Annotated in this window: 54 protein-coding genes and 1 riboswitch (2 of these 55 cut by a window edge); of the genes, 39 read left to right on the plus strand and 15 right to left on the minus strand. The window is 61.9% G+C overall.

The annotated features are described in order from the left end of the window. On the minus strand, nt 1–776 hold the 5' end (the start) of the coding sequence (uvrB, locus tag PW789_RS17400) for an excinuclease ABC subunit UvrB (RefSeq protein WP_299378989.1). 1213 nt of this gene lie to the left of the window's left edge; only the first 776 of its 1989 coding nucleotides appear in the window; it begins with the start codon at nt 774–776; its stop codon lies beyond the left edge, outside the window. 39 nt (nt 777–815) lie between these two features. On the opposite strand from uvrB, the gene PW789_RS17405 reads away from it, so the two are divergent. Beyond that, nucleotides 816–1406 carry a histidine phosphatase family protein gene (locus tag PW789_RS17405; RefSeq protein ID WP_299378992.1) on the plus strand — a complete coding sequence of 197 codons (591 nt, stop codon included), beginning with the start codon at nt 816–818 and terminating at the stop codon, nt 1404–1406. Here the strand turns inward: PW789_RS17405 and PW789_RS17410 are convergent. Both PW789_RS17410 and PW789_RS17415 read right to left on the minus strand, forming a co-directional pair. Next, nucleotides 1372–2673 carry a voltage-gated chloride channel family protein gene (locus PW789_RS17410; RefSeq protein WP_299378994.1) on the minus strand — a complete coding sequence of 434 codons (1302 nt, stop codon included), beginning with the start codon at nt 2671–2673 and terminating at the stop codon, nt 1372–1374. The genes PW789_RS17405 and PW789_RS17410 overlap by 35 nt on opposite strands. 12 nt (nt 2674–2685) lie before the next feature. Beyond that, nucleotides 2686–2752, minus strand: a riboswitch (Fluoride riboswitch). A 32-nt stretch (nt 2753–2784) separates the two neighbouring features. Then, complete coding sequence (locus tag PW789_RS17415; protein ID WP_299378996.1) at nt 2785–4008, minus strand: FAD-dependent oxidoreductase; 1224 nt, start codon at nt 4006–4008, stop codon at nt 2785–2787. A gap of 100 nt (nt 4009–4108) precedes the next feature. Between PW789_RS17415 and PW789_RS17420 the strand changes: the two genes are divergently transcribed. Both PW789_RS17420 and PW789_RS17425 read left to right on the plus strand, forming a co-directional pair. Then, the gene (locus PW789_RS17420) at nt 4109–5755 is read left to right on the plus strand and encodes a M20/M25/M40 family metallo-hydrolase (protein ID WP_299378999.1); all 1647 of its coding nucleotides are present in this window, start codon (nt 4109–4111) and stop codon (nt 5753–5755) included. 143 nt (nt 5756–5898) lie between these two features. Further along, nucleotides 5899–6594 (plus strand): HAD family hydrolase, encoded by a 696-nt coding sequence (locus PW789_RS17425; RefSeq protein ID WP_299379001.1) that lies wholly within the window; start codon nt 5899–5901, stop codon nt 6592–6594. Between the two features lie 253 nt (nt 6595–6847). On the opposite strand, the gene PW789_RS17430 is transcribed toward PW789_RS17425, so the two are convergent. Both PW789_RS17430 and PW789_RS17435 read right to left on the minus strand, forming a co-directional pair. Further along, nucleotides 6848–7699, minus strand: a complete 852-nt coding sequence (locus tag PW789_RS17430; RefSeq protein WP_299379003.1) for a DUF4097 family beta strand repeat-containing protein — start codon at nt 7697–7699, stop codon at nt 6848–6850. A 218-nt stretch (nt 7700–7917) separates the two neighbouring features. After that, nucleotides 7918–8937 (minus strand): metallophosphoesterase, encoded by a 1020-nt coding sequence (locus PW789_RS17435; RefSeq protein ID WP_299379006.1) that lies wholly within the window; start codon nt 8935–8937, stop codon nt 7918–7920. Between the two features lie 231 nt (nt 8938–9168). Here PW789_RS17435 and PW789_RS17440 point away from each other — a divergent pair, with 231 nt between their 5' ends. Further along, a complete protein-coding gene (locus tag PW789_RS17440) occupies nt 9169–10410 on the plus strand; it encodes a CotH kinase family protein (protein ID WP_299379008.1) in 1242 nt (413 codons plus the stop codon). A 106-nt stretch (nt 10411–10516) separates the two neighbouring features. Here the strand turns inward: PW789_RS17440 and PW789_RS17445 are convergent, their stop codons facing one another. Together PW789_RS17445 and lexA are read right to left on the minus strand one after the other, a co-directional pair. Further along, a complete protein-coding gene (locus tag PW789_RS17445) occupies nt 10517–11725 on the minus strand; it encodes an efflux RND transporter periplasmic adaptor subunit (protein WP_299379011.1) in 1209 nt (402 codons plus the stop codon). A 202-nt stretch (nt 11726–11927) separates the two neighbouring features. Continuing rightward, nucleotides 11928–12533 (minus strand): transcriptional repressor LexA, encoded by a 606-nt coding sequence (gene lexA, locus PW789_RS17450; protein ID WP_299379013.1) that lies wholly within the window; start codon nt 12531–12533, stop codon nt 11928–11930. Nucleotides 12534–12796: 263 nt separating this feature from the next. Between lexA and PW789_RS17455 the strand changes: the two genes are divergently transcribed. The 26 genes from PW789_RS17455 to PW789_RS17580 all read left to right on the plus strand — a co-directional run bounded on the left by PW789_RS17455 (nt 12797) and on the right by PW789_RS17580 (nt 35049). Further along, entirely contained in the window at nt 12797–13543 is a 747-nt protein-coding gene (locus PW789_RS17455; protein ID WP_299379015.1) for a response regulator transcription factor, read from the plus strand. Beyond that, nucleotides 13536–13802, plus strand: a complete 267-nt coding sequence (locus PW789_RS17460) for a hypothetical protein (RefSeq protein WP_299379017.1) — start codon at nt 13536–13538, stop codon at nt 13800–13802. Before PW789_RS17455 ends, PW789_RS17460 begins: the two co-directional genes overlap by 8 nt. Nucleotides 13803–13852: 50 nt before the next feature. Beyond that, nucleotides 13853–15085, plus strand: a complete 1233-nt coding sequence (locus PW789_RS17465; RefSeq protein WP_299379019.1) for a sigma-54 dependent transcriptional regulator — start codon at nt 13853–13855, stop codon at nt 15083–15085. Nucleotides 15086–15241: 156 nt separating this feature from the next. Further along, nucleotides 15242–15625, plus strand: a complete 384-nt coding sequence (flgB, locus tag PW789_RS17470) for a flagellar basal body rod protein FlgB (RefSeq protein ID WP_299379020.1) — start codon at nt 15242–15244, stop codon at nt 15623–15625. 2 nt (nt 15626–15627) lie between these two features. Next, entirely contained in the window at nt 15628–16119 is a 492-nt protein-coding gene (gene flgC / locus PW789_RS17475) for a flagellar basal body rod protein FlgC (protein ID WP_299379022.1), read from the plus strand. A 22-nt stretch (nt 16120–16141) separates the two neighbouring features. Next, nucleotides 16142–16471 carry a flagellar hook-basal body complex protein FliE gene (gene fliE / locus PW789_RS17480; protein ID WP_299379024.1) on the plus strand — a complete coding sequence of 110 codons (330 nt, stop codon included), beginning with the start codon at nt 16142–16144 and terminating at the stop codon, nt 16469–16471. Between the two features lie 52 nt (nt 16472–16523). Next, entirely contained in the window at nt 16524–18305 is a 1782-nt protein-coding gene (fliF, locus tag PW789_RS17485) for a flagellar basal-body MS-ring/collar protein FliF (RefSeq protein WP_299379026.1), read from the plus strand. Between the two features lie 2 nt (nt 18306–18307). After that, nucleotides 18308–19396 (plus strand): flagellar motor switch protein FliG, encoded by a 1089-nt coding sequence (fliG, locus tag PW789_RS17490; protein ID WP_299379028.1) that lies wholly within the window; start codon nt 18308–18310, stop codon nt 19394–19396. Beyond that, nucleotides 19380–20060, plus strand: a complete 681-nt coding sequence (locus PW789_RS17495) for a FliH/SctL family protein (protein ID WP_299379030.1) — start codon at nt 19380–19382, stop codon at nt 20058–20060. The genes fliG and PW789_RS17495 overlap by 17 nt, the downstream gene beginning before the upstream one ends. Then, complete coding sequence (locus tag PW789_RS17500; RefSeq protein ID WP_299379032.1) at nt 20057–21364, plus strand: FliI/YscN family ATPase; 1308 nt, start codon at nt 20057–20059, stop codon at nt 21362–21364. Before PW789_RS17495 ends, PW789_RS17500 begins: the two co-directional genes overlap by 4 nt. A 3-nt stretch (nt 21365–21367) precedes the next feature. After that, entirely contained in the window at nt 21368–21838 is a 471-nt protein-coding gene (locus PW789_RS17505; RefSeq protein ID WP_299379034.1) for a hypothetical protein, read from the plus strand. 76 nt (nt 21839–21914) lie between these two features. Next, entirely contained in the window at nt 21915–23333 is a 1419-nt protein-coding gene (locus PW789_RS17510) for a hypothetical protein (RefSeq protein WP_299379036.1), read from the plus strand. Nucleotides 23334–23553: 220 nt separating this feature from the next. Continuing rightward, nucleotides 23554–23919: a flagellar hook capping FlgD N-terminal domain-containing protein gene (locus PW789_RS17515; RefSeq protein ID WP_299379039.1), complete on the plus strand. Its 366-nt coding sequence runs from the start codon at nt 23554–23556 to the stop codon at nt 23917–23919. Between the two features lie 68 nt (nt 23920–23987). Beyond that, nucleotides 23988–25220 (plus strand): flagellar hook protein FlgE, encoded by a 1233-nt coding sequence (locus PW789_RS17520; RefSeq protein ID WP_299379041.1) that lies wholly within the window; start codon nt 23988–23990, stop codon nt 25218–25220. Nucleotides 25221–25363: 143 nt separating this feature from the next. Beyond that, nucleotides 25364–25894 (plus strand): flagellar basal body-associated protein FliL, encoded by a 531-nt coding sequence (fliL, locus tag PW789_RS17525; protein ID WP_299379044.1) that lies wholly within the window; start codon nt 25364–25366, stop codon nt 25892–25894. Between the two features lie 25 nt (nt 25895–25919). Continuing rightward, entirely contained in the window at nt 25920–26261 is a 342-nt protein-coding gene (locus tag PW789_RS17530) for a FliM/FliN family flagellar motor switch protein (protein WP_299379046.1), read from the plus strand. A 36-nt stretch (nt 26262–26297) separates the two neighbouring features. After that, nucleotides 26298–26561, plus strand: coding sequence for a flagellar biosynthetic protein FliO (locus PW789_RS17535; RefSeq protein WP_299379048.1), 264 nt, complete (start codon nt 26298–26300; stop codon nt 26559–26561). Then, a complete protein-coding gene (fliP, locus tag PW789_RS17540) occupies nt 26552–27442 on the plus strand; it encodes a flagellar type III secretion system pore protein FliP (protein WP_299379050.1) in 891 nt (296 codons plus the stop codon). Before PW789_RS17535 ends, fliP begins: the two co-directional genes overlap by 10 nt. Before the next feature lie 17 nt (nt 27443–27459). Next, nucleotides 27460–27732: a flagellar biosynthetic protein FliQ gene (locus PW789_RS17545; protein ID WP_299379051.1), complete on the plus strand. Its 273-nt coding sequence runs from the start codon at nt 27460–27462 to the stop codon at nt 27730–27732. A gap of 2 nt (nt 27733–27734) precedes the next feature. After that, complete coding sequence (locus PW789_RS17550) at nt 27735–28517, plus strand: flagellar biosynthetic protein FliR (protein WP_299379052.1); 783 nt, start codon at nt 27735–27737, stop codon at nt 28515–28517. After that, a complete protein-coding gene (locus PW789_RS17555) occupies nt 28514–29656 on the plus strand; it encodes an EscU/YscU/HrcU family type III secretion system export apparatus switch protein (protein ID WP_299379053.1) in 1143 nt (380 codons plus the stop codon). Before PW789_RS17550 ends, PW789_RS17555 begins: the two co-directional genes overlap by 4 nt. Further along, a complete protein-coding gene (flhA, locus tag PW789_RS17560) occupies nt 29653–31749 on the plus strand; it encodes a flagellar biosynthesis protein FlhA (RefSeq protein WP_299379054.1) in 2097 nt (698 codons plus the stop codon). The genes PW789_RS17555 and flhA overlap by 4 nt, the downstream gene beginning before the upstream one ends. A gap of 56 nt (nt 31750–31805) precedes the next feature. Then, entirely contained in the window at nt 31806–32777 is a 972-nt protein-coding gene (locus PW789_RS17565) for a FliA/WhiG family RNA polymerase sigma factor (RefSeq protein WP_299379056.1), read from the plus strand. A gap of 3 nt (nt 32778–32780) precedes the next feature. Further along, entirely contained in the window at nt 32781–33758 is a 978-nt protein-coding gene (locus PW789_RS17570; protein ID WP_299379058.1) for a flagellar motor switch protein FliM, read from the plus strand. Nucleotides 33759–33808: 50 nt separating this feature from the next. After that, the gene (fliN, locus tag PW789_RS17575; RefSeq protein WP_299379060.1) at nt 33809–34099 is read left to right on the plus strand and encodes a flagellar motor switch protein FliN; all 291 of its coding nucleotides are present in this window, start codon (nt 33809–33811) and stop codon (nt 34097–34099) included. Next, entirely contained in the window at nt 34087–35049 is a 963-nt protein-coding gene (locus tag PW789_RS17580; protein ID WP_299379062.1) for a hypothetical protein, read from the plus strand. The genes fliN and PW789_RS17580 overlap by 13 nt, the downstream gene beginning before the upstream one ends. A gap of 55 nt (nt 35050–35104) precedes the next feature. On the opposite strand, the gene PW789_RS17585 is transcribed toward PW789_RS17580, so the two are convergent. The 6 genes from PW789_RS17585 to truA all read right to left on the minus strand — a co-directional run bounded on the left by PW789_RS17585 (nt 35105) and on the right by truA (nt 40817). Beyond that, nucleotides 35105–35467, minus strand: coding sequence for a peptidoglycan-binding protein (locus PW789_RS17585; protein ID WP_299379064.1), 363 nt, complete (start codon nt 35465–35467; stop codon nt 35105–35107). A gap of 313 nt (nt 35468–35780) precedes the next feature. Further along, nucleotides 35781–36647, minus strand: a complete 867-nt coding sequence (locus PW789_RS20235) for a PDZ domain-containing protein (RefSeq protein WP_367182587.1) — start codon at nt 36645–36647, stop codon at nt 35781–35783. Next, complete coding sequence (locus PW789_RS20240; protein ID WP_367182584.1) at nt 36542–37450, minus strand: trypsin-like peptidase domain-containing protein; 909 nt, start codon at nt 37448–37450, stop codon at nt 36542–36544. Before PW789_RS20240 ends, PW789_RS20235 begins: the two co-directional genes overlap by 106 nt. 212 nt (nt 37451–37662) lie before the next feature. After that, a complete protein-coding gene (locus tag PW789_RS17595) occupies nt 37663–38589 on the minus strand; it encodes a DMT family transporter (RefSeq protein ID WP_299379066.1) in 927 nt (308 codons plus the stop codon). A gap of 101 nt (nt 38590–38690) precedes the next feature. Beyond that, nucleotides 38691–39965 carry a M20/M25/M40 family metallo-hydrolase gene (locus PW789_RS17600; protein WP_299379068.1) on the minus strand — a complete coding sequence of 425 codons (1275 nt, stop codon included), beginning with the start codon at nt 39963–39965 and terminating at the stop codon, nt 38691–38693. 54 nt (nt 39966–40019) lie between these two features. Continuing rightward, nucleotides 40020–40817, minus strand: a complete 798-nt coding sequence (truA, locus tag PW789_RS17605; RefSeq protein ID WP_299379070.1) for a tRNA pseudouridine(38-40) synthase TruA — start codon at nt 40815–40817, stop codon at nt 40020–40022. 359 nt (nt 40818–41176) lie between these two features. On the opposite strand from truA, the gene PW789_RS17610 reads away from it, so the two are divergent. The 3 genes from PW789_RS17610 to PW789_RS17620 all read left to right on the plus strand — a co-directional run bounded on the left by PW789_RS17610 (nt 41177) and on the right by PW789_RS17620 (nt 46130). Beyond that, nucleotides 41177–43291, plus strand: a complete 2115-nt coding sequence (locus PW789_RS17610; RefSeq protein ID WP_367182585.1) for a TolC family protein — start codon at nt 41177–41179, stop codon at nt 43289–43291. Nucleotides 43292–43418: 127 nt separating this feature from the next. Next, nucleotides 43419–45578, plus strand: a complete 2160-nt coding sequence (locus PW789_RS17615; protein WP_299379072.1) for a thioredoxin domain-containing protein — start codon at nt 43419–43421, stop codon at nt 45576–45578. A 6-nt stretch (nt 45579–45584) separates the two neighbouring features. Next, on the plus strand, nt 45585–46130 hold the full coding sequence (locus tag PW789_RS17620) for an AAA family ATPase (RefSeq protein ID WP_299379074.1): 546 nt from the start codon (nt 45585–45587) through the stop codon (nt 46128–46130). 21 nt (nt 46131–46151) lie between these two features. On the opposite strand, the gene PW789_RS17625 is transcribed toward PW789_RS17620, so the two are convergent. Further along, the gene (locus tag PW789_RS17625) at nt 46152–47036 is read right to left on the minus strand and encodes a mechanosensitive ion channel family protein (RefSeq protein ID WP_299379076.1); all 885 of its coding nucleotides are present in this window, start codon (nt 47034–47036) and stop codon (nt 46152–46154) included. Between the two features lie 155 nt (nt 47037–47191). Between PW789_RS17625 and PW789_RS17630 the strand changes: the two genes are divergently transcribed. The 6 genes from PW789_RS17630 to PW789_RS17655 all read left to right on the plus strand — a co-directional run bounded on the left by PW789_RS17630 (nt 47192) and on the right by PW789_RS17655 (nt 56554). Then, nucleotides 47192–47596 (plus strand): hypothetical protein, encoded by a 405-nt coding sequence (locus PW789_RS17630; protein WP_299379078.1) that lies wholly within the window; start codon nt 47192–47194, stop codon nt 47594–47596. A 237-nt stretch (nt 47597–47833) separates the two neighbouring features. Further along, nucleotides 47834–48178, plus strand: a complete 345-nt coding sequence (locus PW789_RS17635; protein ID WP_299379080.1) for a hypothetical protein — start codon at nt 47834–47836, stop codon at nt 48176–48178. Between the two features lie 325 nt (nt 48179–48503). Beyond that, complete coding sequence (locus tag PW789_RS17640) at nt 48504–50813, plus strand: sodium-translocating pyrophosphatase (RefSeq protein ID WP_299379083.1); 2310 nt, start codon at nt 48504–48506, stop codon at nt 50811–50813. Between the two features lie 141 nt (nt 50814–50954). Continuing rightward, a complete protein-coding gene (locus tag PW789_RS17645; protein WP_299379085.1) occupies nt 50955–53138 on the plus strand; it encodes a dehydrogenase E1 component subunit alpha/beta in 2184 nt (727 codons plus the stop codon). Between the two features lie 78 nt (nt 53139–53216). Further along, nucleotides 53217–55289, plus strand: a complete 2073-nt coding sequence (locus PW789_RS17650) for a DUF1800 domain-containing protein (RefSeq protein ID WP_299379088.1) — start codon at nt 53217–53219, stop codon at nt 55287–55289. An 11-nt stretch (nt 55290–55300) separates the two neighbouring features. Then, nucleotides 55301–56554 (plus strand): DUF1501 domain-containing protein, encoded by a 1254-nt coding sequence (locus tag PW789_RS17655; protein WP_299379089.1) that lies wholly within the window; start codon nt 55301–55303, stop codon nt 56552–56554. A 328-nt stretch (nt 56555–56882) separates the two neighbouring features. Here PW789_RS17655 and PW789_RS17660 read toward each other — a convergent pair whose 3' ends face one another. Beyond that, nucleotides 56883–57054, minus strand: the 3' portion of a protein-coding gene (locus PW789_RS17660; RefSeq protein ID WP_299379091.1) for a DoxX family membrane protein. It continues 227 nt past the right edge of the window; only the last 172 of its 399 coding nucleotides appear in the window; its start codon lies beyond the right edge, outside the window; its stop codon occupies nt 56883–56885.

Consider the following 57054-nt stretch of genomic DNA (forward strand, 5'->3'; position numbering starts at 1 on the left):
GAATCCATCGCGGAGGCCTTGCGCTCCGGCTGCACGACGTAGTGCGATTTCGGATAGATCGGCAGCCGCGAGTAGCGTTGCTTGACCGTGCCGAAGAGGGGATCGATCTGCGAGAGCGAGTCGATCTCGTCGCCGAAGAGCTCGATGCGGTAGGCGTTCTCGTCGTAGGTGGGATAGACCTCGATGATGTCGCCGCGCACACGGAAGGTGCCGCGGCGGAAGTCCACATCGTTGCGCTCGTAGAGGATCTCGACCAGCCGCCGCGTGATGTCCTCGCGCTTGATGCGCTGCCCCTTTTCAAGCAGCAGCAGCATGCCGTAGTAGGCCTCCGGCGATCCGAGACCATAGATGCAGGAGACCGAGGAGACGATGATGCAGTCGCGCCGTTCGAAGAGCGAGCGCGTGGCGGAGAGCCGCAGCTTGTCCAGCTCCTCGTTGATCGTCGCTTCCTTCTCGATGTAGAGGTCGCCGGACGGGATGTAGGCCTCCGGCTGGTAGTAGTCGTAGTAGGAGACGAAGTACTCGACGGCGTTGTTGGGGAAGAACTGCTTGAACTCGTGGTAAAGCTGTGCGGCGAGAGTCTTGTTGTGAGCCAGGATCAGGGCGGGTCGATTGACCTCGGAGATGATCTTGGCCATGGTGAAGGTCTTGCCGGAGCCCGTAACGCCAAGCAGCACCTGATCCTTCTCTCCGGCGTTGAGGCCGGCGACAAGTTCGCCGATTGCGCGGGGTTGGTCGCCCTGCGGCTTGTAGGGGGTTGTTAGCTGAAAATCCATCAACTCATAAGATAGTAAAAATGACATGGAGGATGCTGAATGAGTAAAGGAATTGAGCTTTGGCTGATGCGCCACGGCGAAACTGAGTGGAGTTTGAGCGGACAGCACACCAGCCGGACCGATATTCCGCTGACCGATCATGGCCGGAAACGAGCCGAAGAACTCCGGGATTACCTGAAAGGGACGAAGTTCGATGCTGTATTCACCAGCCCCATGCAGCGGGCGCGGGAGACCTGCACCATCGCCGGATTGGCCGATCAGGCTATTGTGGACAACAACCTGAAGGAGTGGGACTACGGTATCTACGAAGGGAAGACGACGCCCGAGATCCGCAAAGAGATTCCCGACTGGAGCGTCTGGAAGGATCCGATCATCGACGGCGAGACCGCGGAGCATGTCGGCGAGCGCTCTGACGCGATGATCGCGCGCGCCCTGTCATCGGCGCAGCCAGGAGGCAAGGTAGCGCTCTTTGCCCATGCGCATATTCTGCGTATCCTGACGGCGCGCTGGCTGCTGTTGCCGGCGACCGCGGGCAGCCTTTTCGCTCTTGGTACCGGCAGCGTCAGTGTTCTGGGCTGGGAGCGCGAGACCCGCGTTATTCAGAGCTGGAATCGAGGGTTCGAGGAGTAGGGTACTTGCGGGCACCCTGGTGTTGAGCGTGATAGATGCCGTGGTGCCCGCTGAACAGATAGCTGACGACGCAGGCGATGGCGGCAAACGCGCCCGCTTCGGGGCCGAAGAGTTCGAGCGCCATCAGGCCTCCGGCTATGGGCGTATTCGCTGCTCCGGAGAAGACGGCGACGAAGCCCATTGCGGCCAGCAGCGAGGTAGGCAGCGGCAGTATGGTTGAGAGCGCATTGCCAAGCGTGGCTCCGATAAAGAACAGCGGCGTGACCTCTCCGCCTTTGAATCCTGCGCCCAGCGTGAGCGAGGTAAAGGCAAACTTGGCGGCGAAGTCATACCGCGGCAGCTGCTGCGAGAAGGCGGCGACGATGGTGGGGACGCCGAGGCCGATGTACTTCGTCGTGTGAATAGCAAAGACGGCGAGCGCGACAGCGATGCCTCCAAGAAAAGGCCGCAGCGGGGGATAGCTGACGTGGCGCTTGAAGAAAGCATTGATGGCATGCGTCACGCGGGCAAAGAGCATCGCGGTCAGGCCAAAGGCGATGCCCGCGATGATGGCCAGCAGGATATTCTTCGGCGTGATGGGTGCGGTCTGTGTGACGGTGTAGATGGTGTGGTGCACGCCGAGAGCATGCGTCGTGTAATCGCCGATGAAGGCCGCGACGAAGCAGGGAAAGATCGCGTCATACCCGACGCTGCCAATCGTCAGGACCTCGAGGCCAAAGACCGCGCCTGACAACGGTGTCCCGAAGACGGAGCCGAAGCCTGCGCTGATTCCGGCCATCAGCAGGGTGCGGCGGTCGTGTTCGGGGAAACGCAGGCCGAGCTTGCGGACGATGCGTGTGACCTGGTCGGCCAGCGAAGCTCCGGTCTGGATTGCTGTGCCTTCGCGTCCGGCGGAGCCTCCAAAGAGATGTGTCGCGGCGGTGCCGATCAGGATCAGCGGCGTCATGCGTGCCGGGATGGTTCGGTTCGGGGCGTCCGATGTTGTCGGAATCTCGGTGTGGATCTCATCGAGGATGAGGTTGTTGCCGCCTTCGACCGAGCGGCCGTAGTAGAAGTACATCATCCCGATCAGAAGTCCGGCGACGGGCAGCAGGGCGATGATCCATCGATGGGCTTCGCGGGTATCTGTCGCCCAGTTCAGGCTGACGAGAAGCACTGCCGATGCGATGCCGCCGAGCACACCTGCAAGCGATGCGAGCAGAAGCCAGCGCAGCATATGGCGTGCGGTCTGAAGTTGAATCGAGAGGGCGTGAAGAATTGTGGGCATGGGCCTCCTACAGAGATCGTAGGAGTCATCAGCAGACTTGTGCTGCGGTTAGTGGCGGAACCCCATCGCCATATGGATGTGTCTCAAGGCTAACAAGCTGGGCTTACGGGGTCAAAGAGATTTTGGCCTGGTGCGGATGTGCTGTGGCTGAAGGCCCATCCCGATAAACCGCGCGGTGAGGTGCTTGAAACCGGGGATGCTGGTGAGTATGCGAAGGGTCATCGGCAGCTTCAACGGCCCGGGGTCGTGCAAGACGCGGTTGAGGATCTTGTGGGCGAAGACCTGGACGCGCTGAGTGTTGCGCACCGCCGACTCACGATAATGCTGCACCTGCTGCAGATGGTGTGGCGTCAGGGAGTTTGAGAGCAGGGCTTCTGTCAGCATGTTTGCTGTTGCCACGGCGTCCTGTAGCGCGATGTTGATGCCGATACCGCCGACCGGCGACATCGCATGGGCCGCGTCGCCGATGCAGAGCAGTCCCGGAGAAGACCATTGCGTGAGCCGATTGACCTGTACCGTGAGCAGCTTCACCTTGTCCCAGGAGTCGATCTCTCCGACGCGGTCAGAGAGGAAGGGAACGATGCGTGTGAAGTTCTGCTGAAAGGCAGGCAAGCCGTCGCGTTGAATCTGATCGAAGCCATCCTTGGCGATGAGGAAGGCGACCTGGAAGTATTCGATGCGATTGATGAGAACGATGAGCCGGCCGTAGTTCGCATAGCCGAGGCCGTTTTCGGGGTCGCTGGCGTGACGCGGGAGGCGCAGCCACAGAACGTCGATCGGTACGCCATGATCGACCAACGGAAGATGTGCCGCGCTGCGTGAGACGGCGCGGCGTCCATCGCATCCGACGGTCAAGGTTGCTGTTATTTCAATTGGCCCTTCTGCTGTGTTCGCTGTCACGCCGGTGGTGATGCCGTTGTGCTCGATAAGACCGGTCGCTTCGCACTCCATCATGAGGTGGAAGCTGGGGAAACTGGCGGCCTCCGAGGCGAGGAAGTTGAGGAAGTCCCACTGCGGCATTAGTGCAATAAACTTCGCCACCGTGGGGAGATGCGAGAGATCGGCAATCGCGACGGTCTCGCCGCCGACGACGGCAGAGGCGCGGTTGATCTCGGAATGAGGGATGGTGAGCAGTTTTTCGAGCAGGCCGAGCTCATGCATCAGCTGCAGCGTGGAGGGATGAATCGTGTCGCCGCGGAAGTCGCGGAAGAAGTCCTTGTGCTTTTCAAGGACGATGACCTCGACGCCGGATCGTGCGAGCAGGAAGCCAAGCATCATTCCGGCGGGGCCACCGCCGATGATGCAGCAGGTCGTGTTGATCTGGCGGATTGTCATAGATGGCGATGAGGGTAGCATCGCCGTTTTGCGCGGTCAAAGCTATAACTGCGTGCTAGATTCAAGCCATCCCTGAATTTCTGGCTTCGAGGTGTCGTGTATGCGTTTGCTTCGCGCGGTGTGTGTGGCTGGTGCTCTGGTGTCGAGTTGCGCGGCTTTTGCTGCGGGTGCGAGTGATGAGGAGGCGGGACAGGCGTGGTGGGCGCACATCAAGGTGCTCGCCGACGACTCCATGCGTGGGCGTCTGACGGGAAGCGAGGAGTATCTGAAGGCCGCGGCGTATGTGGTCGATCAGTTCAAGGCGGATGGTCTGCAACCTGCGGGGTTGAATGGCGGTTTCTACCAGCCGGTGAAGTTCGATGTGCAGCGCGTGCTGGCAGACAAGTCGTCGATGAGCCTGGTTGTGGATGGCAAGGAGCAGCCGCTGGTGCTTGGAACCGATGCCATTCTCAGCTCGCGCTCGGCGCAGGTGGATACGGTGGAGGCACCGCTGGTGTTTATCGGCTATGGTCTGCACCTGCCGGAGGCGAAGTACGATGACTTCGATTCGCCTGAGGCGCCGTTGGCCTCGTTGAAGGGAAAGATTGTGGTGTACATCAACGGCGGTCCTGCGGATCTGCCGGGACCGTTGAAGTCGTATGCCAGGACGGCTCCGTTTGCCAAGGCATTGCGCGATGCGGGCGCGGTGGGTTCGATTGCGATTCCGACGCCGAAGTCGATGGACTTCGGATGGCAGCGCGTGGCGAGCGGAGCATCGCAGCCGGGCATGCGGCTTGCCGTTACGCCGGATGCGGCGGAGGTTGCGGCGAAGCATCCCGCGCTGGCCGATGATCACGGCAAGATGTTCGGCGCGACGTTCAATCCTGCTGAGGCGGAGAAGCTGTTCGCCGGAACAGGGCACAGCTTCTCCGACATTCTTGCGACTGCTGACGCGCAGAAACCGCTGCCACGCTTCGCTTTGAATAAGAGCGTCAAGGCTACCGTTGTGGGCGAACACTCGACGGTGGAGTCGCCGAACATTGTGGCGAAGCTTGAGGGCTCGGATCCGAAGCTGAAGAACGAGTATGTGGTGGTGTCGGCGCATCTCGATCATCTTGGTGTCGGTGCGCCGATTCATGGGCGGACGATCTACAACGGTGTGATGGACGATGCTTCGGGCGTCGCGACGGTGCTGGAGACGGCGAAGGCTTTTAGTCAGGCGAAGACGCGGCCGAAACGCTCGGTGCTGTTTGTAATCTTTACGGCGGAAGAGAAGGGGCTGCTGGGATCGCGTTACTTTGCCGGGCATCCGACGGTGCCGGAGGGATCGATCAAGGCGGCGCTGAACCTGGATATGTTTATGCCGCTGTTTGCGCTGAAGAAGCTGCATGTTCAGGGGCTGGAGCAGTCGACGCTGCAGGTGGACGCGAAGAAGGTGGGCGAGGAGCACCACATCGTGATCGCGGGCGATCCGGAGCCGGACCGCAATTCGTTCATTCGCACGGACCAGTACAGCTTTGTGCAGGCGGGCGTTCCGGCGTTGGCGATGAAGTTTGGCTGGGAGGCCGGTTCGCCGGAGTATAAGGCTTGGCGTGCGTGGCTGGCGGAGCGGTATCACTCGACGGCGGACAACCTGGATCAGCCGGTGGATCTGGTGGCGGCGGCGCAGTTCAACAGCTTTTACTACGATCTGGCGCGGACGGTGGCGGACGATCCGGCGACGCAGCATTATCTGGATTCGAGCTTCTTCAAGCGGTTCGAGAAATAGGCGAAGCTCTTTGCCAGCGCAGGCATCCTGCGAACCCACATCTCAGAGTCGAGATGTGGGGCACCCGCTGCAGTCTCCGTCTCCGACTCAGCCCTGCCACCACCTCGCCTCCGCTTTATTGGCTGACGGTTTAGGGTTAAGGGATGGACTCTATCTCTCCTCGCCTGATTGTCTTCGACCTGGATGGAACGCTGATCGACTCGCGGCAGGATCTTTGTAACTCGGTGAACGCCACGTTGAAGCATGTAGGCAAGCCCGAGCTTCCGGAGGACGTGATTGCGAGCTACATCGGTGATGGCGCCTCGATGCTGGTGCGGCGGGCGCTGGGTGATCCGGAGGGCGATGTTCACGACGAGGAGTCTGTGAGCGGCGCGCTGACGTTCTTTCTGGATTACTACCGCGAGCACAAGCTGGACTACACGTATGTGTATCCCGGCGTGATGGAGTCGCTGGAGGCGATTCGTGCGGCGCGGCCGGAGACGCTGATGGCGGTGCTGACGAACAAGCCGGTGCATCCTTCGCGGGACATCTGCGATCACTTCGGGCTGTCGGCGTTCTTCTTTCAGAACTACGGCGGCAACAGCTTTCATACGAAGAAGCCTGATCCTCACGGCCTCGTGACGCTGATTGCGGAGGCTTCGGCGATTGCGGGTTCAGCGATCGCGCCGAAGGAGACGCTGATGGTCGGCGATACAGAGGTGGACGTGCTGACGGCGCGGGCGGCAGGTGCGTGGTCGCTGGGCTGCAGCTTCGGGCTGGCTCCGCATCGGCTGGAGGCGGCAAAGCCGGATTTCATGGTCAGCGCAGCCGCGGAGTGGGCCGGGGTGTGCGGCGTATAGGGGGTGACCCTTCCGTTCATTTTTGCGCAAAGTCTTGGCGCAAAAGACTTTATTGGCGCGGTTTACCGAAGTGGTATGCCGGAGCTTTTCGCTGCCGCAGGTGGGGCTATTGCCAGTCTAGCTGGTGGGAGCGAACTGATCGGCAGCGGGGATGTGCTGTGTTTTGTGGGGAGTAAGACGGGGGAGGGCTTGACAGCTTTTCTGTGTACATCAGGCCGAGGCGTTCTTGAAGGATGCGCCTCGGCCCGATGGGTTAGCGGATGGAGATGTCGCCGGATCCGGTGTTGGCGTGGATGGTGGGGCCGCCGCCGTTGACCGCGCCGGAGATGTGATGGCGGTTGAGAGAGCCCTGCATGGAGATGGGTTGGGCGACATTGACCGAGCCTGAACCGGTGTCGGCGACGAGGTTGAACTTCGCGCCGCTGCCGAGGGCCATGTTGATGGAGCCGGAGCCGGTGGAGAGCTTCCAGTCGGTGGCGGGGTTGCCGTTGACCTCGATGTCGCCGGAGCCGGTGGAGGCCTTGAGGGCGCCGTTGACACCAAAGAGACGAAGAGAACCGGAGCCGGTTTCGGCGCGGAGGTCGCCGGGGCCGGAGAGGTGAATCTCGACATCACCGGAGCCGGAGCCGAGGATGGAAGACCCCTGGATGCCGTTGGCGCGGACGGATCCGGAGCCGGTCTGGGCCTTGAGGGTGGCGCCGACGTTGTCGATGGCCATGTCGCCGGAGCCGGTGGCGGCGTCGATGTTGGAGGCGCGGGGGAGGGTGATGTCGTAGTCGATGGAGATGTTGCGGAAGAGGTCGCCGCCGTGGCGCTCGCCGATGGTGATGACGTTGCCGTTCTGCACGATGGGCGGGTTGTTGGCAATCTGCTGGACGCGGGACTCAGCGTCGCCGCTCATCCATCCGCTGTTGGAGTGGACGTGTCCGGCGATGTGGATCTGGCTGTCAGAGCCGGGTTTCAGATGGATATAGCCGGAGCCGGTGGCGACGGAGACGTTTGGCGAGCCGGACACGGAGAGTGTGCGGTCGAAGTGACTGTCGGCGGCATAGGCCGTGGCGGTGACGCCGAGCGTGGCGGCGATGAGAAGGTGGCGTGCGTTCATGAGTTGGCCTCCGTGTATAAAGCGGTTTACGTGCAGAGGAGGGAGTTGGTTCCGTAAATTGCGAGAAAGTGTAAGTGTATCTGTGGTGGGGGGCATAAGCGGCTGAAGCCGCTCCTTACCGGGATTCTATGGCACGGCTGAAGCCGTAAGGACGACGGTTTGCGCTTTGCGCGAATACCCATACCTATCTGGGCATGCATGGGCCACCCTGCTGACACCTATGTGATCAGCTTCAACTCGTTATCGGGGGTCTTTGTGAAGGCATGAATGATATTGCCGTTCTGATCGACATGACGCAGCGTGAGCAACGATTTCGTCACCTCAAGGTGGCTGAAGCCGAAGGTTTTGACGGCGTACGGCCCACGTTTGTCAGATGGGATGCGCAGGTTATAGAGATCAGAACCTCCGCCACCGGAACAGAAAAAGGAGGTTGGGTGGCCTTCAAACTCGAGATGTTGAAGGTCGTGATCGTGGCCCGCTAGATAGACGTGCGCGCGGTGTTGCCGAAGCAATGGATCCCAATCGTCAATCAGGCTCTGATTGTCACCATGGGGACCATCGGAATAGATCGGGTGGTGGGCCATGACGATGAGAAATGGTGTGTCCAAAGGCTTCTTCAATTCATCGCTTAGCCACTGCAATTGAGCGGCTTTTTGAGCAGCGCTCATTGTAAAAAAGCCACCACTCTGCGTCGACCCGTCAGCATAAGGGATATTGCTATCCAGCGCGATAAATGTAACCAGCGGATCCAGGGCAGGAAACAGAAATCGATAGCATTGCGAGGGCATCGTCCAGCGAGTCTGCATCGTTTTGGCATACTGCAGCTCTACGTCATAGCGGAGGATGCCATTGTCTTGTATATAGTCGTGGTTTCCCGGGATGGCATAAGCCGGACAGTTGAAGATCGAGCGGGGATACATATCTTCGAACTGATTCTTCCAGCGGCTGGACGAGGTGCTGCCAAGTTCACCGTAGAAATTATCACCAAGCATCAGCAAGGCTTGGTGATTCAGGACGTGTGTCCGAGTATATGTTTGCATCGCTGCGGCAACGGCAGCTTGATCGAGATGTTGGCCCGTGGCGCCCCAGTCCCCGAGCATCAGCAGGTGGGCGACGTCGCTCGCCCCGCCGATGATGCCCTTGCCGCAGGAGGTGAGAGCCCCGGCCAGCGATGCTGCGCTGAAGGCTAATGTTTGCCGAAGAAACTGCCTGCGAGAGTTTGAAGAAAAGTGCTGCATGATCAGACCGCGTTTGAAGCTTGAGCGTACATCAGAAAACAGGGTCTAAAAAAAAATCTATCTAATGCAACCAGCAGACGAAACTTTTTCGGTCAGAACGGTGTCGATAAAGTTGCGATGCAAGAACCTACTCCCCCTATGCAGAGTTGTAATAAGTCCCTGTCTATCGCCAGATACGTGAGCTTACTTGCTGCCGTTACATTCCTGTTTGGATGTACTCAGTCGAGCGTCTTGAGTAGCGGCATCAGTAGCCCCAGCGATACCGCACAGGATCAGATCAAAACAGATGTTCCGGTGATTCGCATTACGACGACGAACGCCGTGGCGATCACCTCAAAGGATGATTATGTTGATGGGCATATGACGTTGACGCCCCAGGCGGGGAGTTCGTTGTCTGCAGTTGACTCTGATCTGGAGATCAAGGGGCACGGAAATACTTCATGGGCTTGGGCAAAGAAGCCATACAAGATCAAGCTCTCCAGCAAGACGAGCCTGCTTGGCATGCCTGAACAGAAGAACTGGATATTGCTGGCCAATTATGACGATAAAACCCTCATTCGCGATGACGTTGCCTTTGAGCTGGGTCGTCGCGTTGGCTTGGCCTGGACACCAAGATCGGTGTTCGTAGAGCTCTATCTGAATGGGGACTACGAGGGGTCTTACCAGCTTACAGAGTCGATTGAGATCGATAAGAACCGGGTAAATATCGACTCGTTGGATGATGATGATATCGATCAGCCCAAAGTAACTGGTGGATACCTGATGGAGGTGGACTACAACGGTATCGCTGATGCCGACTTCCTCATTAATGGCATCATCCCAATCACAATGCATGACCCCAGCCCCATGGCGGATCAGCAAAAGGCATACATCACCAGCTATTTGGAGCAGGTGCAATCTGTGCTCTACGGATCGAACTTTGCTGATCCGAACACGGGTTATGCCCAGTACCTCGATGTGGATTCCTGCGTTGACTGGTACCTGGTGAATGAGATTTACAAGAACAACGATGCGATCTGGTGGAGCAGCGTTTATCTATACAAGGCGAGGAACGGAAAACTGTTTTGCGGTCCGCTGTGGGACTTCGACGTGGGCGCGGGCAATTCGTCAATGAATAACGATGCGGACCCGACCGGATGGTGGGTTCGAAATGCCTGGGTTGCAAACGGTCAGTGGATGGCTCGCTTATTCGATGATCCGGCTTTCAGGATGAAGGTTCAGAGTCGCTGGAACGAGTTGAAGGTAACGCAATTCGATACCTTACCGGCTTATATCGATCAGCGAGCTGCTGCTCTGAATCTGACGCAGCAGAATAACTTTGCTCGTTGGCCAGTATTCAATGAGGTTGTCTTCACCGAACCAGAGCTGGCAGGCAGCTATGCAGGAGAGATCAACTATATGAAGACGTGGCTCACGACACGTATCAACTGGATGGATGCTCAGATCAATTCGTCGACGTATGTCACGCAATAAATTGTTGAGCCAACGAAGAGATGCGAGGGACGGGCATGGTTACTGCCCATTCACCTCGCGTCTCTTCGTTCTGTGGAAATCCGCTCGGAGATAAATTCGTCTTGCGCTACTGCTGCAGAATGACGGTGTCGCCGGGGTTGAGTCCGGAGATGACCTCGGTGCGGGTTCCGTTGGAGATGCCGGCCTTGATGTCGACCTTGCGGCGGCCCTTCTTCTGCTTGGGATCGGGAACTTCGACGGAGGCCTTGCGGTCCTTGTCGTAGATGACGGCCTGCTCGGGGATGGTGAGGACTCCCTTGTGCTCGTCGAGGAGGATCTCGGCGTTGGCGGTCATATTGGCCTTGAGCTCGCCGCCGGGGTTGTCGATGGAGACGCGGACCTCGAAGGTGGTGACGTTGTCTTTCTCGACGCCGAGGGGAGCGATCTTGGTGACCTTGCCATTGAAGGTCTTGTCCTTGAAGGATTCGACCTTGATGCGGGCGGGCTGCCCCATGTAGACCTTGCCGATGTCGGACTCGTCGACTTTGCCCTGCACGTAGACCTGGGTGGTGTCGCCGATGGTCATGACGAGGGTGGCGGTGGAACCCATGACGAGGATGGAGCTGACGGCATCGCCGAGTTCGACGTCGCGGGAGAGGATGACACCGTCCATGGGAGAGGTGATGGTGGTGTAGGAGAGCTGCTCCTCGAGCTGCATGAGGGAGGCCTGCGACTGCTGGACCTGGGCCTGCGCCTGGTGGAGCTTGGACATGTCGACGGTGATCTGCGCGACGTTCTTATCGCGGGTGTTGGCGGCAGCGAGGTACTTTTGCTGCGCGTCGTCGAGGGTCTGCTGGGAGACGACGCCGTCCTTGGACATGGAGAGGGCGCGCTCGTAGGTGTTTTTGTACATAGGCAGGTCGGGCGCTTCGGCGTTGACCTTGTCGTACTGGATGGCGGCCTCGGCGGCGCGGGCGTTGGACTCGGCCGCGGCGAGCTGCGCCTTCTGGGCGTTGACCTGGGCGAGGATCTCGATCTGATCGAGCTGGGCGAGGACCTGTCCCTGCTTGACGTGCTGGTTGATGTCGACCATGAGCTTGGTGACGATACCGGAGGCCTTGGACTTGGCTTCAACCTTGGTGATGGGCTGGACCTTGCCGGTGGCGACGACGGAGCGGGCGATGTCGCCGCGCTCGACCTTGGCCAGCTGCGATGGCTCGAGCTTGGCGCTGTTGCCGCGCGCTGCCACGGCAACGCCGAGGATAACGGCTACGACGAAGGCGCTGAGGCCTGCCCAGATCCAGAATTTGCGCTTTTTGTTTCGCTGTGTCGCCAAGGTCCTGCTCCATTTCTTTCCGATGCGGTGAGGCTTCGGATCTAGATTACGCAGGGAGAGGAGCTCCGGTTCCATGAACAGGAGAAAAAGAAGGGAGGCGGAGCGGGGCTTGTCCCCGGTGATTTACAGTCGGGCCCACCTGAGAGACGGTGGTGGAAAGAAAGGGATAGCCGCGGCGATGTTTCTGCGTGCGGGAACTCTCTCAGGCGTACTTGCGCAGCACGCCCAGTACCTTGCCCTGGATGGCGACGTTATGGGCGGGAGCGTAGATGGGGGCCATCTCGGCGTTGGAGGGCTGGAGGCGGATCATGTCTCCCTCGCGATAGAAGCGCTTGAGAGTAGCGTCGGTGCCGTCGACCAGGGCAACAATGATCTCTCCTTCGCGGGCGGTGCGGGTGCGCTCGACCAGGACGTAGTCGCCGGAGACGATGTGCTCGTCGCGCATGGAGTCGCCTCGAACTTCAAGGGCGTAGACCTCGCGGGTGCCGATGATGTCGCCGAGAGAGATGGTCTCCGCGGTTTCGATGGCCTCGACGGGCTTGCCGGCGGCGATGCGGCCGAGCAGGGGCAGGCGCTCGGGGCTGCGGCGCGCGGCGCGGGCGGGAAGGACATCGATGGACCGGCTGCGGTTATGCGCTCGTTGCAGGAGGCCTTTGTTCTGAAGGTTGGTGATGTGCTTGTGCACGGTGGCGAGCGAACTGAGGCCCAGGCCGCTGGCGATCTCCTCGTAGGACGGCGAGTAGCCGTTCTTCTGGGTAAAGCTGGAGAGAAAGTCGATGACCTCTTTTTGTCGTCGCGTGATAGCCATGCGGGAATTGTAGCGAATAAAAAGCGAATTGCAATAGACATTCTTGATTCCTGCGATTTAGCGGGGATTGTGGGAGGGTCCGGGCTGTTGTCGAAAGAGACAACAGCGCTTCCCATTTTGAAATTCATGTCGCAAAAAGCTGCATGAATGGCTTGAACCTGTCCGGCGGGTGCTTCAAGGTAAGGGCACACCACACTTGTTGCGCGAACAGTTGTGAAGATTCGACGAGGGTGTGGTTGCGCTGTGCCAAGGAGAAAACGGGAATGCAGGTCTTGATCGTGGAAGATGATGCTGCGTTGGGGCTGTTTCTGGAGAAGGGGCTGAAGCTGGAGGGCCACGAGGTGGAGCGGGTCGGTGATGGCGAGGCGGCGCTGGAGTATCTGCGCGTCCGCCAGCCGGACCTGATGGTGCTGGACCTGAGCCTGCCGAAGAAGGACGGCATCGAGGTACTGGAGGAGATGCGCGGGCAGGTGACGGGCATGGCGGTGCTGGTACTGACGGGCAGGAGCATGGTGGAGGATCGTGTGCGCTGCCTGAACCTGGGCGCGGACGACTGCCTGCTGAAACCGTTCAGCTTTCATGAGCTGACGGCGCGCTGCCGGGCCTTGCTGCGGCGCAAGGACCGTTACGCCGATCCCATGCTGCGGCAGGGGGACGTCGAGCTGAACCGGATGGAGCGCAGGGTCAAGCGGGCAGGGCAGAGTGTCGAGCTGACGACGAAGGAGTTTCACCTGCTGGAGTACCTGATGCAGCGCGCCGGGCGTTGCGTAGGGCGTGGGGAGCTGTTGCGCGAGGTGTGGCAGATGTCGCCGGACGCGGGCACCAACGTGGTGGATGTGTATGTGAATTACGTGAGGAAGAAGCTGGGCGCGGCGACGTCGGAGCAGGGCGACGGCCACTCGGTGATCGAGACGGTGCGCGGCGAGGGGTATCGCGTGAGTCTGACGGCGGGGAAGAAGGCAGTGGCGAGTGTGAGCTTCCTGACGCCGGCGGCGGTGGCCGGTGTTTAGCGCGCAGGGGGAGCAGGGGCTGGTGGAACGGATCGATGAGGTGCTGCATGATCTCTCGCAGCCACTGACGGTGTTGCAATGCCGGCTGGCGCTGGGCGAGATGGATGGGAAGCCGGAGTCGATGCGGGCGGCGATCAGCGCGGCGCTGAGCGAGTGCAGGCGGATCAACCGCTCCGTCGAGGCGATGCGCGAGGTGTTGCTCGCCTCCGCGAGTGGAGCGACGCATGAGGCGGCGATGGCGGTTGCTGCGGCTCGGTGAGCCGGGAATGAAGTGTGGGAACGAGTTGGGCTGACAGACGGAGGATTGCGATGGAGCAGCGAGGGATGGCCGGAACATTTCAGGATGTGGCGGCGATGAGGACGGTGGTTCTGGCGAGTGCGGATGCGGCGCTTCGTTCGCGGCTGCGCAGCTCGCTGACGGGTTTGCGTTGGGAGGTGTACGAGGCGGCAGGTGGAGCGGAGGCTCTCGAGCGGCTGGAGCGCGAGCGGCCGGAGGCACTGATGGTGGACAGTTGGCTTCCCGATCTGGAGGCGGGTGAGTTTGTCGGGCAGATTCGCACGATGTTTCCCGCGGTGGAGCTGATCGGGATGGATGGAGGTGTGGAGCATTCGGTGCGCAGCCCCCGACGACATGAGCTGCTGCATGCGCTGCGCGAGGCGCAGGACGCTGGAGGAAGCGATACCGCGGCGTGGAGAGTGGCTCCGGTCGCGGTTCCCACTGCCGCGCCGATGGGGGATGTTGCTCGTCGCACCACGCGAGAGAGCCTGCCTGCGATGACGATGCTGCTGCCGGAGATGGTGGGCGCGAGTGCGCCGATGAGCGAGCTGGCTGAGCTAATCAGGCTTGTAGCGCCGCGTACGGCGACGGTGCTGATCGAAGGGGAGACGGGAACAGGCAAGGAGGTTGTGGCGAAGGCGATCCACAAGCTGAGCGAACGCGCGTCGAAGCCGTTTGTGGTGCTGAACTGCGCGGCGATCCCGGAGTCGCTGCTGGAGGCGGAGTTGTTCGGTCACACGCGCGGAGCGTTTACCGGCGCGGTGCAGTCGCGTACCGGGCGCATCGAAGCGGCGCATGGCGGGACGCTGTTTCTGGATGAGATCGGCGAGATGCCGCTGGCGCTGCAGGCAAAGATGCTGCGCTTCCTGGAGTATGGGGAGTTGCAGCGGGTGGGCGACAACGAGACGATGCGCGTGGATGTGCGGGTGGTGGCGGCGACGCATCAGCCGCTGGAGAAGAGGTCGGAGGAGGGAAGCTTCCGGCTGGATCTGTATCACCGGCTGGCGGTGTTTCCGGTGGAGGTTCCACCGCTGCGCGAGAGGATGGAGGATCTGCCGATGCTGGCCGAGCACCTGCTGGCAGCCCTTGGGCAGCGGGCACCACGCAAGCATCTGCACGCAGATGCGCTGGAGAGGCTGCGGGGACATCACTGGCCGGGCAACGTGCGCGAGCTGATGCATGTGCTGGAGCGTGCGGCGATTCTTTCGGCGGATCGCATGGAGATCGGCGCGGACGAGATCCGCTATCGCCGGGCGACGCGTTGAGGACTGAGGCTGCCGGAGTCGGTGAACGATAAACTTGCCCGCAGAGGTACTGATGACCGGCTGCGATGTGGCCGATCTTCTGGATAAACACAACCAGGTTCATTCGCTTAGAGCGCTCTCATCCGAGGGCGTTTTTTTTTGGCGCGTGGAGTGCATATGTCCATTGCAGAGGAGCTAACCATGCAGGTGACAACCGCATTGAGTGAGGCGCTGGGCCGCTACCTGGACCTGACGAGCGAACAGATGAAGCTGACGGCGGGGAACCTGGCCAACGTCGACACGCCGGGGTTCAAGACGCAGGGCTTCGACTTCGAGCAGGAGCTGGCGCGCCAGATGAGCACGCCGTCGGAGGCGGGGTTTACGGCCGCGGTGGCGCAGGAGGTCGATGGGCTGGTGGCGAGGCCGGATGGGAACAACGTGTCGTTGGACCGGGAGGGGATGGAGCTGGCGAAGGCGCAGCTGAAGTTCCGGATGGGGATCTCGCTGCTGAAGCATGAGTACTCGACGGTGATGAGTGCAATTCACGCGGAGACGAAGTAGCTATGAATCTTTTTGGAGTGATGGATGTAAGTGCGTCGGCGTTGAAGGCCGAGCGTGTGCGCGCAGAGGTGGTGGCCGCCAACATGGCGAACGCGGAGACGACGCGGACGGCGGACGGCGGACCGTATCAGCGTCAGCATGTGGTGTTTTCAGCTGCGACGGAGGAGAACAGCTTTGCGCAGTCGCTGGTGGACGAGATGTCCGGTTCGGCGATGAAGCCAATGCGCAGGCTGGGGAGTTCGATCACGGCGGATACGACGGTGAATGGCGGCGTTGCGGTAACGGGCGTGATTGCCGATCAGAGTGCGCCGCTGCGGCGGTATGACCCGCAGCATCCGGATGCGGGCGCGGATGGTTATGTGTCGTATCCGGACATCAACCCGTTGACGGAGATGGTGGACCTGATGGGAGCGCAGCGGTCGTATGGGGCCAATGCGTCGGCGGTGCAGGCCGAGAAGGGCATGCTGGTTTCGTCGCTGGACATTTTGAAGTAACGAAAGAAAACGGAGGAGAGAGATGAGCGTTGCGGGAAGTCTGACGAGTGCGGTGACACAGGCGATGGGATCGGCGATGACGGATGCCATCACGGATACGAAGACGAGTGCTGGCGGTGGAACGACGGATGGGACGCCATTTGCCGGACTGCTGCAATCGATGGTGGCGCAGACTGGGGAGCTGGATCGCAAGGCCTCGGATGCGGTGACCGGAGTGATGAACGGATCGGGCACGGAGATTCACGATGCCATGATCGCAACGCAGAAGGCGGATATGGCGTTCGAGCTGGCACTGCAGGTGCGTAACAAGGCCGTGGGCGCCTACCAGCAGATGATGAGCATGCAGTTTTAGACCGTTGTGAACGGCACCGAAGCAAAAAACTTTTTGCGGATTGAGTGAGGCGATGGCAGAGACAGAAGATCGGCAGACAACGGGGCTGCAGGCGGTCGAGCGGACGGTAAGTTCACCCCTGGGGGTAGCAGACAGAGTGACGCGGGTCTTTGCGATGCTGCGCGAGCGGGTGATGGGGCTTTCGCCGGCGCGGCGGACATGGCTGACCGCTGGAGTGGTCTTTGTCGCGGCGATGGCGGCGGCGATCGCCTGGTATGCGGGACGAACGGATTGGAAGCCGCTGTTCAACGGGCTTGAGGGCAAGGACGCGCAACAGGTCTCGCAGGAGCTGTCGGCGGCTGGCATTCCATTTCGTCTGGCGGAGGGAGGCGCGATCGAGGTGCCATCGGAGCAGCTGAGCAAGGCGCGGATGGAGGTTGCGGTGAAGGGGATGCCGCAGAGTGGACGGCTGGGTTTCGAGCTATTCGACAAGCCCAACTGGGTAGGCAGCGAGTTCGACGAGAAGGTCAACTATCAGCGCGCTCTCGAGGGAGAGCTGGAGCACACGATCATGACGCTGGCGGCGGTGCGTTCGGCTCGTGTGCACCTGGTGCTGCCGGAGCACTCGCTGTTTACGTCGGAGGATCGCGCGGCGAAGGCCTCGGTGGTGCTGAAGCTGAAGCGCTCTTCGCTGAGCGATGAGCAGGTGGAGGCGATTCGGAACCTGGTGGCGGGGGCGGTGGACTCGCTGAGTCCGGAGAACGTGGCGCTGGCGGATGCGGATGGACGTGTCAGCTTCAAGCCGCGTTCGCAGACGGGAATGGAGGCGGACGCCGAGCAGGCGATGGAGTCCAAGCTGGTGGCGATGCTGGAGCCGCTGGCCGGGCGCGACAACGTTCGCGCGACGGTAAATGTGAGCTATGAGCAGGGCACGGAGGAGCACACTGACGAGATTTACGATCCGACACAGTCGGCGACGCTGAGTCTGCAGAAGAGCGAGCAGACGCAGACACAGCCGGTGCGGGCGACGGGAGTTCCGGGGACGGCGAGCAACTCGCCTGCGGGTGCGCCTGCGGGAGCGGTGCAGGGGTCGCAGGCGGCAGCTGCGCCGGGAACGCCGCCTCTGCTGCAACGCGAGGCGCTGCCGGTGTATCCGCAGCAGAATGCGGGAGCGGGCCAGAGCCTGCGCCAGGAGAATGGCACCTATGGTGTGACGAAGCACATGGTGCATGCCGAGCTGGCGCCGGGCAGGGTTCGCCGGGTGACGGCGGCGGTGCTGGTCAACGATCGTGGGCTGATGGAAGGAACGGGGAAGAACGAGCACAGGGTATGGCATGCGCGCAGCGCGGACGAGATGCGTCGGCTGGAGCAGCTGGCGCAGGCTGCGGTTGGGTACGACTCGCGGCGTGGGGACCAGGTGGTGGTGGAGAACGTCAGCTTCGACGGGAATGCGCCGCAGGTCAAGCCTCCGGTGGTGGAGCAGCTGATGGAACAGGCCCGCACGCTGGCGGGAACGCAGCCCGGGCTGGTGCGGTCGCTGGTGATCGGAGCGCTGGGTGTGTTGCTGCTGCTCTTAGTGCTGCGGCCAATGACGAAACAGATGGCGGCGGCATTGAAGGAGCCGCGAATGTTGAGTGCAGGGGAACAGATGCCTGCGTTGGAAACATCGGTGGTGGAGAGCGGGATGTTTCCGCCGGTGGTCACGGAGGCATTACCGGAGCCGTTGAGAAGGAAGGATGCGATGCAGCAGCGTGGAATCTACGAGCAGGTGGCAGAGCATATTCGTCGTGAACCGGCACAGAGCACGCGGCTGTTGGAGGCGTGGATCGGATCGGGAGAGGACGCGGAGGTTTAGAGATGGCGGCACAGGCGACGATGACGATGATGCAGGGAGGGATGCGCAATCCGCTTCTGCTTCCCGAGGAGGCAGGCTTTGCGGCGGCGGAGCTGCCGGGGCTGCGGAAGGCGGCGATTCTGCTGGTGGCGCTGGGCGATGAGCTGGCCAAGACGCTGCTGCAGTCGCTTTCGGAGAACGATGTTCACCGGGTGACGGAAGAGATTACGAGGCTGGGAGAGATTCCGGCGCAGCAGCTGACGCAGGTGATGACGGAGTTTTACGGTCTGCTGGAGACACAGCAGTATATGGTGCGCGGAGGGCCGGACTATGCCATGCGCGTGCTGACGGAGGCCTTCGGAGCATCGAAGGCGGAGAGCCTGCTGTCGCAGGTGAAGCGCATCCGCGAGCGTGCCAACAGCAACATGGCAGTGCTACAGCGGATGGACCCATTGCAGCTGAGCAAGTTCCTGGAGAGCGAACATCCGCAGACGATCGCGCTGGTGCTGGCGCACGTTGATGCCAAGCGCGGATCGACGATCCTGATGGAGCTGGAGCCGGTTCTGCGGGTGGACGTGGTGAAGCGGCTGGCGGAGATGCGGCACTTCTCGGCGGAGATGGCGCAGAAGGTGGCGTTTGTGCTGCATCGGCGGATGGAGGGCATGGGGAGCGGCGCGAGGAAGTCATACTCGGGCTTCAAGGCGGTGGCCGAGCTGCTGAACCGCATCGACCAGACGGCGAGCAAGACGATTCTTGAAGAGATTGAACAAAAAGAGCCGCAGCTGGCGATCGGCATTCGCAACCTGATGTTCACCTTTGAGGATCTGCTGACGGTACCGCAGGAGAGCATTCGCGAGCTGTTGGCCGCCTGTGACAAGCGCACGCTGGCGGTGGCGCTGAAGGGAAGCCGCGACAATCTGCGGGCATGGCTGTTCAAGGCGATGAGCTCTCGCGCGGTGGAGATGCTGCAGGAGGATATGGACGTGATGGGGCCGGTGCGGATGAAGGAGGTCGGCGTGGCGCAGCAGGAGATGCTGGCGCTGGCGCGGCAGCTGGAGGCGGAGGGCAGGATGATGCTGAAGCTGGGGGCCGACGATGATCTCGCCGTTTGAGGAGAGGGAGAGCCTGGACGAGGCGCTGGTGCTGCCGTTGGAGTTCGTCTCGCTGGATGAACCGGAGGAGGATGGTCTGCTGCTGGCAGCGGAACGCGAGGCGATGTTGCGGGAGCGAGCTGCGGCTCTCGAGAGCAGGATCGTGGAGGTGCAGGAGGAGGCGCAGCGGACGCTCTCGGAGGAGCATGACCAGGCAAAGTCAGAACGGGATGAACTGGTTGAGATGCAGGAGCGAGAGCTTGCTGCCGTGAGGCAGCAGGTGGCCGCGGCGGTGGCGGCCTTCGAGCGGGAGCAGGATCGTTATCTGCGCGAGGTGGAGCATGAGGTGGTCTCGCTGGCGCTGGCGATTGCGGGGCAGGTGTTGCATCGCGAGTCGGTGATGGACCCGATGTTGCTGCGTGGTGTGGTTCGCGTTGCGCTGGAGAAGGTGGCGGCGGAGAACAACGTGACGCTGCGGGTGCCTGCGGGGCAGGGTGAGACCTGGCGCAGCGCCATGATGGCGGAGGAGAGGACGGGCGTGAACGTCGTCGAGGATCGCCAGCTGGGGAGTGGAGATGCTGTGCTGGATACGGCCGTAGGCAGGATTGGACTGGGGATCACGGAGCAGCTGAGAGAGGTGGAGCGCGGCTTCTTCGATCTGCTGGCCAAGAGGCCGGCGCGATGAGCGGAACACTTGCGCCTTACTTTGCCAGGCTGAAGCGGCGACCGAGTTGGCGCTGGAGTGGCCGGGTGGTGGAGGCCAATGGGCAGACGCTGGAGTCGGAGGGGCCGCTGTGCTCGGTGGGCGAGTGCTGCGAGGTGATCGATGCGGAGGGGGAGCATCACGCGGCGGAGGTGATCGGCTTTCGGGGGAGGCATGTGCTGGCGATGCCTTTGGAGGCGACGCGGGGCATCCGCTACGGCGATGCGCTGGAGGCGATGGGAGAGTCACCGACGATAGCGGTCAGCGAAGAGCTGCAGGGGCGCATTCTGAATGCGGTGGGCGATCCTCTGGATGGCATTGCTGCACCGAAGTCGGCGATGCGCTGGCCGCTTGACGGCAGGGTGCCGGACCCGATGGAGCGGCTGCCGATTCGCGAGGCGCTGGGCACGGGGGTTCGTGTGATCGACGGTCTGTTGACGGTGGGTCGTGGGCAGCGCATTGGGATCTTCGGCGGATCGGGCGTCGGCAAGAGCACGCTGATCGGCATGATGACGCGCAACACGCAGGCGGACCTGACGGTAGTGGCGCTAGTGGGCGAGCGCGGACGCGAGGTGCGTGAGTTTGTGGAAGATTCGCTGGGAGAGGAGGGGCTGCGCCGGTCGGTGGTGCTGGTATCGACCTCGGACCAGAGCCCTCTGCTGCGGATGCGGGCGGCGCAGGCGGCGACGGCGGTCGCGGAGTTCTATGCGGCGCAGGGACGGCATGTGCTGCTGGTGCTGGATTCGCTGACGCGCTATGCGATGGCGGCGCGCGAGATCGGGCTTGCGGCGGGGGAGCCTCCGACGAGCAAGGGATATACGCCGTCGGTCTTTTCGCGGCTGGCCAAGCTGGTGGAGAGGACGGGCAACTTCGAACGGGGAAGCATCACGGCGTTCTACACGGTGTTGATGGAGGGCGATGATCAGCAGGATCCGATCGTGGATTCGGTGCGTTCGTATGTCGATGGCCACGTCGTGTTGTCGCGCGCGCTGGCTGGGGCGGGACGGTACCCGCCGGTGGATGTCGTCGATTCGCTGAGCCGGTTGATGCCTGCGGTGACGACGCGGAGGCACCAGGCGCAGGCGACGACGGCGCGCAGTCTGCTGGCTGCCTATGCGCGATCGGAAGACCTGATGCGCATTGGAGCGTATAAGGCAGGGACCGATCCCGAACTGGATCGCGCCATTCGCGCGTTGCCGGTGTTGAAGCGGTTTTTGGAGCAGGAGAGCATGGAGCGGCCGACACTGGACGATGCGATCGAGCGGCTTTGCGCGATGGAGCTATAGGGAATGCGCGATCGACTGAAGGGGCTGCAGCGGCTGCTGAAGGTGTATGAGGGGATCGAGGGAATGCGCGAGTCGGAGGCGCATCGCGCCAACGGCGAGGTGCGCGTGGCGGAGATGGCGGTCGGACAGCAACAGGAGATCGCCCGCGAGGCGACGGGTGCTGAGCGTGAGAGCCGGGCTGAGGCGGAGCGCCTGGGCTGGTTCGATGCGACAGCTTCTCTGCAGATGTCGGCGGTCAAGGAGGCGCGCCTGAATCATGTCCTGCAGGAGCGTGCCCGTGCCGGTGATATCGCAAACCGGAGGCATCGTGACAGCAGGGTGTGGAGCGAGAAGATGAAGACGCTGGTGGAAGGTGTGCAGTCCGATGTGGTCAGGCAGGACGAGCAGCGCCTTCAGTCGCTGGCGGAGGAAGGCCATCTCTTTCGTCTGCAAAGGGGCCGCCGGCCGAAGCGGGATGGCGCGACGCCGAGATGAGGACGCTCTCATCTGAGCCGGGACGTCTTTGGCATGGCGGTTGCAGTAAGAAGAGATCGAAGTAGGAGGTGCCTGCGTGAGGGTAAGGACGGCGGATGTGAAGGCACTGCTGATGCGAATTCACGTTGAGACCAAGGCTGAACCGGTATCGGGCGATGAAGAGGATTCCTCGTTCGCGGCGAGCCTGCATACGCAGATGGGCGAGATGGAGGATCTTCCCGCGGTGAAGTCTGCTGCCTCGCAGCCGGATAAGACGCAGGTGCTGAAGCAGCTTCCTCAGAAGGCGGAAGCGGTAGCGGAGGGGCATGCAGCAGCACAGGATGCTGACGCGGTCGCAGCTGAAGGCAGTCTTCCTGCCGTGAGCACTGGCGATACGAAGGTCAAGGGGACCACGCCGGATGACCGCCCGATCGATCTGTCCTTGCGCGACCGGGAGCCGGAGAAGATGCCGCCTGTGCCTGCAGGTGACGCGAAGAGTGCGGGCGAGAAGGCGACGCTGCCCGCGTTCCTTCGATCTGCTTTGGCGAAGAATGCTTCGCCTGTGAGCGGCAAGAAGAAAGACGACTTGTCGAAGGTCGAGGATAAATCTTCGGTTCATGTGAAGGATGCCGTCGCCGGGGAGAACGGTGCTCTTGTGGCCGCAGGTTCAAGTGTGGGGCAGCACTTGCAGCATGTGCATGCAGCTGTTGCTGTGCCGGTCAACGTCCCAATGAAGAGCGGTTCTTCACCACAGACAGAGACCGAAGGGAACGATGCTTCCCCGGTGATGCGTGTGCGGCAGGCCTCGCGAGGGAGCGTCGCTTTGGCCGCGCCTGCCGGCAGGGGGGCAACGCAAGAGGCCTCGTCGGGCAACGCTGCTGCGTCCTCTGCGGGGAACGAGGGAGCACCGCGCGCTGGCGAGAAGGACGATCACGGCAAGGCGAATGGCGCGACGATGACGGGAGTTGCATCGGCGGATAAAGCGGTGGCGGGAGCAACGGTTGAGAGTATCGATGGTCGCGGCGGACATGAGCGTGTGGTGTCGCCGGTCCAGGGTGTGGATGCGGAGCGCAATGCAGGGACGGCTGGAGGAGCCGCTGCCGGCGGGGCTGTGATGGTTGTGCCGGTCGCGGCGGATCGTCCGTTGTCATCGCTGCACCAGGCAGTGAACGCCCAGGCGAGCCAGCTTCCGGTGCATGCGGAGGCTCATGCCGAGCAGGAGGCCATGCGTGCGGGCGGCCTTGCGGCGGAGGGGCGAACGATTGTGGCAACGCCATCGTCGCTTGAGGTCGGTTTGGCGAACGGCACGCACGGCTGGCTGAAGATTCGCGCCGAGATGTACGGAGACAGGGACGGTGACCGCGCAGCTGACCTCGAGTACGGCGGTGGGGGAGCAGATACTGCATGGCCAGCTCCCGGCGATCTCGCACTTTCTGGAGCAGGAGCATCTGCCGGTGTCGAGCCTGGTGGTGCACCATGCCGCGGATACCTCGGGACTCGCTTCAGGCGCCGATAGCGGCGACCGGAGCGGAGGGCAGGCTCCTCAGAGCGATGGAGGAGGTTCGGAGCGCCGGTACTCCGTTGCCGAGACGGATTCTAGCCGGATGGCTGAAGGTCTTTTCGAGGTACAGCAGGGAGAGGCCTCTGAAGGTGGCGGCGGATGGCTGAGTGTGAGGGCCTGAGGCCACAACGTTGTAAAGCGCTACAGGACAGCAGCAGGAGAACGGAGAAAGCGGATGGACCTTTCAGGATTATTTACGACGGCGGGAGAGAGTGCATCGTCGCGCGTGGCGATGGCACTTGCTCCCAAGACAAGCAATGCGACAGCAACGGCAAAGGTAACAGCAAAAGATACGACGACGGGGACGGATAGCTCTGGAGCAACCGACGGCTCGACGTCGAGCACGACGGATGCGGATAACAGCATGATTACGTCGAATGACTTTCTGACGCTGCTGGTCAGTGAGTTGAAGAACCAGGATCCCACGCAGCCGACCGATCCGACGACGTACATCAACCAGCTGGTCGGCGTGAACAGCCTGCAACAGCTGATCTCGATTAACCAGGGTCTGTCGACGTTCGAGGATTCGATCCTCGGCTGACGCACGACGGGTGCAGCAACGACACCGGGCTTCTGAGGAAGACGGCGAGAGAGCAAGGAGAGAAACGGATGGCATCTTTTTCGATTGCAGTAAGCGGACTTCAGGCGGACACGATTGCGCTGGATACGATCGGCAATAACCTGGCGAACCTTAACACGACGGCCTTCAAAGATCAGAGCACATCGTTTGAAGACCTCTTCTACCAGCAGATGGGCGTCTCGGGCACGAACAATCCGATCCAGGTCGGCGTCGGTACACGTGTCTCGGGGACCGAGGCGAATTTTCTGCAGGGCACGATTCTGCCGACCGCCGGTCAGCCGAGCAATATGGCGCTGAGCGGCGATGGCTTCTTCGTGACGGAGCAGGACGGTATACAGACGCTGACGCGGGCGGGCGACTTCCAGCTCGATCAGAGCGGCAACCTGATCTCGACCAGCGGCTCGAGCGTGATGGGTTATCCGGTGAATAACGGCGTTGTCAATACAAACGCTGCACTGGTTCCGATTACGCTTCCGGTGGGTGTGACGGAGGCCGCGCAGGCGACGAGCCAGATCGACATCACGGCGAACCTGAATGCGGGCTCGACTGTGGGCACAAGCTTTACGACGCCTGTGACGATCTACGACTCGCTGGGGCAGAGCCACGCGCTGACCGTGACCTATACGAAGACGGCAGCCAACAGCTGGGACTACAGCGTGGGTCTGCAGTCGGGCGACGCAACGGGAACACCGACAAACACGACGGGAACGCTGACGTTCGATTCGAACGGCAATCTGGTCTCGCCGTCCGGAGACGTTACGGGGATCACCTTTCCCGGACTGACGAATGGCGCGAGCGATCTGTCGGTCAGCCTCGATCTGTTCGGCAGCAACGGCAACTCGACGCTGACGCAGCTGACATCGCCTTCGACGAACACGGCGACGTTGCAGGACGGCTTCGCCAGCGGGACCTATTCGAGCTTCTCGGTGGACAACGACGGTGTGATCTCGGCGCTTTACACCAACGGTCACAAGGCAGTTGTAGGTCAGGTGGCGGTAGCGCGTGTGACCAATCCCGACGGGCTGGCGATGATTGGGAATAACTCATATGCGACGACGAATGCCTCGGGCAATGCCATCTACGGCACACCCGGCACCGGCGGTCGTGCGACGATCGAGGATTCGGCGATCGAGCAGTCGAACGTCGATATCTCGCAGGAGTTCTCGAACCTGATCGTGGCACAGCGCTCGTTTGAGGCGAACTCGAAGACGATTACGACCTTCGATTCGGTGACGCAGGCTGCGATGAGCATGATCCGGTAAATCGCATGTGATGTGGTTGCGAACGCCGCTCCTGTGTGGGGCGGCGTTCGCGCATGCGGCAGGGGATGAAGAATCCCTAATCTTTCCCCCGTTCTAATTGGCGTTTCGATTGCACAGGTAGAGGCATCGAGGTCAGAACGAATATGTCGAATACTCCTGCGGTTGCTTCCAATGATCTGCCGATCCAGGCGAAGGTTCCGGTCGTCTCGCTGGGGATGGCGATTGTTTTAGGCGTTGTGGTGTCTGTGTCGGCGGTGGGCGGCGCGGGCTATTACCTGATTCACTCCGGCAAGCTGCGCCTGCAGACGATGCCGCCAGCGGTCGTCAGCTCCGGGCAAAAGACTCGCTCCATTCAGATGGAGCCCATGGTGGTGAACCTGGCAGACAGCACGGGTGAGGCTTATCTGCGTGCGTCGATTGAGCTGCGCGTGGCCGATGCTGTGGGCGAGACGGATAAGGAGAGCAAGAAGCCGGAAGAGGCGAAGGACAAAGGCGCTGATGCGGCGGTGCGGGACACGGTGCTGGCGGTGTTGAGCGGTGAGACCTCGCAGGCGCTGCTGACGCCTGACGGCAAGGAGACGCTGAAGAAGTCACTGAAAGACGCCCTGGCAGAGCGCAATCCGGAGCTGAAGGTCGTCGATCTCTACTTCACTGAGTTTCTGGTTCAGCGATAGATCGCAAACGGGGGAGCGGGGAACGATGGCGGATGTGGAGCTGGTCAAGGCCGAGGTGGAGGTGGAGATGGAGCAGAGGATCGACGCTGCGAAGGCCGAGCCGCCCGCCGGGCCGGGGATGAAGCGGATCGAGAAGCACATGGCGTGGCCTGTGCTCTCCGTGCTTGAGATGTCGGTCAGCGCGGAGATTCCGCTGGAGGACTTCAAGGTGCGCGATCTGCTGGCGCTGGAGAGCGGACAGCTGATCGCAAGCGCATGGCCGGAGACCGAGGATGTGACGGTAATGGCCGGAGGCGTGCAGGCGGGCTGGAGCGAGTTCGAAGTGGAAGACCAGAAGCTGCTGGTGCGACTGACGCGGCTGGCGTAACGACGAGCGGATGTGAGGAGAGGGAGAGCGTTACCGATGATGGAGAAGAGTACGACCTTCGAGCAGCAGGGACTGGTGGGACAGCTGGTTGCGGCCTGGAGAACTCGCCGCAGTCTGCGGAGCCGCTCGCCGCGCCTGCTGCAGCTGATCGAGACGCTTCCCCTGGGGGCGAAGCGTCAGTTGATGCTGATTCGTTGCGGTGAGGAGTTCTACCTTGCGGGCGGCGGCGTAGAGAGCATCGAGACGCTGATGAAGGTGGATGCGGCATCGTTGCCGGCTGAGGGGCTGCGATGCGGTTGAAGAGTGGACTTCTGACGATCGTGCGCTGGGCGGCGGTGGCGGTCTTGCTCGCCGGGCCGCTGGCGGCTCATGGTGCAGCGCCGACAAGGTCATTCTGGGTGAAGCATGATGCTGCTGCGCTGCGTGCGGGGCACGCTGCGGCAAAGGCTGCAGCGGCCCATCGCAAAGACAGTAAGCCGTCGGCTGCGTCGGGCTCTGAGCGGGATGACCTGGCTGCCGCTGCGCAGCAGTCGATGGAAGACAGTATCAAGGCAAATCGCAGCGTGCCGTGGTCGATCGTCGTTGGACTGACGCTGTTGACGCTGCTTCCTGCGCTGCTGCTGTCGATGACACCGCTGGTTCGACTGCTGGTGGTCTTTCACTTTCTGCGCCAGGCGCTGGGAACGCAGACAGCTCCTTCGAATCAGGTGTTGATGGGGCTGGGGCTGATGATGACGTGGTTCCTGATGCAGCCTGTTCTGTTGCAGGTGGAGCAGACGGCGGTGACGCCGTATCGCGCGGGAGCGATTGCGGGCGATGAGGCGATTGCCCGAGGCATCGAGCCGGTGAAGCAGTACATGCTGCGCTACGCACGCCAGAAGGACCTGGAGCTGTTTGCCTCGGCTGGAATGGGGAACCGTCCGGCGACGAAGAACGATCTTCCATTCCAGGTGGTGGTGCCTGCTTACATCCTGAGCGAGTTGAAGGCGGGATTCCAGATCGGAGCCGTTCTCTTCTTTCCGTTTCTGCTGGTGGATCTGATGGTCGCGAGCGTGACGACCTCGATCGGCATGATGCAGCTGCCGCCGGTGGTGATCTCAACGCCGCTGAAGATTCTGCTGTTTGTGATGGTCGATGGCTGGAACCTGCTGGCCGACCAGTTGTTGAAGAGCTTTTCGTAGAGAGAGTGTGGAGCGCGATGAGTCCGGACCAGACGGTGGAGATGATGCGTCGGCTTTTGATTGAGGCGGTGTTGCTGAGCGCGCCGCTGTTGCTGAGCGCGTGCATGGCGAGCCTGCTGGTGAGTCTGGCGCAGACGCTGACCAGTGTGCAGGAGCAGACGCTGACGGCGGTGCCGAGGCTGGTGGTGGTCTTCGTGGTGACGATGGTCTCGCTGCCGTGGATGGTGCATCGGCTGATCGGCTATACGCTCCATCTCTTTGCCGGCGGATTTCACAGGTTTCTGGGATAGCGATGCAGGGAGCGACGACAGCGACGATTGCAGACTGGCCGCAGTATCTGGCCTCGGGGCTGCTGGTGATGATCCGCCTGAGCGGGCTGATGGTGTTTGCTCCGGTCTTCTCCTCGTCGGCCATTGCGCCGCGCATCAAGGTGGGTTTTGTCGTTGCGATGACGATCATGCTGGCGCCCGTGGTGGGTGCTGTGACTCATCAGCCCGTGGAGCTGGGCGGAGCGGCGATCGTGGGAGAGCTGAGCGTCGGGTTTGTCTTCGGGCTTTCGTTGATGCTGCTGAACGAGGCGCTGCTGTTTGCGGGGACGCTGCTGGGGATGCAGTTCAGTTTCTCGCTGGTGAACCTGATGGACCCGAACTCGATGATTGAGACGCCGGTGCTGGGGCAGATGCTGGGCTGGCTGGGCGTCCTGGTATTGATCGGCGCGGGGATGGACCGCACGATGCTGGCAGCGATGATGCGAAGCTTTGTCGCAGTGCCGGTGGGGCATGCGGCGATGGGAGCAAAGACCGGCGCTACGCTGGCGGCGATGGGTGGCGGCATCTTTCTTGCCGGGCTGCAGCTGGCTGCTCCGGTGATGGCGGCCGCGATGACCGTCGAGATGACGATCTCGCTGATTGGAAGGCTGTCTCCGCAGCTGCCTGCGATGGTCGTTGGGATTCCGTTGAAGACGATGGCCTCGTACGTGGTGCTGATTGCGAGCCTGGCGGTGTGGCCGGGGTGGATCGAGCACCACTTTACGTTACTGCTGGAAGCTGCAGGCCGGTTGGTAGGGATGCCATGAGCGATCAGAAGACAGAACAGGCGACACCGCAACGGAAGAAGAAAGCGAAGGAGCAGGGCGATGGCGTGCGCAGCCGCGATCTACTGTCGGCGCTGGCGATGCTGGGAGGAACGCTGGTGCTGGGCGCGATGGCGCCGGGCTTCATCGCGGGGTGGAGGCAGGTCTATCGGGAGAGCCTTCGCGCGGCTGCTGTGGGTGAGGTGACGGGAGACCGTCACTGGATCGCCGCGGCGCAGCATCTGGTCCTGCCGTCGTTGTTTCCCCTTGCGGCGATTATGGCGGCGAGCTTCGGTGCGGCGTTGTTTGGCGGGATTGCGCAGGGCGGCGGTGTGACCTTTCATGCGCAGGCGCTGGAGTTGAAGATGTCGCGCTTGAACCCGGTGGAGAACGTGAAGAACCTGTTCAGCCTGCGTTCGGCGACTCGGCTGGTGAAGTCGCTGGTGCCGGCGGCGGTGATGGGCGCGCTGGGCTGGACGGCGTTGAAGGAGCTGATGACCTCGGCTCCTGTGATGAGCATGATGCGTCTGCCGGCGACGTTTTCGACGGCGTATGGGCTTGCGCTGGATGCGGCGTGGGTGACGCTGGCCTGGTCGGGACTGGACTACGCGATGGAGTGGAGAGCGTGGAACCAGCGGCTGCGCATGTCCAAGCAGGAGATCCGCGAAGAGAGCAAGGAGCAGATGGGCAATCCCGAGGTGAAGGGACGGATCCGTCAGATTCAGCGCGCCATGCGCAAGCGCAAGGTGAAGGCCGATATGTCGCGCGCCAGCGTGGTGATTACGAACCCGACGCACTATGCCGTGGCGCTGGAGTTCAGCTTCGAGACGATGGCCGCGCCGGTCGTGATTGCGAAGGGGCGCGATCTGCATGCTGCCGAGATTCGCGAAGAGGCCCGCTGGGCGGGGATTCCTCTGGTCGAGAATCCTCCGCTGGCAAGGAGTTTGTACCGCTCGGTTGAACCGGGGCAGGCGATTCCGTTTGAGTTGTATGCATCGGTTGCGGGCATTCTGGCGTACCTGTACCGGCAAAAGATGGAAGAGCGGATGCGCCGCGAGAGACAGGCAGAGGCGGCGCGACGCGTGGCGTCGGCCCGATCGACGAGGCCGATGACAATGTACGGATTTGGAGGCGGAGTATGAGTGAAAAACGAGCAGGGTCGGGGTGGTCGCCGCGAAAGCTGCAGGCGTTAGTGCTGCCGACGACGGCGATCAGCATGGTCTTCGTGATGCTGATTCCTGTGCCCGGCGTGGTGCTGGATATTTTGCTGGCCATATCGATTACGGCGTCGGTGATCGTCTTCCTGACGGCGGTGCAGGTGCGTCGCGCGGTGGACTTCTCGGTCTTCCCGACGCTGCTGCTGCTGCTGACGTTGTTTCGGCTGTCGCTGAACCTGGCCTCGAGCCGCAGGATCCTGCTGCATGGCCATGAAGGAACGGGTGCAGCGGGATCGGTGATCGAGTCGTTCGGCCAGTTCGTGGTCGGCGGCAACTATGTCGTGGGCTTCGTGCTCTTCCTGGCTCTGATCGCGATCCAGTTTCTGGTGGTGAGTCATGGCGCGGTTCGCACGGCCGAGGTGACGGCGCGATTCACACTCGACGCACTGCCGGGCAAACAGATGGCGATCGATGCGGATATGAACGCTGGCCTGATCGATGAGCAGGGTGCGCGCAAACGGCGCGAGGCGATCGCACGCGAGGCGGAGTTCTACGGCGCGATGGACGGCGCGGCGCGATTCAATCAGCGCGACTCCATGGCGACGATTCTCATTACGGTGATCAACATCGTGGCGGGGTTGTTGATCGGCGTGGTGCAGCAGGGCGTGGATGTTGCGACCGCAGTGAAGACGTACACCATTCTGACGGTGGGCGACGGTCTGGTGACGATGATTCCCAGCCTGCTGGTCTCGGTTGCAGGCGGCATGGTGCTGACGCGGGCCTCGTCGTCGGGGACGCTTGATAGTGAGCTGGGAGCGCAGCTGTTTCGACGGCGCAACACGCTTTGGATCGCCTGCGGGGTGCTGGTTGCGCTGGCACTGGTTCCTGGGCTGCCCAAGCTGGCGTTTCTGCTGCTGGCGGGCGCGGTAGCGTTGATCGCACGCAGGCTTCCGGCGGAGAAGGCGCCGGAGGCGCTGGAGCTGGTGTCGGCGAAGACCTCTGCGAAGCAGCAGGATGCTGCCAGGGGCGAGAACCTGGCGGCGCTGCTGAAGATCGATGAGCTGACGCTGGAGATCGGCTTCCAGCTGATTCCGCTGGTGGATGAGAAGCAGGGCGGCCAGATGCTGAACCGGGTTCGCGCGCTTCGGCGTCATCTGGCGACGGAGCTGGGTTTCATCGTTCCTCCGATCCACATCACCGATAACCTGCGGCTGCGGCCACGGGAGTATGTGGTGAGCCTGCGCGGCATCGAGATCGCACGCTGGCAGACGGAGCAGAACCGGCTGCTTGCGGTGAACGCCGATCCGAAGGCAAGACCGCTGCAGGGGCAGGAGACGAAGGAGCCTGCGTTCGGGGTCTCGGCGCGATGGATCGAGCCGGGGCTGGAGGAGCAGGCGCTGGCGTCGGGCTATTCGGTGGTGGATCAGACGACGGTGATTGGAACACATCTGGGCGAGTTGATCCGGCGTCATGCGCACGAGCTGCTGAGCCGGCAGGAGGTCAAGCGTCTGCTCGACAGCATGAACGACAGCCATCCCAAGCTGGTGGAGGAGTTGGTGCCGAAGCTGATGTCGCTGGGTGAGGTGCAGCGCGTGCTGCAGCAGCTGCTGCGGGAGCAGGTGTCGATTCGCGATCTTGGGTCGATCCTCGAGGTATTGGTGGAGGCATCGCAGCAGTCGAAGAGCGTGGTGCATCTGGTGGAGAGCGTGCGCCAGGCGCTCGGTCGCGGACTGGTGCGTCCGCTGCTGGATGCAGATGGCGGGTTGCGCGTGATGATGCTGGATCAGGCGATTGAGAACGAGCTGGTTGGCACCTTCGATCCGCAGAGCGCTGCACCGCTGTTGCTGGGCGATGGCGCGCGAGCGATGCCGCAGGATTTTCTGCGTCGGCTTGTGGAATCTGTGAAACGTCTAACCGGGCCGGGCATGACATCGGCCCTTCCCGTGCTCCTCTGTCCGAGTCCGGCGAGATATCACGTAAGGCGCTGGCTGGAGCCCTTTCTGCCGAAGGTGACGGTGCTTGCGCCGGTCGAGATTCCTCCGGAGGTCAGGGTGCAGAACATGGGAACGATTGGCTGAGCGAACAGAGTTGCAGGCGATAGCAGGGCGATGGCGCAAGTGAGCGGAGGGTGTGGATGGAAGCAGGACGTCTGATGGCGGTGAGCGTGACGAGAGCACCCGAGCCGGAGTGGATCGCCGACGCGGCAATGGTAGCGGGAACGACGGTCTCGGGAACGACGAGACGAGGAGAGGCGATGCAGGTGTTTACGCCCTTTACCGAGGCGGACCAGGAACAATCCGGCGATCATCACGCGAAGATGGAGTCGGACGCCGAGCGGGACCGGTTGTTGATGGAGCATCTGCCGACGGTGCGTTACATCGCACGGCGCATCCATGAGCGACTGCCGCAGCATGTCGAGCTGGACGATCTGATCTCGGCTGGCGTGGTGGGGCTGATCGACGCGTTCTCGAAGTTCGATCACGCCAAGAAGGTACAGTTCAAGAGCTATGCGCAGTTTCGTATTCGCGGCGCGATCCTCGATTCGCTGCGCACGCTGGACTGGAGCCCTCGCGAGCTGCGGCGGAAGGGCCGCGCGGTGGAAGAGGCGATCCGCACGGTGACGCAGCGCATCGGCCGTGCACCGTCGGACCAGGAGATTGCAGCGGAGATGAAGCTGACACTCAACGAGTATCAGCAGCTGCTTGGAGACCTGAAGGGGCTGGAGATCGGCAGCCTGCACATGGAGCGCTCGGAGGATTCGGGCGATGAGGAGCTGGCATACATTCCGGGATCTCCGGAGGAGGACCCGCTGTTTCGCTGTCTGAAGGGGGAGATGAAGCAACGGCTGATCGATGCGATTGACGACCTGCCGGAGAAGGAGCGCATGGTGCTGACGCTCTACTACTACGAAGAGCTGACCATGAAGGAGATCGGCCTGACGCTGGGAGTTGTGGAATCGAGGATCTCGCAGATTCATTCTTCGGCGGTGTTGCGGCTGCGTTCGGCGCTGGCGGGGCTGAAGTCCTCGGAGACAGGGAAGGGCATCCGCAAGCGCAAAGATGCTGTGACGGGGCGACGTAAAGAAGATCGGCATGAGGCGAGGTAGGCGATGGAAAAGAACCTGGGACAAGAGGATATCGATGCATTATTTGCCGCGGCAAACTCGTCGGCGAAGGCCATGCAGCCAGAGAACGAACAACCTCCCGAGACGTATGTCTTCAGCCGGGCGGGCAAGATCAGCAACGATCAGATGCGAGCGATCAGCACGGTCAACGACCTGTTTGCGCGCAACCTGATGCATGCGCTGAGCGTCTGGCTGCGCGTGCCGTTCCGGGCGAAGCTGGTTGCGGGTGAGCAGCTTCCCTTCAGCGAGTTTCTGGAACGGCTGTCGTCGATGGCGTACCTGTGTTCGGTGCGCCTGGAGCCTCTGGGAGCCGTGGGGCTGATGGAGATGGATCTCTCGCTGGCGGGGCCGATCGTCGATGTGCTGCTGGGTGGCACCGGGCAGGCGGCAGATCCTCGTGAGCTGACGGACATTGAGGAGTCGATTATGTCGTCGGTGATGGAGCTGGTGGTGCATGAGTTGACCCTGGCGTGGCAGCCGGTAGGGCTGCAGTTCACCATCGAGAAGCGCGAGACCGAGGCACAGGCGGCGAGGACGATGACGCTGGGCGAGAAGACGCTGTGCGTGAGCTTCGACCTCAAGATGCAGGACGTGCAGGGGGTGTTGAATCTCTGCCTGCCCGCGGTGGTTCTGAATGCGATCCTGCGCAAGCTGATCTCAGAGGGCGACCGTCCGCGAAGGCGATCCGAGGATGCCGCAGTGAGAATCCGCGAACTGATGTCCAGGGCCAGGGCAGGCGTGTCGCTGCAACTTCCGCCGATACGTTTGCGTGCTTCTGAGATTGCGGCGCTGACACCTGACACGATCCTTCGCATGCCGATGGCGTGCCACGAGCCGCTGGAGCTGCGTATCGGAGGTCTGCCGTTCGCGCGTGCGCGCGCCGTACGCAGCCGCGAACATCGCGGCGCGCGGCTGGAGTCTGACGCTGAAGGGAAAGCCCAGGCAGCAGCACAAATTAATTAAAAGGATCGTGCGATCCTCGCAGAAATGGATGAAGGACAAAGGAGAACGAGATGGCCGAAGAGACGGCGACGACGACGCGGATCGACATGCTGAACGATATCGATCTGGATGCAACACTTCGATTCGGTTCACGCGAGATGACGCTGGAAGAGGTCCTGAACCTGGGGCCGGGTTCGGTGATTGAGCTGGATAGGCACATCAGCGAACCGGTGGACCTGGTGGTTGGGGATCGGATCGTTGCGCGGGGAGAGGTGGTCGTGATGAGCGGCAACTTTGCGCTGCGTGTGACAGAGGTTGCTGCGCCGCAGCTGCGGCTGGAGAGTATCCGATGCTTTTTGTAAATCGAAGGGCAAGTCTCGCTGCAGTGCCTCCGCAGGCATCGATGGCGGACGCGCTCACCTGGGCGACAGGGACCTATGAGCTTCCTCAGGCAGCGTTAAACCCGCCGGTGGTGACGACCACGAAGCGTCTTTGCGGCAGCGTGCTATGCACCACATCGAGGATCTCGCCATTTCGCAGCCGGAAGCGGCCGATCTTTGAAGAGCAATGGGGGTGCAGCGGGCGGTGTGTGCTGGCCATGGTGCAGGCCGCGGTCCGGCGTGAGATTGCGGGCGGCCTGGAGACCTCGGTCGCGCAGCATCGTCATCGTCTGCCGCTGGGGCTTCTGATGCTGGGGCAGGGATGGATTACGCAGGCGCAGCTGCAGTATGCGCTGGCGGTGCAGAAGCTGCATGGCGGCCGTATCGGCGACTGGCTGGTGGCGGAGTGCGGCGTGGCCCCGGAGCATGTGACGCGCGGCCTGAGCCTGCAGTGGAGTTGTCCCGTGCTGACGGCACGCGGATTTTCTCCGGCGGCGATGGCCCTGATTGTTCCGAAGCTGTTTGTCGAGGAGTTCGGCCTGGTTCCACTGCGAATCGCGGGATCGCAGCTGCTCTACGTGGGCTTTGAGGAGCGGCTGGATGCCTCGGCGGCGCGGGGGCTGGAGCAGATGATGAATCTGAAGGTGGAGAGCGGGCTGGTGGGGACACTGGAGTACAGCACCATCCGGCAGAGCCTGCTATCGCAGCTTGTGGCGCCTGCGAAGTGTGAGGTGGCGGCCGATGCAGATGCGCTGGCTGCGCGGATCACCGCGATCCTGGAGCAGAAGCAGCCGATCGGAGCGAAGGTGGTGCGGATGCATCGCTACCTGTGGCTTCGCCTGTGGCTGGAGAAGGCCTCGCGCGCGAGCAGGGGCGCAGCACCCCGGGACCACGAGGACATTCTGGATTACATCTTTACCGTGGGACGATAGATGAGAAGAAGATGAGAGTAAAACGAGAGCGCCTGTTCCGGGCGCTCTCGTTTCGTTACTGTTGGCCGACGTTGGCGGTCTCGGTGACGGGGCGGGGTGGCTCTGTCGCGAGAGCGCTTGCTGCGGAGGAAGCCGGCTTCGAGGGACCGAGGCCAAGCTTGATGATGGCGCGGGAGTCGGGCATCAGTTTGGTCTGCCAGCCGTTATCAGATTGAAACTTCTGCATCGCGGTCTCGGTGGCGGAGTCCCAGTGGCCGCTGGGCTCTGACATGTAACCGGACTTTACCAGAGCGGTCTGGATCTGAGCGGCACGGGCATCGTCGATCGAACGCTGACCGGAGGTGTGCTTCGCTGCCGGAGCGCTGCTCTTGGTGTGTTTGTTGCTGTGTGCCGTAGGGCCGCGGCGCATGCGCGTCATGGCGACGCATGGCGGGAGGGTTGTTGCAAGAAGCGCGGCGATACAGAAAATGCGGCCAAGCTGCATTGGCGAAAGAACCTCGCGTGTTGGTTTGGCAGGGTGACGAATCGCGCTGCCGACCCCTTCTTCAAAGGTTATCGGGGAATAATAGACCGCGCAAGAGCGGCTGGCGAGAGAATACGCAACTTTCATGGTGCGCCGTGAGGTATCTTCCTCATCCTTAGGTCCGAATAGGGATCGACCGAAAGCTGAGAAAGATAAAGCGGGAGGCGATGACGCCTCCCGCTTCGGGGTTAGAAGTGACGATTGAAGACTACGGCAGGGTTCCACCGACGTAGGAGTTGCCGCCACCCTTCTGGAAGGGCGAGTGGACGACGAAGACCACGTCATCCTTGGACTTGAGGCTGGTGACGACGGCCCTGTAGGAGGCTTCGTCTGTGACGGCCTTGCGGTTGATCTCCGTGATGATGGTTCCCTTGACGAGGTTGATGTCGTCGGCGAAGGACCCTGGACGGACGGTGGTGACGATGACGCCCTTGGCGATGCCGGTCTTCTGAGCAACAGCTGGGGGAATCGTGGAGACCGTGATGCCGAGCTTGGTCTGTCCGGCATCGGACTCCTGCGGCGAGTTGTCATCGTCGTCATTGTTGCCTGCGAGATCGGAGTAGGTTTTGGCGCGGTCTCCGATGACGACATTAGCGGCGTTCTGCTTGCCGTCGCGCAGGTAGCCGAGCTTGACGCTGGTTCCGACCTTGCGGGCGGAGATGTCGGCCACGAGATCGTCGCCGTCCTTGATGGAACGTCCGTCGATGGAGATGATGACGTCACCCGGCTGGATACCCGCCTTGGAGGCGCCGCCAGCAGGTGTGACGGTCGAGACGATCACGCCGTTCTTGAAGCCGTACATGCGTCCCACCGCCGAGCTCATCGACGCCTGGAAGCTGATGCCGATGGAGCCGCGAACGACCTTGTGTTCCGGTCCGATCAGCATGTTGTAGACGTTGGCGATGATGCTGGACGGCATGGCGAAGCCGACGCCCTGCGAGCCCATGGACTGCGTGTAGATGGCGGTGTTCATGCCGATGACCTGGCCGGACATATCGACCAGCGGACCGCCGGAGTTACCGGGGTTGATGGCGGCGTCGGTCTGGATGAACTTCTGGAACTGCGACTGCGAGATGCCGGTCGGCCTGAAGGCTCGTCGATGGAGCGGTTCTTCGCCGAGACGATTCCTGCGGAGACGGTCTGCGAAAGACCGAACGGGCTGCCGATGGCGAGGACCCAGTCGCCGACCTGTGCGCTGTCGGAGTTGCCCAGCTTGATGGTGGGCAGGGGCTTATCGACGTCGATCTTGATGACGGCGATGTCGGTGTCCTTATCGGAGCCGATGAGCTTCGCCGGCCGGCCTTCGGCCTCGGGGCCGTTGTCGGGATCGGTGGAGAGCTTGACGTAGATCTTGTCGGCCTTGTCGATTACATGATTGTTGGTGATGATGTAGCCGCTGGGATCGACGATGAAGCCTGAGCCCAGGGCACGGCGCTCGGCGCCCGGCATACCGCCGTCGTCATCATCATCGCCGCCACCCTGGCCGCCCTGACCGCCGAAGAAGCGGTTCAGGAAGTCCTGCATATCGCCCTGCTGATCGCCGCTGCCGCCGCCCTGTCCAGGCGTGCGCTGACCGCGGCCTTTCTTGTTGGTGGACTGCTTGGGGAGCGATTCAGTATTGATGTTGACCACGGCAGGGCCAACCTGTTTGACGATCTGCGCGAAGCCGTTGGAGAGGGTCTGAGCCGCGGGAACGACAAGGGGCTTGGCGTTGGAGGTGTCGATAGGCTCCTGTTCCTTGCCGCTGACGCCGTGGGTGAGCACGGAGCCGACGAGGATGCCGGTCGAGAGCGTCGCAAGGAGAGCAAAGGTAGTCGTCAGGCGGTGGCTGCTCATGCGTTCCAGCCAGGTCTGTTTTGTGCTGGTCGATGTATCCATCAGTAAATCAAACCTCTTTCGTTTGCTGCGTGTCGCCCGCGTGCCGACGCGGGAATAGTTCGGCAAGGTCAAGTATAAGACTTTCCGCCTACCGAAATGTTCCGTTTAGAGCATCTTCGGTCATCATCAGGTTGGTTAGACGCGATGTTACGGCAAATGTATTCCTGTGAATCGGCAGGAGTTTGAGGTGTTCGGGCGCGGCTTTTGTTACATCAGGATGCGGGATAGGTGGGTACCGGCTCGGCGGTGGGAAGCAGTTCGGTGATGAGAATTCCGGCGAAGATCAGCGCGGCTCCGGCGAGGGAGCGGGAGCCGAGGCGCTCTCCCAGGAAGAGAAACGAGATCAGCCAGGCAAAGACGGGCTCCATCGTGAGCAGAAGAGCTGTGTGCGTCGGCGGAAGGTGTTGCTGGGCCCAGCTTTGGATGGTGAAGGCGGCAGCGGTGGCGATGAGGCTGGTGATCCCGAGGGCGATCAGCAGGCGCGGCGTGAGATGCAGGTGAAGCGGACCGCCGAGCGGCAGCGTGATCGCCATGATGAGTGCGGCAACGGTGATCTGCAGGGTCGCCAGCTGGGCGATGGGGACGCGAGGCGAGGTGTGCGCCAGAGCCAGCAGGTGGCCGGCGAAGGCGATGGCACAGAGGAGGGTGAGCAGGTCCCCAAGGCCGATGGAGGCGAAGAGGCCGCTCCAGGCGGTTCCGGCGGGCGTGGTGAGCAGAAGCAGGCCGCAGAATGCCAGCAGGGCTCCGAGGAGCGCTGTCCAGCGGGGTGCGTGCGCCGAGGCGGGACGGATGGCCGGGATTGCGGTCAGCAGAGGGACGAAGACGACGACCAGGCCGGTGATGAATGCAGACTTCGCGGCGGTCGTGCGCGCGAGGCCCGCGGTCTGGAACTGGTAGCCCGCCGCGAGAAAGATGCCGACGACCAGACCGGAGAGCAGCGTATTGCGATTGAGGTTCCGCAGGCTGCGGTGGTTGATGACGATGAGCGCGAGCGCGGCGATGCTCATGCGCAGCATATTGAAGAGCAGAGGAGAGGCATCCTGCAGAGCGTCTTTGACGAGGGCGAAGGTCGCGCCCCAGACGGCGACGACGAAGAGCAGCAGGAGATGCGCGATGGTCGAAGGACGAAGTCGAATCATGGGCAAGACGCGTCAGGAAAGCGATGGTGGTGCGGCTTGGTTTTCAGTGGATTTACTGATTCGAGTGTAGATGGTCCTGCCGTGTGCGATGCAGGCGGATTTTACGGGGTAGTTTGGATCGCTGCGCCGGAGTCGTGTGCGGCGGCCTCGAGGGAGAGCTGCGGCGCGATCTGGGTGCAGGCGAGAAGCAGCAGCAGAATGCGGCGCAGTGCGATCTCGCGGCCGCTGGGGTCGTACCACTCGTCGAGCGTGTGAATGCTGCCGCCGATTCCGCCGGTGCCGATGGCGATGGCGGGAATGCCGAGCGAGAGGGGCAGGTTCGCGTCGGTCGACCCGAGGCGCTGCTCGGTGGAGAGGTTGAGGTGACGGTCGACGGCGTGCAGCATGGTGAGCAGCCCGGATTGCTTGGGCAGGGCGGCTGCCGGGCGGTCGCCGATGGCTTCGATGTGAAGGATGATGGGCGCGGAGAGGCCGGTGTAGGGGGCGACGGTCTCCTCGAGGATGCAGCGGATGCGGGCGGCGGTCTCCTGCATGTGAGGCGAGGAGGTGGAGCGCAGCTCGATGAGGGCAGTCGCGGAGGAGGGAATGGAGTTGACCGAGGTTCCTCCGGAGATGTAGCCGACGTTGAGGGTGGTGAGTGGCTCGACGGAGAGGGGCAGCTCGGCGATGGAAGACAGCGCGGTGCTGAGCAGGAGAATCGGGTTGGGCGCCCCGGCATCGGACCAGGAGTGACCGCCGGGGCCGGTGACGGTGACGCGGAAGCGCATGCTGCCGAGGCCGCTGGTGACGACGGCGGTTGTGCCGCTGCCCTCCAGCGCGATGGCCGCGGCGATGCGTCCGCGATAGGCTCCCCGGGTGAAGAGGTGACGCATACCGCGCAGATCGCCCTCGCCTTCTTCGCCGACGTTGGCGGCAAACAGGATGGTTGCCGGGGTATGGATACGGGCGAACTGCAGCGCGGCGGCGAGGGCGAGCAGCGCGGAGAGACCGGCGGCGTTGTCGCAGACGCCGGGGCCGAGGATGCGGGAGGAGTCGGCGTCTTCGACGGGCTCGCAGTCGGTTCCCGGCGGGAAGACCGTGTCGAGGTGCGCGGAGATGAGAATGACGGGGCTGTCGGGCTCGGCGTCTTCGCAGGTGAGTTCGCCGAGGGCGTTGCCTTCGGCGTCGATGTGCAGGTGAGTCAGGCCGAGCTGGCGGAAACGCTCGAGAAACCATGCAGCGCGCTCCTGCTCGGCGAAGGGGGGCGCGGGGATGCGAACGGCTTCGAGCAGCCAGCGGCGCACCTGCAGCTGATGCAGATGAAGCCAGTAAAACGCGCGGTGCACTGCCGTCATGGTGGCGAGACGGGTAATGCGCTGATAGGTCGATGCGGACATGCTCTCTTCTGGAAGAGTAGCGCGAGGCGCAAGGGGGAAGCGACAGCGGGGCCACTATTCGTAGTCGACGTTGACCAGGAAGAGTCCCTGCGGTGGTGCCGTGGGGCCGGCGGCGGAGCGGGCCCGGGCGGCGAGGATGGAGGGGAGATCTGCGGCAGGGGTGCGGCCGCGGCCGACCTCGACGAAGGTGCCGACCAGGTTGCGGACCATGTGATGCAGGAAGCCGGAGCCTGTGATGCTGTAAATGATGAGGTCGCAGCCCTGCGGATCGGAGCGCCGCTCCCATGTGGAGGTGAAGATATGGCGGACGGCGGAGTGCGGCGGATGGGGTTTGCCATCGGCAGGATCGTCATTGCGGGTAGCGAGATCGGGGTCGACGGCGGCGAAGGAGGTGAAGTCGAAGCTGCCGACGATGAAGGATGCCGCCTGCTGCATGGCGGAGACGTCGAGCGGCCGGAGGCAGTTCCAGACGAAGGGGGCGAGAGTCGGCGGACAGACCGTGGCCGGGCAGATGCGGTACTCGTAGGTCTTACGGCGCGCACTATGACGGGCGTGGAAGTGGTGGTGGGCGGGCTCAATGGAGACGATGCGGATACTGCCCGGCAGCCTGTTGTTGAGGGCGCGCTGCAGGTTGGAGGCGGGGATCGTGGCTGCGATCGAGATGGAGACGACCTGACCCAGGGCGTGAACGCCGGTGTCGGTGCGGCCCGAGCCCTGAGGCAGGATGGTCTCGCCGGTGACGCGTTGGATCGCCTCGGCCAGGGTGCCCTGGACGGTGGAAAGACCCGGCTGAACCTGCCAGCCATGATAGGGGGTGCCGTCGTAAGCGACGATGAGCTTCCAGTGGAACATACGACTAATTGGGACGGTAACACGAAAGGAAGGCGGGACGGGGAAAGGGGGGTGCTCAGGCAACAGCAGGGATTGCTATACTTAGCCGGTCGTAACTCCGTGAAAATTTGGCCGGGCAGGGAACGAAGACGGGAACGCGTGCGTATCAAAGGCCATCCCCGCCCGCTGCCGGTACAAAGAGCGGGCGAGGCTCATCTTTTTCGCGTCTTCAGCGGGGCGATGAACGTACTAAAACTACGTCATCAAGAACGACTGAAGTCACCCCTGGTTTTAGCGGACAGGGAAGAGGCACCGGGAGTATGCGTCCGGGGAGATCTCTGTCCGGTTGTACGGTACTGAGAAGAGTTGGAGAGCTTATCGTGAGATTAAAGGATTTGCAGGCGGCGACAAGTGTTGTTTTGCTGCTGATGAGTGTGACCACCCCATCGTCGCTGGCTCAGCAGACCCAGACCAGTCCAACGGTCCCTGCCGCATCGCAGCCGACGGTGATCGATACGACGGGCAATCCGGCATTTCCCCAGGCCCCGGCGCCAAAAGCGACGGAGCCGCTCTATCTCAGGGATACGAAGGTCGATTACACGCAGCCCAAGAGCCACCTCTGGAACCCCATTGCGCCGTACACGCCGCGCTCGCTGGAACAGCCTCGGCTGGGCAATACGCCACGGCTGGATCAACTGCTTCGCGACGGCAAGATCTACCTGAGCCTGGCGGATGCGGTCCAGCTGGCTCTGGAGAACAACTACGATATCGAGATCGCGCGCATCAACCTGGATATCGCCGATACCGACATTCTGCGCACCAAGGGCGGATCGACGCTGCGTGGTGTCTCGACCGGCCTGGTGACGAACACCCTGGGCGGGACGACCTCGACGGTCAGCGGGGGCGGCGGACCGGGCGGCACCTCCAGCGCATCGGGTGGCAGCGGCACCGGCGCCTCGGGCCTGGTGCTGAGCACCAACGCCGGCGGTCCTGCGGTCGAGCCGCTTGATCCTGTGCTGACGGGCACGCTGCAGTACGAGGCGGCGAACACGCAGCAGGCGACGACCTTTATTACCGGCACCAATACCCTGAATCAGAACACCGGGTCGTACAACTTCGGCTATCAGCAGGGATTCCGCACAGGTACTCTGTTCAACTTCACCTTCAATAACTCGCGGACGACGACGAACAGCTTGCGGTCGAACTACAGCCCGCAGGTGAACTCGACCTTTCAGGCGCGGGCGACGCAGCACCTGCTGCAGGGGTTCGGCCTGTGGCTGAACAGCCGTTACATCATCCAGGCGAAGAACGACCGCCGCATTACGGACTCGGCCTTCCGGCAGCAGCTTCTGTACACGGTGAGCCAGGTTGAGAATATTTACTGGGGGCTGGTGAGCGCGTACGAGGACGAGCAGGCGAAGGAGCGCGCGCTGGCGCAGTCCACGCAGCTGACCTCCGATAACCGCAAGCAGCTGGAGATCGGCACGCTGGCTCCGCTGGATGTCGTCAACTCTGATGCCGCGGTGGCTACGGACAAGCAGGCGCTGGTGGCGTCGAAGACGAATCTTGAGTACCAGCAGCTGCTGATGAAGCAGGCGGTTGCGCGCAACCTGAATGATCCTCAGCTTTCCAACGCTCCGGTTATTCCGACGGATCGCGTGAGTCTCGACCGTCTTCCTGAGGAAGACACCCCGATCGAGGATCTCGTCAAGCAGGCCTACGCGAACAATCCCCAGATCGAACAGGCTTCGCTGAACATGAAGAACAACGAGATCACGATCAAGGCATTCAAGAACAATCTGCTGCCGACGGTCGATGCGTATGCCTTCTATGGCGGTTCGGCCCTTGGCGGCGCACAGAACCCTGCCCTGCAGTGCACGGATGCGAGCGGAAACGCGACCGGCCCGTGCCCTCCAGGAACCAGTCCGAATGCATCCTACGGCAATACTCTTAAGAACACCTTTAACAACTCCTTTCCGGATAAGGGTGTCGGCGTGAACATTACGATTCCGTTGCGCAACCGGGTGGCCCAGGCCGATCAGGCGCGTTCGCAGCTGGAGTACCGGCAGTCGCAGATGCGTCTGCAGCAGCTCTACACGCAGATCCGGATTCAGGTGATCAACGGGCAGTATGCGTTGACCAACGACCGTGCGCAGGTGCAGTCGGCGCAGGCCTCGCGTGACTATGCGGCGCAGAGCCTGGATGCCGAGCAGAAGAAGTACCGCCTGGGAGCTTCGACCACGGCCCTGGTCCTGCAGCAGCAGCGTAGTCTGGCGACGGCGGACAATACGCTGATCTCGGCGACGGCGGTTTACGCCAATGACCGTGTCGCGCTGGGACAGCTGCTCTCCAATCTGCTGGACAAGTACGGCGTTCGTATCGAAGAGGCCGCCAGCGGGGACATCTCCACGCAGCCTGCGATCCCGGGGCTGACGGCTCCAAAGGCGCCGGCTCCTCCAAAGCCGATTACCGCGCCGTCTGCTCCTCCGAAGTAAGCCAGGAGCAGGCAGCAAACTCAGCAAAGCCCGGGCAATGGCCTGGGTTTTGCTTTTTGGGAAGCGCGGCTGTTGCATCGACCGCGAGAAGGATTGCGGGCAGCCAAGTCGACTACACTTGAAGGATATGGATCAGGGACAGCAGACCAGCACGTTGAACGGACTTTCCCGCTCGGCCTCGGCGTATCTTCGCTCGGCCATGCATCAGCCGGTGATATGGCACGAGTGGGGCGAAGAGGCGTTTTCGCTGGCTGAAGAGCAGGGGAAGCCGATTCTTCTGGATATCGGCGCCGTCTGGTGTCACTGGTGTCATGTGATGGATCGCGAGTCTTACGAGAACGAGACGACGGCGCAGATCATCAATGAGCACTTTATTGCGATCAAGGTGGATCGCGACGAGAGGCCTGATGTCGATACGCGGTATCAGGCAGCGGTATCGGCGATCAGCGGACAGGGAGGATGGCCGCTCACGGCTTTTCTGACTCCCGATGGCAAGCCGTATTTTGGCGGCACGTATTTTCCGCCGGAGGATCGTCATGGACGTCCGGGACTGCCGCGCGTGCTGCTGACGATGGCGGAGTCGTTTCACACGCGGCGCAGCGAGGTGTACGAGTCGGCCGAGAGCGTAATGGCTGCCGTCGAGCACAACGAGAGCTTCATGGGGCGCGCGGGCAATCCGGGACCGGAGCTGGTGGCCAAGATCGTCTCCTCCATCCTGCAGCAGTTCGATGCTCGCTCGGGCGGCTTTGGATCGCAGCCGAAGTTTCCGCACTCGGGGGCGATCGATCTCCTGATGGATGCCTCGTCGCGCGTCTCGGTGGGCGCGGGAGCGGTGAAGGGAGAGGATGTGCGTACGGCTGCCTTCTCTACGCTGCAAAAGATGGCGCGAGGCGGTATCTACGACCATCTGGCGGGAGGATTTCATCGCTACTCGGTGGACGAGCGGTGGGTGGTGCCGCACTTCGAGAAGATGTCGTATGACAACAGCGAGCTTTTAAAGAACTACGTCCATGGATTTCAGAGCTTCGTCGATCCCGAGTTTGCCCGCATTGCGCGGGAGGTGATCGGCTGGATGGACGAGTGGCTGAGCGACCGCGAGCGCGGAGGTTTCTACGCCTCGCAGGACGCTGATTTTTCGCTCGACGACGACGGAGATTACTTCACCTGGACCTACAACGAGGCGGCGAAGGTGCTGACGGCGCAGGAGCTGTCGGTGACCAGCTCGTACTACGACATCGGCGAGATCGGTGACATGCACCACAATCCGGCGAAGAATGTGCTGCACGTGCGGGGAACGCTGGAAGGGGTCGCCAAGGCGAATGCGCTTCCACTGGAGCGGGCGAAGGAGCTGCTGGCTTCCGGCAGGAAGAAACTGTACGCGGCCCGGCTGGAACGGCCGGCGCCATACATCGATAAGACGATCTATGTTGGCTGGAACGGCATGTGCATCTCGGCGTATCTCGAGGCGGGCCGGGTGCTGGACATGCCGGAGGTTCGCCAGTTCGCGCTGAAGTCGCTGGACCGCATTCTGTCCCAGGCCTGGGATCCGCTGATCGGGATGTCGCACGTCGTCGCTTATGGTGATGGTGAGCCTGCGGCACGTCGGATTGCAGGCGGACTGGATGATTATGTCTTCGTCGGAAACGCCGCGGTGGATGCCTGGGAGGCGACCGGAGAGATGCGCTACTACGAAGCGGCTACTGCGATCGCCGACGCGGTCATCGGGCGCTTCTACGACACGGCGGGCGGGGGCTTCTTCGATACCGAGGCCAACAGGGATGGTGAGAAGCGCTATGGTGCGCTGACGACGCAGCGTAAGCCGCTGCAGGACTCGCCCACACCGGCCGGAAACTCGATTGCGGCCACTTTGCTACTGCGGCTGGAGGCGCTGAACGACCGGGAGGACTACGCAGTGAAGGCGCTGGAGACGCTGGAGACCTTCGCGGGAGTTGTCGAGCACTTCGGTCTGTATGCGTCCAGCTATGGCCTGGCGTTGCAGCGGATGGTGCAGCGCTCGGTGCAGATCTGCATCATCGGAGAGGACGCGGAGGCTCGCCGCATGGAGTCTGTCGCGCTGGCGCGGTATGCGGTGAATAAAAGCGTGATCCGGCTTCGGCGTGAGCAGCTGACGACGTTGCCGCCGGCGCTGGCGGAGTCGCTGCCGCATCTGCCGGGACTGCAGGACGCAGGGCATGGCACCGTGGCCGTGGTGTGCAGCAATAACGGCTGTCTGCCTCCGGTGACGACGGTGGATGAGCTGATCGCTGCGATGAACCAGGTGCTCTAAAAGGTAGTGGAACCAAGACTGATTGTTATCACCGGAGGCCCCGGCGCGGGGAAGACGGCGCTGCTCGACGAGTTGCAGCAGCGCGGTTTTGCGGTTGCGCCGGAGGTGGCACGGGAGATCATCCGCGAGCAGATGGCGTCGGGTGGCGATGCTGTGCCCTGGAGCAACAGGGAGGCCTTCGCTCGCCAGATGCTGGTGCGTTCCATCGGGCAGTGGCAACAGCTGCAGTCTGCCGAGGGGCTGGTGTTTGTAGACCGGGGAATTCCCGATACGCTCTGTTACGCACGGCTTGCCGGACTCTCACGGGAGATGCAGCAGGACGCTTATGCCGCCTGCTGCGAGATGCGTTATGCGACTCCTGTATTTATTGCGCCGGCGTGGCAGCAGATCTATGAGACCGACATGGAGCGGAAGCAGAGCTTTGAAGAGGCGGAGGCGACCTTCGAGCGCATGCGGGAGACGTACGAGGACTGCAGCTATAGCCTGAAGCAGCTGCCGCTTGTCTCCGTCGGAGAGCGGGCGGATTTTGTGCTGCATGCGCTCGCTCTCTGACGGAGAGGTCCAGAGAGGTCTTCAAGCACCGATGGACGGGGCGGCTGGGGGTGCGGTCGGGTCCGGCTTCTGTTGCATGATGAGCATGTTGGAGGAGACGCCGAGAGGGATGCCTTCTTTTTCGAAGGTGAGGATGATCCTTCGGCGCAGTTCGCGCAGAACGCCGTCGCGCTGATTGGCGCGGACGCGGATATTGACCGGGTAGATGACTTCGCGGCCGCGGATGTCGTTGACGCCGAGGATGTCGGGGTTGGAGATTGCGATATCGCGGAAGGCAGAGTCGTCGCGTACGTCCTGGGCCAGCGTTCGCAGCAGATCCATGACGCGGTCGGGGTTGGCGCTGGCGTCGACGGAGACGGACAGCGTTGCTACGGAGAAGTCGCGTGACTGGTTGGAGACAGTGCTGATCTGGCTGTTGGGGATGACGTAGAGGGTGCCGTCGCCGTCGCGCACGCGGGTGCAGCGCAGGGAGAGATCCTCGACGGTACCCTTGAGACCGGCGATAGCGACGACCTCGCCGACGTTGTACTGGTCTTCAAGCAGGATGAGGATGCCGTTGATCATGTCCTTGAAGATGGACTGCGCGCCCAGGCCGATGCCGACACCGAGGATTCCGGCAGAGGCCAGGATCGGCTGGTAGGGAATGTCGAAGATCGTTAGTACCTGCAGAAAGGTTAGAAATCCGAGGATGCCGTAGGCCGTTGCACGGATGATGGAGGCCATCGTCCGCAGCTGCGCGGCGCGATGGAAGTTGCCCACCTGAAGCTCAGCGCGCTTTTTCAGGCGATTGACAAAGAACTGGACGATTCTCCAGAGAATGAAGGTAACGATCAGTACAAACGCCAATTTGGGAAGCTTGGAGCTGACGAACACCGTGATGTCCTGGTGCCATTCCGTAGAGAGCATGTGAGATAGCTTTTCTTCCTGTGGGGCGTATTGCAGTAGCGCGGCCAGAAGATGCATGATTACAGGCAACTCGCTTTCATTGAAGATTCCTGCTCTCAGAGTGCAGGATGCATAGGGTTGGATGCAAAGCCGGAGTTGGGAAGGAGGGTGCGCTGATGATTACGATCAGAACCGGTTTCCTTACCGCGGTGGTGCTTTGGGGGGCATCAGGAGCTGTGGCGCTGGCACAACGGCAGTCGACGCCGGTGGCACCGCAGCCGTCGCAGCTCGGCGGTTCGATGAGTCCGATGAACTCCGGGCGAGGCAACTTTCCCATGGACTCCACCGGCTCGAGCATGCCGGACGTGTTGAGCGGTCGCATGACCGAGCAACAGACGAAGACGAGAAATAACGAACGGCAGAAGCGGTTGGAATCCGACACGGATAAGCTGGTGGGCCTGGTGAATGATCTGAAGAACCAGGTTGGCCAGGAAAAGTCGTTGACCCCGGAAGAGCTGAACAAGCGAGCGGAAGAGATCGAGAAGCTCGCACGAAGCGTGAAGGACCGGATGAAGGGGTAGGGCGTGCGTTTCCCGGCGCATTGGTGTCTCTTCTCTTCTGTCCGTTCAGGGCTTCCCGATAAAAGATGGCCGGATGGTGCCCGCCAGCGGACTTGTGCGGTATGGGCGAGCAGTGCTAGTGTAGGCAGCCGGTTTTGAAATCCAGGAAGCGGAGGGCGATCCCTTCCTGGAAGAAGCGTCGACTTCCCGTGTGACCACGACGCCGCATGGGTGAGGTCCAAGACGATGAGACAAGCAGTGTGTTCGCTTACATGTTGCCTGCTCCTGGCAGGCTCGACCACCTTCTCCGGATCGCAGGGAGTACCTATCTCCATTGTGCCCGCCCAGGACGGCGGGCATTTCTACGCGATGAATGCTTATTTCAGCGTGCTGAGCAAGCAGATGGATGGATATCGCAGAGATGCAATAAATAAGGACCGACAGAAGCATCTTGAAGACGACGCCGATAGGCTGATGGTGCTGGTAACCGATCTGAATCGAGAGATGAGCTCGAAGACGGAGCTGACGCCGCTGGACCTGAGCCGGAGGGCGGCTGAGATCGAGCGGCTGGCGCACTCGGTGCAGCAGCGGATGCGTGGCTGAGGCAAGGCGTCAGCGATAGACAGAGCAACATCTGTAGGCAGGCTGAATCTGTAGGCAGGCTGAGGATCGGTGCAGGGAGCGTCGCGGTTGCGGGCAGGCGATGGTGCGTCGCCGCAAGTCATCGTATGCCTCTGCCGGCCAGCCACCGTACAGCGCCACCATAGGCTCTATCGGCACAGCATGGCGGTACAGGGGCAGGCACCTCTTCGCGAAGAGATTGACCCGATTTGCAAACCCATGCTCTAATTCGCCTTCGATGAGGAAGCGCAGTCGCCGATACATGTAACATTGCCGATTTATTGCCGATCTATAAGGAGACCATTGCATGCTTGGAGCAGGCCGTGTGGCTTTGTGGTTGCAGGATCAGGCGCCTTTTACGCCTGTTGTGGCAGATGGAAGTGATGGCAGGATCTGGCTTTGGATCGCATTGGCCGTGGGTGTTCTGGCGCTGACTGCAGCGTGGATGCTGGCGAGGCGCGTGATCGCCTCCGATACCGGAACGCCCGACATGCAGATGATCTCGAATGCGATCCGTGAGGGCGCCGAGGCCTTTCTGAGCCGACAGTACCGGACGATTGGAGTGATTACCGTCGTGCTCGCGGTGATCGTCTTTATCGGCTATCACCTCTCCGATCGAACATCCGCTTACGCAGGAAGAACCGTCATCAGCTTTTTGACGGGGGCAGTCTGTTCCGCGCTGGCTGGCTATACGGGGATGTACTGCTCGATCCGCGCCAACATCCGGACAGCTTCAGCAGCCCGCTACACGCTGAACGGTGCTCTGAACATGGCGCTGCGAGGCGGCGCTGTAACGGGACTGGTTGTCGTCGCGCTCTCGCTGCTGGGCGTCGGGGTGCTGTTTCTCTTCTTCGGTGGACTGGAGAATCCTCAGGCGGTGCCGTACCAACTCGTCGGCTTCGGGTTCGGAGCCTCGCTGGTGGCCCTGTTTGCGCAGCTTGGCGGCGGCATCTACACCAAGGCTGCTGACGTGGGCGCCGATCTTGTGGGCAAGGTGGAGGCGGGGATTCCCGAGGACGACCCGCGCAATCCTGCGGTGATCGCTGACCTGGTGGGAGACAATGTGGGCGACTGCGCTGGCCGTGGTGCGGATCTGTTTGAGTCGACCGCGGCTGAGAATGTGGGAGCGATGATTCTTGGCGCGGCGCTCTATCCAGTCTTCGGTGTGAAGGGGATTCTGTTTCCGCTGATCGTGCATGCGATCAATCTCATCGCCAGTACGGCAGGTGTCTTCGTCGTGAAATGCAGGGAGAACGAAGACCCGATGCATGCGCTGAATCGCGGCTTCTATCTGACCTCGGCGCTGGCGCTGGTCGGCTTCGCGGGCGCCGTGTATCTGATGCTGAATGGGCCGGGAGTCGAACCGCTGTGGCTGCTGGGCTGCGGTGTGATTGGGCTGGCTACGGCGTTTCTGTTTGTGTGGATCACGGAGTATTACACCGAGTCGGTCTATCGGCCGGTGAAGTCGATCGCCGAGGCCTCGCTGACTGGCCCGGCGACCAACATCATCAGCGGCCTTGCGGTGGGTATGGAGACGCCTGCGTTGCCGGTGATCGTGATCTCGGCGGCGCTGTTGCTGAGCTACTACTTCGGCGTGCGCGGACTGGCGGCGGTCGGCGGAATCAGCGACTACGAGAAGGGTATCTACGGAACGGCGATCGCCACGATGGGCATGCTCAGCTGCGCGGCGTACATCCTGGCGATGGATACCTTTGGACCGATCACGGACAACGCCGGCGGCATCATCGAGATGTCGCATCAGCCGCATGAGATCCGCGAGCGTACCGACAAGCTGGACTCGGCGGGCAATACGACCAAGGCGCTGACGAAGGGTTATGCCATCGGCTCGGCATCGCTGGCGGCGTTTCTTCTGTTCTCGGCGTATCTCGAGGAGATCAAGACGATCGTCACCGATAAGGTGACCCATGCCGGCGGCTACATGCCACAGGGCTGGAGCTTCACCAACATAAACCTGGCGCAGATTCCTGTCTTCGTCGGAGCCCTGCTGGGCGCGATGCTGACATATCTTTTCAGCTCGCTGGCGATCAAGGCGGTGGGGCGCACGGCGCAGATGGTGGTGCAGGATGTGCGGGCGCAGTTCAAGGAAAATCCCGGCATTATGGCGGGCACGTCCAAGCCGAATTACGGACGCTGCGTGAGCATTGTGACGGGGGCTGCGTTACGCGAGATGGTGGTGCCTGGCGTGCTCGCTGTGGGACTGCCGGTTGCTGTCGGCCTGATCTTCAGGCACTTCAGTCCGAGCTATCATGCCAGCACGGAGGTGTATCCTCCGGGGACGATTCTGCCGGTGCCTGCGATTGCAGGTAAGGTGGTGAATCTTGCGGGAGCGGAGGCGGTTGCCGGGCTGCTGATGGTGGGAACGATCTCCGGTGTGCTTCTGGCGATGTTGATGAACAACGGCGGCGGCGCCTGGGACAACGCGAAGAAGTTTATCGAGACCGGACAGTACGGCGGCAAGAAGAGCGAGGCCCACAAGGCGGCTGTCGTGGGCGATACGGTCGGCGATCCGTTTAAAGATACAGCTGGCCCGAGCCTGCACGTACTCATCAAACTGCTGGCGACGATCACGCTTGTGCTTGCGCCGTTGTTTGTTTAGCAAATGTTACGACGGCGATATGTACCAGGGTCTTCAGCTTTTGTATACCGTTGCGTGAGGAGGCGCGGAGGCATTTCAGGCTGTTGAGACGGTACAATCGAGCTTGGCGGCGCAGGTTTCGGCCGCAGGGAAGAAGAGAGAATGGCTCGTCACTCAGGCAACACGATTGAGAAGAAGAAGTCTGCGGGCGCGGTGGCAGGAACGTCGCTCACGCGCGAGCAGCTGGTGGAGTTCTACCGGCTGATGTACCTCTCGCGACGCACGGATGATCGCGAGATCGTCCTGAAGCGTCAGCAGAAAATTTTCTTTCAGATATCGTGTGCTGGGCATGAGGCCTTGCTGGTTGCGGCGGGCATGGCGATGAAGCCAGGCTACGACTGGTTCTTCCCGTACTATCGCGATCGTGCGATCTGCCTGGCGCTTGGCAACACGGTTGAAGATCAGCTGCTGCAGGCGGTAGGCGCGGCGGATGATCCGGCAAGCGGCGGGCGCCAGATGCCATCGCACTGGTCGAGCACGAAGCTGCATATCGTCAGTCCTTCGTCATCGACGGCAACGCAGTGCCTGCATGCGATCGGATGCGCCGAGGCAGGGCGATACTTTTCGAATCACCCTGAGGCGGCGAAGAAGCATGACGGCGACTATCGGGAGTTCAAGGACGTTACCTTCCACGGCGATGAGGTCGTCTATGTCTCGATCGGCGAGGGCTCGACCAGCCAGGGTGAGTTCTGGGAGTCGCTGAATACGGCGAGCAACGGTAAGCTGCCGGTGCTGTATGTCGTCGAAGACAACGGCTACGCGATCTCGACGCCGGTTGAAGCGAATACGCCGGGCGGCAACATCTCGAAGCTCATCGCCAATTTTCCTAATTTTCACTTTGCAGAGATCGACGGTACCGATCCGATTGCGAGCTACAACGCCATGGTCGAGGCGGTGGCGTACTGCCGTTCAGGAAAGGGTCCGGCGCTGGTGCATGGTCATGTCATCCGACCGTACTCGCATTCGCTGAGCGACGATGAGCGTCTTTATCGCACGGCGGCAGAGCTTGAGGCGGATGCGCTGCGCGATCCGATCTCGCGCATGCAGATGTGGTTGCTGCGTGAGGGCATCCTGGACGCGGAGGCGATCAACAAGCTGGAGCGTCAGGTGGACGACGAGGTGCAGCGTGCTGCAGACAAGGCCGTCATGGCCACGCTGCCGACGCCGGACACGATTCTGAAGCATGTTTATTCGGAAGATCTGACGCCAATGGATGCGCGTTTTGACCGCAGGCCCGAGTCGACAGCGGATCAGACGGAACGCACGATGGCCGATCTGATCAACGCCTGCCTGAAGGACGAGATGCGGCGCGACGAGCGCATCGTGGTCTTCGGCGAAGACGTCGCCGATGTGACTCGCGACGAGGCGTTGCGGGCAGGGCACCTCAAGGGTAAGGGCGGTGTCTTTAAACTGACGTCGGGGCTGCAGCTTGAGTTCGGCAACGATCGCGTGTGGAACTCGCCGCTTGCGGAGGCCAACATCGTTGGTCGCGCCATTGGAATGGCGGCACGCGGGTTGAAGCCCGTGGTGGAGATTCAGTTCTTCGACTACATCTGGCCCGCGATGCACCAGATGCGCAATGAGATGTCGGTGCTGCGCTGGCGCTCGAACGGTACATGGAGCTGCCCGCTGGTGATGCGCGTGCCGATCGGCGGCTATCTGACCGGAGGCTCAATCTATCACTCGCAGTCGGGCGAGAGCATCTTCACGCACACGCCGGGCGTTCGGATCGTGATGCCGTCCAATGCGCTCGATGCGCTGGGACTGCTACGCACGGCGATTCGCTGCGACGATCCTGTGATCTTCCTCGAGCACAAACGGCTTTATCGTGAGACCTTCGGCCGTGCGATGTATCCGGGACCGGACTACACCATCCCCTTCGGGAAGGCGAAGATCGTTCGTCCCGGCAAGCACATGACGTTTGTGACGTACGGTGCCGTGGTGCCCCGCGCGTTGCAGGCGGCGCAGAAGATTCAGCGCGAGAAGGGAATCGACGTGGAGGTCATCGACCTGCGCAGTTTGACGCCGTATGACTGGGAGTCGATTGCGGAGAGCGTGCGCCGGACGAATCGCGTGATTGTGGCGCACGAAGACATGATGAGCTGGGGCTATGGCGCGGAGATTGCTGCGCGCATCGCCGACGAGCTCTTCCATGATCTCGACGCCCCGGTGCGGCGTGTGGCGTCGATGGATACGTTTGTGGCGTATCAGCCTCTTCTGGAAGACGTTATCCTTCCGCAGCCGGATGCGATCTATCAGGCGATGGCGGATCTCGCAGCGTTTTAGGCGCGGGACCGCAACTGACTCTTCAGTTGTGGGTCACTATCTTCGTGCGTTGCAGTAGGGGCGCCGGCGAGGCGGCGAATGGTCCATCAGAGCAGGCAGACGAAATCCATCCGTCGTTCGCTTGAGGCAGCGATTGCGGCCATGCTGTCGGCGGTTCTCGTATTGCAGCCTTTGCCTGCGTGGGCAGCGAAGCGCAAAGTGGTGAAGCTGCAGGGGGACGAACGGATCGTTCATGCTTTGAACCGTCTGACGTTCGGTCCGCGGCCGGGTGAGGTTGCAACGGTGCGGCGCATCGGGCTCGATCGCTGGTTCGCGCTGCAGCTGCATCCAGAGTCGATCGACGATTCCGCCCTCGAAGCGAGACTGGATCAGTATCCGGCGATGAGGCTGCAACAGGCAGATCTTCTGCAAAAGTATCCGACGCCACAGATTCTGCGCCTGGTCGATCAAAAAAAGCTGCCTATGCCAGCCGATCCGATGGAGGTCGCAATCTATCGCGATGGAATCGCTCGTCTGCAGCAGAAGAAAGAACAGAAAAAAGAGATGGCCGCACCGAAAGCGGCTCTGCCGGGCGACGGTGTTGATCCTGCGACACCGTCCATGGCAGTGCATGAGCAGCAGCTGTATCGTGGCCTCGATACGGTGCGGATCGTCAATCTTTCGCCATCAGAGCGCATGCAGGCGATCATCTCGCTTGCGCCGGAGCAGGTGGCAGCGTTTCAGGGAAGTCTTACGCCGGTAGAACGGAATGCGATGCTCAACGGGCTTGCTCCGGAGCAGCGCGAGGTTGTTCTCGCTATCACGCAGGGTCCGCAGTTTATAGACAATGAGGTGACGCAGACGAGGCTGCTGCGCGATGCCTACAGCAGCCGTCAGCTGCAGGCGGTGATGACGGACTTCTGGCTGAACCACTTCAACGTGTATGCGCGGAAGAATCAGAACGAGCCCTGGCTGCTGACTGCCTATGAGCGGGATGCGATCCGTCTGCATGCGCTGGGACGATTCGAGGATCTGCTGGTGGCGACGGCGAAGAGTCCGGCGATGCTGGAGTACCTGGATAATGCGCAGAGCCTCGGGCCGAACTCCCCGGTTGCGTTGCGTAATGCACGCGGGCAACGCGCGGGGCCGAACAGACCGCGTCCGCAGGGCGTGAATGAGAACTACGCGCGCGAGCTGATGGAGCTGCATACGCTCGGAGTGAATGGAGGCTACACGCAAGCCGATGTGACGGCGGTGGCCAGGGTCTTCACGGGATGGACGGTCGAGCCGCAGCGTGGGGGAGAGTTCAGCTTCGATGCGCGGCGGCATGAACCGGGGCCGAAGACGGTGATGGGCAAGACCATTCCTGCGGGTGGGGAAGACGAAGGGCTTCAGGTCTTGCACCAGCTGGCCGCCAGTCCCGCGACGGCAAGGTTTATTTCGAATAAGCTGGCGGTGCGTTTTGTCAGCGACACGCCATCGCCTGCGTTGGTCGACAGGATGACGAAGGCGTATCTGAAGAGTGATGGCGATATTGCTGCGGTGCTGAAGGCGATGTTCTCCGCACCGGAGTTCTGGTCGCAGACAAACGAATATGCCAAGGTCAAGACGCCGCTTGAATTTGTTATCTCGTCCATTCGTGCGACGAATGCGGAAGTCACAGACCCGCTGCCACTCGTTCGGACACTCGACCGGCTGGGGATGCCGCTGTATGGCATGCAAACGCCAAACGGTTACAGCTGGCAGGCCGAACCGTGGGTGAGCACCGGCGCGCTGGTCAATCGTATGAACTTTGCAGTTGCGTTGAGCGGCAATCGCCTTCCAGGCACGACGATCCGATGGCCTTCGCTGCTGAACGAAGAGCAGGGCGTCGTTCGCACGGCCGCTCTAAGCTCGGAGGAAGACGAAAAGAAGGAGGCGCGCCTGGAGCTGCTGTTACTGGAACGAGCGGCACCGGCGCAGACACGTTCGGCTGTGCTGGCGCAGGTCGTCAACCGGCCTGCACAGATGGAGGCGGAGAAGCGCTTTCCTATTCGCCTGAACGATAACGATCCGATGGGGAGAGCGCTGAATCCTGACACCGGGAGGCCGCAGGCGCAGGTGCCTGTGGATCGCGACGCTGCTCTGATGGGCGGCCTTCTGTTGGGATCGCCGGAGTTTCAGCGTCGTTGAGTGGAGGAGAGATGATGGCAGGGAAGACGACAAGACGCGGATTTATGAGGAACGGTGCCCTGGCGCTGGTCGGTACATCGGCGATCCCGGCATTTCTGTCGCGTAGCGTGATGGCGGAGATGACGGCTGCGGCGCAGCGAAGCAAGAAGCTGGTCGTGCTCTTTCAGCGGGGAGCGGTCGATGGCTTGAACATGGTCGTCCCCTACCGCGAGTCGAACTACTACGCGATGCGTCCGACGATCGCGATCCGGCAGAACGAGGTGCTGGATCTGGACGGCTTCTTTGGATTGCACCCCGCCATGGCATCCTTGCAGCCGCTCTACCGGCAGGGACATCTTGGGATCGTGCATGCTGCGGGATCGCCGGACAACACGCGCTCGCACTTCGACGCACAGGACTATATGGAGAGTGGCACGCCGGGAATAAAGATGACGCAGGACGGCTGGCTGAACCGTGCGCTGCAGGCAGAGAGACTCTCCGCGACGCCGTCGGCGTTTCGCGCGGTCGCGCTGGGGCCGCAGGTGCCCAGGACGCTGCAGGGAAGCGTCTCGGCCATCGCGGTCAACAATCTGGCGGAGTTTTCGGTGGCTGGAGGAGGTCCCAGGACGTCCCCGACGAGCGACGCCTTTCAGGCGATGTACGATTCCAGCTCGGACACCGTGCTGCACGGGACCGGGCAGGAGACCTTCGAGGCGGTGAAGATGCTGAAGGCGGCCGATCCGGCGAAGTACAAGCCGGCTGCGGGGGTGGTCTACCCGAATACGGTATTCGGTAACAACCTGCGGCAGATCGCGCAGCTGATGAAGGCCAATCTCGGGGTGGAGGCCGCCTTCTCCGAGGTTGGGGGCTGGGATACGCATCAGGACCAGGGAAACTCCCAGGGGCAGCTGGCGAACCGTCTCCGCGAGTTTTCGGATGCGATCGCCGCCTTCTGGCAGGACCTGGGGGATGGCGCCGAGGATGTCACCCTGGTCACCATGTCGGAGTTCGGTCGTACCGCCCGCCAGAACGGGACCGGGGGGACCGATCACGGCCATGCCAATGTCATGTTCGTGCTGGGAAGCCAGGTTAAGGGCGGGAAGGTCTATGGCCGGTGGCCGGGGCTGGCCAATGAGCAGCTCAACGAGGGACGGGACCTGACGGTGACCACGGACTTCCGGGCGGTGCTGGGTGAGGCGGTCTACCGGACGATGGCCCCGAGAGGGCTGGATACGGTCTTTCCGGGGGCCGATCTGAGGCCAAACGGCTTTTTAAACTTCCTGTAATGGAATTTTTCCACAGGACAAGTTTCTGCGATAAAAGGTTTTCCGGGGAAATACGTTTTTTTGAAGGCTGATTTCTCAATAATTCAAAAAAATGGAAAGATGGAACAACTTTTCTCTTCGGGGCGCGTCATATTGGATGTAACAACAATTGCTGAGGTCAGAAGTTCCCACGACCACGGCTTCCTCTATCCGCAACGCAACTCCCCACCACATACGGGGCCCCCAGCTAACCGGGGGCCTTCTCTCCTTAAGGCCACCACTGCCCAAGAAACAGTTCGGCTCGGTCGCTTTGTACGGGCGATGGCGGGGGAGACGGTCTGTAAAGGGGCTAGGAGATGCCGAGCTTGTTATCGAGCGCCAGGGTTCCGCCGCCGTAGAAGAGCAGCATGAAGGCGACCGCTGCCAGGGCGAGAATGTAGTTGTAGATTCCGAACCCCTGATGAATGCCGACGGTGAAGAAGGCGACCATCATGTTGATGGCGATCAGCCCGGCGCTCAGG

Origin of the sequence: Edaphobacter sp., from assembly GCF_028283685.1 — a bacterium.
Lineage (GTDB): Bacteria > Acidobacteriota > Terriglobia > Terriglobales > Acidobacteriaceae > Edaphobacter.

What these genes read in the sequence shown, in the direction of transcription:
- PW789_RS17495 (WP_299379030.1), top strand. Translation starts at nt 19,380, where the DNA reads ATGATCTCGCCGTTTGAGGAGAGGGAGAGCCTGGACGAGGCGCTGGTG.
- flgB (WP_299379020.1), top strand. Translation starts at nt 15,242, where the DNA reads ATGTCCATTGCAGAGGAGCTAACCATGCAGGTGACAACCGCATTGAGT.
- fliL (WP_299379044.1), top strand. Translation starts at nt 25,364, where the DNA reads ATGTCGAATACTCCTGCGGTTGCTTCCAATGATCTGCCGATCCAGGCG.
- PW789_RS17595 (WP_299379066.1), bottom strand. Translation starts at nt 38,589, where the DNA reads ATGATTCGACTTCGTCCTTCGACCATCGCGCATCTCCTGCTGCTCTTC.
- fliG (WP_299379028.1), top strand. Translation starts at nt 18,308, where the DNA reads ATGGCGGCACAGGCGACGATGACGATGATGCAGGGAGGGATGCGCAAT.
- PW789_RS17615 (WP_299379072.1), top strand. Translation starts at nt 43,419, where the DNA reads ATGGATCAGGGACAGCAGACCAGCACGTTGAACGGACTTTCCCGCTCG.
- PW789_RS17410 (WP_299378994.1), bottom strand. Translation starts at nt 2,673, where the DNA reads ATGCCCACAATTCTTCACGCCCTCTCGATTCAACTTCAGACCGCACGC.
- PW789_RS17585 (WP_299379064.1), bottom strand. Translation starts at nt 35,467, where the DNA reads ATGACGCGCATGCGCCGCGGCCCTACGGCACACAGCAACAAACACACC.
- PW789_RS17520 (WP_299379041.1), top strand. Translation starts at nt 23,988, where the DNA reads ATGGCATCTTTTTCGATTGCAGTAAGCGGACTTCAGGCGGACACGATT.
- PW789_RS17455 (WP_299379015.1), top strand. Translation starts at nt 12,797, where the DNA reads ATGCAGGTCTTGATCGTGGAAGATGATGCTGCGTTGGGGCTGTTTCTG.
- lexA (WP_299379013.1), bottom strand. Translation starts at nt 12,533, where the DNA reads ATGGCTATCACGCGACGACAAAAAGAGGTCATCGACTTTCTCTCCAGC.
- PW789_RS17650 (WP_299379088.1), top strand. Translation starts at nt 53,217, where the DNA reads ATGGTCCATCAGAGCAGGCAGACGAAATCCATCCGTCGTTCGCTTGAG.
- PW789_RS17625 (WP_299379076.1), bottom strand. Translation starts at nt 47,036, where the DNA reads ATGCTCTCTACGGAATGGCACCAGGACATCACGGTGTTCGTCAGCTCC.
- fliP (WP_299379050.1), top strand. Translation starts at nt 26,552, where the DNA reads ATGCGGTTGAAGAGTGGACTTCTGACGATCGTGCGCTGGGCGGCGGTG.
- PW789_RS17645 (WP_299379085.1), top strand. Translation starts at nt 50,955, where the DNA reads ATGGCTCGTCACTCAGGCAACACGATTGAGAAGAAGAAGTCTGCGGGC.
- PW789_RS17405 (WP_299378992.1), top strand. Translation starts at nt 816, where the DNA reads ATGAGTAAAGGAATTGAGCTTTGGCTGATGCGCCACGGCGAAACTGAG.
- PW789_RS17555 (WP_299379053.1), top strand. Translation starts at nt 28,514, where the DNA reads ATGAGCGATCAGAAGACAGAACAGGCGACACCGCAACGGAAGAAGAAA.
- PW789_RS17640 (WP_299379083.1), top strand. Translation starts at nt 48,504, where the DNA reads ATGCTTGGAGCAGGCCGTGTGGCTTTGTGGTTGCAGGATCAGGCGCCT.
- PW789_RS17515 (WP_299379039.1), top strand. Translation starts at nt 23,554, where the DNA reads ATGGACCTTTCAGGATTATTTACGACGGCGGGAGAGAGTGCATCGTCG.
- PW789_RS17500 (WP_299379032.1), top strand. Translation starts at nt 20,057, where the DNA reads ATGAGCGGAACACTTGCGCCTTACTTTGCCAGGCTGAAGCGGCGACCG.
- PW789_RS17430 (WP_299379003.1), bottom strand. Translation starts at nt 7,699, where the DNA reads ATGAACGCACGCCACCTTCTCATCGCCGCCACGCTCGGCGTCACCGCC.
- truA (WP_299379070.1), bottom strand. Translation starts at nt 40,817, where the DNA reads ATGTTCCACTGGAAGCTCATCGTCGCTTACGACGGCACCCCCTATCAT.
- PW789_RS17535 (WP_299379048.1), top strand. Translation starts at nt 26,298, where the DNA reads ATGATGGAGAAGAGTACGACCTTCGAGCAGCAGGGACTGGTGGGACAG.
- PW789_RS17565 (WP_299379056.1), top strand. Translation starts at nt 31,806, where the DNA reads ATGGAAGCAGGACGTCTGATGGCGGTGAGCGTGACGAGAGCACCCGAG.
- PW789_RS17415 (WP_299378996.1), bottom strand. Translation starts at nt 4,008, where the DNA reads ATGACAATCCGCCAGATCAACACGACCTGCTGCATCATCGGCGGTGGC.
- PW789_RS17530 (WP_299379046.1), top strand. Translation starts at nt 25,920, where the DNA reads ATGGCGGATGTGGAGCTGGTCAAGGCCGAGGTGGAGGTGGAGATGGAG.
- PW789_RS17435 (WP_299379006.1), bottom strand. Translation starts at nt 8,937, where the DNA reads ATGCAGCACTTTTCTTCAAACTCTCGCAGGCAGTTTCTTCGGCAAACA.
- PW789_RS17420 (WP_299378999.1), top strand. Translation starts at nt 4,109, where the DNA reads ATGCGTTTGCTTCGCGCGGTGTGTGTGGCTGGTGCTCTGGTGTCGAGT.
- PW789_RS17655 (WP_299379089.1), top strand. Translation starts at nt 55,301, where the DNA reads ATGATGGCAGGGAAGACGACAAGACGCGGATTTATGAGGAACGGTGCC.
- PW789_RS17465 (WP_299379019.1), top strand. Translation starts at nt 13,853, where the DNA reads ATGGAGCAGCGAGGGATGGCCGGAACATTTCAGGATGTGGCGGCGATG.
- PW789_RS17600 (WP_299379068.1), bottom strand. Translation starts at nt 39,965, where the DNA reads ATGTCCGCATCGACCTATCAGCGCATTACCCGTCTCGCCACCATGACG.
- fliN (WP_299379060.1), top strand. Translation starts at nt 33,809, where the DNA reads ATGGCCGAAGAGACGGCGACGACGACGCGGATCGACATGCTGAACGAT.
- PW789_RS17630 (WP_299379078.1), top strand. Translation starts at nt 47,192, where the DNA reads ATGATTACGATCAGAACCGGTTTCCTTACCGCGGTGGTGCTTTGGGGG.
- PW789_RS17570 (WP_299379058.1), top strand. Translation starts at nt 32,781, where the DNA reads ATGGAAAAGAACCTGGGACAAGAGGATATCGATGCATTATTTGCCGCG.
- PW789_RS17580 (WP_299379062.1), top strand. Translation starts at nt 34,087, where the DNA reads ATGCTTTTTGTAAATCGAAGGGCAAGTCTCGCTGCAGTGCCTCCGCAG.
- flhA (WP_299379054.1), top strand. Translation starts at nt 29,653, where the DNA reads ATGAGTGAAAAACGAGCAGGGTCGGGGTGGTCGCCGCGAAAGCTGCAG.
- PW789_RS17505 (WP_299379034.1), top strand. Translation starts at nt 21,368, where the DNA reads ATGCGCGATCGACTGAAGGGGCTGCAGCGGCTGCTGAAGGTGTATGAG.
- fliE (WP_299379024.1), top strand. Translation starts at nt 16,142, where the DNA reads ATGAGCGTTGCGGGAAGTCTGACGAGTGCGGTGACACAGGCGATGGGA.
- PW789_RS20240 (WP_367182584.1), bottom strand. Translation starts at nt 37,450, where the DNA reads ATGGATACATCGACCAGCACAAAACAGACCTGGCTGGAACGCATGAGC.
- PW789_RS17545 (WP_299379051.1), top strand. Translation starts at nt 27,460, where the DNA reads ATGAGTCCGGACCAGACGGTGGAGATGATGCGTCGGCTTTTGATTGAG.
- PW789_RS17550 (WP_299379052.1), top strand. Translation starts at nt 27,735, where the DNA reads ATGCAGGGAGCGACGACAGCGACGATTGCAGACTGGCCGCAGTATCTG.
- PW789_RS17425 (WP_299379001.1), top strand. Translation starts at nt 5,899, where the DNA reads ATGGACTCTATCTCTCCTCGCCTGATTGTCTTCGACCTGGATGGAACG.
- fliF (WP_299379026.1), top strand. Translation starts at nt 16,524, where the DNA reads ATGGCAGAGACAGAAGATCGGCAGACAACGGGGCTGCAGGCGGTCGAG.
- flgC (WP_299379022.1), top strand. Translation starts at nt 15,628, where the DNA reads ATGAATCTTTTTGGAGTGATGGATGTAAGTGCGTCGGCGTTGAAGGCC.